Origin of the sequence: Salinivibrio sp. PR5, from assembly GCF_001996085.1 — a bacterium.
In the GTDB taxonomy this organism is placed as follows: domain Bacteria; phylum Pseudomonadota; class Gammaproteobacteria; order Enterobacterales; family Vibrionaceae; genus Salinivibrio; species Salinivibrio proteolyticus.
The window spans coordinates 115,343-173,013 of record NZ_MUFK01000001.1; the positions used below are offsets into that span (position 1 = coordinate 115,343).

48 protein-coding genes, 1 tRNA gene, 3 rRNA genes, 1 pseudogene and 1 riboswitch (2 of these 54 running past the window's edge) are annotated in these 57,671 nt (G+C 51.9%); of the genes and pseudogenes, 27 read left to right on the forward strand and 26 right to left on the reverse strand.

Annotated elements, in window-relative coordinates; genetic code table 11:
• From BZG82_RS00480 to metA, 5 genes are all read left to right on the forward strand, one after another.
• A 23S ribosomal RNA gene (locus BZG82_RS00480) occupies positions 1-1,308 on the forward strand (it extends 1,267 nt beyond the left edge of the window).
• 105 nt (positions 1,309-1,413) lie between these two features.
• A 5S ribosomal RNA gene (gene rrf / locus BZG82_RS00485) occupies positions 1,414-1,529 on the forward strand.
• A gap of 243 nt (positions 1,530-1,772) precedes the next feature.
• A tRNA-Thr gene (locus tag BZG82_RS00490) sits at positions 1,773-1,848 on the forward strand.
• 7 nt (positions 1,849-1,855) lie between these two features.
• Positions 1,856-1,971: ribosomal RNA gene (gene rrf / locus BZG82_RS00495) — 5S ribosomal RNA — on the forward strand.
• A gap of 185 nt (positions 1,972-2,156) precedes the next feature.
• Entirely contained in the window at positions 2,157-3,104 is a 948-nt protein-coding gene (gene metA, locus BZG82_RS00500; protein WP_077764940.1) for a homoserine O-acetyltransferase MetA, read from the forward strand.
• A 45-nt stretch (positions 3,105-3,149) separates the two neighbouring features.
• On the opposite strand, the gene BZG82_RS00505 is transcribed toward metA, so the two are convergent.
• The gene (locus BZG82_RS00505) at positions 3,150-4,442 is read right to left on the reverse strand and encodes a cation:proton antiporter (RefSeq protein WP_069588200.1); all 1,293 of its coding nucleotides are present in this window, start codon (positions 4,440-4,442) and stop codon (positions 3,150-3,152) included.
• Positions 4,443-4,624: 182 nt separating this feature from the next.
• Here BZG82_RS00505 and metH point away from each other — a divergent pair, with 182 nt between their 5' ends.
• Positions 4,625-8,290, forward strand: coding sequence for a methionine synthase (metH, locus tag BZG82_RS00510; protein ID WP_241837336.1), 3,666 nt, complete (start codon positions 4,625-4,627; stop codon positions 8,288-8,290).
• Between the two features lie 39 nt (positions 8,291-8,329).
• On the opposite strand, the gene lysC is transcribed toward metH, so the two are convergent.
• Positions 8,330-9,715 (reverse strand): lysine-sensitive aspartokinase 3, encoded by a 1,386-nt coding sequence (gene lysC / locus BZG82_RS00515; RefSeq protein WP_077764941.1) that lies wholly within the window; start codon positions 9,713-9,715, stop codon positions 8,330-8,332.
• Between the two features lie 85 nt (positions 9,716-9,800).
• Positions 9,801-9,985, reverse strand: a riboswitch (Lysine riboswitch).
• A 227-nt stretch (positions 9,986-10,212) separates the two neighbouring features.
• Between lysC and BZG82_RS00520 the strand changes: the two genes are divergently transcribed.
• Positions 10,213-11,346, forward strand: a complete 1,134-nt coding sequence (locus tag BZG82_RS00520) for a pyridoxal-phosphate-dependent aminotransferase family protein (RefSeq protein ID WP_077481747.1) — start codon at positions 10,213-10,215, stop codon at positions 11,344-11,346.
• Between the two features lie 7 nt (positions 11,347-11,353).
• On the opposite strand, the gene BZG82_RS00525 is transcribed toward BZG82_RS00520, so the two are convergent.
• The 5 genes from BZG82_RS00525 to BZG82_RS00545 all read right to left on the reverse strand — a co-directional run bounded on the left by BZG82_RS00525 (position 11,354) and on the right by BZG82_RS00545 (position 18,847).
• Positions 11,354-13,027, reverse strand: a complete 1,674-nt coding sequence (locus BZG82_RS00525; RefSeq protein WP_077764942.1) for a Wzy polymerase domain-containing protein — start codon at positions 13,025-13,027, stop codon at positions 11,354-11,356.
• Positions 13,027-15,852: an excinuclease ABC subunit UvrA gene (uvrA, locus tag BZG82_RS00530; RefSeq protein ID WP_077764943.1), complete on the reverse strand. Its 2,826-nt coding sequence runs from the start codon at positions 15,850-15,852 to the stop codon at positions 13,027-13,029. The genes BZG82_RS00525 and uvrA overlap by 1 nt, the downstream gene beginning before the upstream one ends.
• Positions 15,853-16,003: 151 nt before the next feature.
• Positions 16,004-16,864 (reverse strand): UTP--glucose-1-phosphate uridylyltransferase GalU, encoded by an 861-nt coding sequence (galU, locus tag BZG82_RS00535; protein WP_069588192.1) that lies wholly within the window; start codon positions 16,862-16,864, stop codon positions 16,004-16,006.
• 262 nt (positions 16,865-17,126) lie between these two features.
• Positions 17,127-18,080, reverse strand: coding sequence for an acetyltransferase (locus BZG82_RS00540; protein ID WP_077678417.1), 954 nt, complete (start codon positions 18,078-18,080; stop codon positions 17,127-17,129).
• Between the two features lie 65 nt (positions 18,081-18,145).
• Positions 18,146-18,847, reverse strand: a complete 702-nt coding sequence (locus BZG82_RS00545) for a LuxR C-terminal-related transcriptional regulator (protein ID WP_077479479.1) — start codon at positions 18,845-18,847, stop codon at positions 18,146-18,148.
• Positions 18,848-19,132: 285 nt separating this feature from the next.
• On the opposite strand from BZG82_RS00545, the gene BZG82_RS00550 reads away from it, so the two are divergent.
• Entirely contained in the window at positions 19,133-19,675 is a 543-nt protein-coding gene (locus BZG82_RS00550) for a single-stranded DNA-binding protein (protein WP_069588185.1), read from the forward strand.
• Positions 19,676-19,738: 63 nt separating this feature from the next.
• On the opposite strand, the gene BZG82_RS00555 is transcribed toward BZG82_RS00550, so the two are convergent.
• Together BZG82_RS00555 and BZG82_RS00560 are read right to left on the reverse strand one after the other, a co-directional pair.
• Positions 19,739-20,896 (reverse strand): alpha-hydroxy acid oxidase, encoded by a 1,158-nt coding sequence (locus tag BZG82_RS00555; RefSeq protein WP_077764944.1) that lies wholly within the window; start codon positions 20,894-20,896, stop codon positions 19,739-19,741.
• A 147-nt stretch (positions 20,897-21,043) separates the two neighbouring features.
• A complete protein-coding gene (locus BZG82_RS00560; protein ID WP_077479477.1) occupies positions 21,044-21,931 on the reverse strand; it encodes a LysR family transcriptional regulator in 888 nt (295 codons plus the stop codon).
• A 121-nt stretch (positions 21,932-22,052) separates the two neighbouring features.
• Here BZG82_RS00560 and csrD point away from each other — a divergent pair, with 121 nt between their 5' ends.
• The 10 genes from csrD to tldD all read left to right on the forward strand — a co-directional run bounded on the left by csrD (position 22,053) and on the right by tldD (position 35,480).
• Positions 22,053-24,032: an RNase E specificity factor CsrD gene (gene csrD / locus BZG82_RS00565; RefSeq protein WP_077676215.1), complete on the forward strand. Its 1,980-nt coding sequence runs from the start codon at positions 22,053-22,055 to the stop codon at positions 24,030-24,032.
• Complete coding sequence (locus BZG82_RS00570) at positions 24,029-24,541, forward strand: hypothetical protein (RefSeq protein ID WP_077479475.1); 513 nt, start codon at positions 24,029-24,031, stop codon at positions 24,539-24,541. The genes csrD and BZG82_RS00570 overlap by 4 nt, the downstream gene beginning before the upstream one ends.
• A gap of 184 nt (positions 24,542-24,725) precedes the next feature.
• Complete coding sequence (locus BZG82_RS00575) at positions 24,726-25,769, forward strand: rod shape-determining protein (protein ID WP_069588176.1); 1,044 nt, start codon at positions 24,726-24,728, stop codon at positions 25,767-25,769.
• Positions 25,770-25,802: 33 nt separating this feature from the next.
• Positions 25,803-26,711 (forward strand): rod shape-determining protein MreC, encoded by a 909-nt coding sequence (gene mreC / locus BZG82_RS00580; RefSeq protein ID WP_069588174.1) that lies wholly within the window; start codon positions 25,803-25,805, stop codon positions 26,709-26,711.
• On the forward strand, positions 26,711-27,199 hold the full coding sequence (gene mreD, locus BZG82_RS00585) for a rod shape-determining protein MreD (RefSeq protein WP_069588172.1): 489 nt from the start codon (positions 26,711-26,713) through the stop codon (positions 27,197-27,199). Before mreC ends, mreD begins: the two co-directional genes overlap by 1 nt.
• Positions 27,200-27,208: 9 nt before the next feature.
• Positions 27,209-27,775, forward strand: a complete 567-nt coding sequence (locus BZG82_RS00590; protein ID WP_077662381.1) for a Maf family protein — start codon at positions 27,209-27,211, stop codon at positions 27,773-27,775.
• 38 nt (positions 27,776-27,813) lie between these two features.
• On the forward strand, positions 27,814-29,283 hold the full coding sequence (gene rng, locus BZG82_RS00595; RefSeq protein WP_069588168.1) for a ribonuclease G: 1,470 nt from the start codon (positions 27,814-27,816) through the stop codon (positions 29,281-29,283).
• A 3-nt stretch (positions 29,284-29,286) separates the two neighbouring features.
• Positions 29,287-33,144 carry a YhdP family protein gene (locus tag BZG82_RS00600; protein WP_077764945.1) on the forward strand — a complete coding sequence of 1,286 codons (3,858 nt, stop codon included), beginning with the start codon at positions 29,287-29,289 and terminating at the stop codon, positions 33,142-33,144.
• Between the two features lie 2 nt (positions 33,145-33,146).
• A complete protein-coding gene (locus tag BZG82_RS00605) occupies positions 33,147-33,965 on the forward strand; it encodes a carbon-nitrogen hydrolase family protein (RefSeq protein WP_077479471.1) in 819 nt (272 codons plus the stop codon).
• A gap of 66 nt (positions 33,966-34,031) precedes the next feature.
• Positions 34,032-35,480, forward strand: a complete 1,449-nt coding sequence (gene tldD, locus BZG82_RS00610) for a metalloprotease TldD (protein WP_077764946.1) — start codon at positions 34,032-34,034, stop codon at positions 35,478-35,480.
• A gap of 35 nt (positions 35,481-35,515) precedes the next feature.
• Here the strand turns inward: tldD and yjgA are convergent, their stop codons facing one another.
• Positions 35,516-36,043, reverse strand: a complete 528-nt coding sequence (gene yjgA / locus BZG82_RS00615; RefSeq protein WP_069588156.1) for a ribosome biogenesis factor YjgA — start codon at positions 36,041-36,043, stop codon at positions 35,516-35,518.
• A 128-nt stretch (positions 36,044-36,171) separates the two neighbouring features.
• On the opposite strand from yjgA, the gene pmbA reads away from it, so the two are divergent.
• A complete protein-coding gene (gene pmbA / locus BZG82_RS00620; RefSeq protein ID WP_069588153.1) occupies positions 36,172-37,512 on the forward strand; it encodes a metalloprotease PmbA in 1,341 nt (446 codons plus the stop codon).
• 94 nt (positions 37,513-37,606) lie between these two features.
• Entirely contained in the window at positions 37,607-38,440 is an 834-nt protein-coding gene (locus BZG82_RS00625) for a hypothetical protein (RefSeq protein ID WP_077479467.1), read from the forward strand.
• A gap of 6 nt (positions 38,441-38,446) precedes the next feature.
• On the opposite strand, the gene BZG82_RS00630 is transcribed toward BZG82_RS00625, so the two are convergent.
• From BZG82_RS00630 to folB, 3 genes are read right to left on the reverse strand one after another with little or no spacing between them, the layout of a single operon-like run.
• Positions 38,447-39,247, reverse strand: coding sequence for an undecaprenyl-diphosphate phosphatase (locus BZG82_RS00630; RefSeq protein WP_077479466.1), 801 nt, complete (start codon positions 39,245-39,247; stop codon positions 38,447-38,449).
• Positions 39,248-39,255: 8 nt separating this feature from the next.
• Positions 39,256-39,750, reverse strand: a complete 495-nt coding sequence (gene folK, locus BZG82_RS00635; RefSeq protein ID WP_077479465.1) for a 2-amino-4-hydroxy-6-hydroxymethyldihydropteridine diphosphokinase — start codon at positions 39,748-39,750, stop codon at positions 39,256-39,258.
• Positions 39,747-40,100 (reverse strand): dihydroneopterin aldolase, encoded by a 354-nt coding sequence (gene folB / locus BZG82_RS00640; protein ID WP_069588147.1) that lies wholly within the window; start codon positions 40,098-40,100, stop codon positions 39,747-39,749. Before folB ends, folK begins: the two co-directional genes overlap by 4 nt.
• Before the next feature lie 170 nt (positions 40,101-40,270).
• On the opposite strand from folB, the gene plsY reads away from it, so the two are divergent.
• The gene (gene plsY, locus BZG82_RS00645) at positions 40,271-40,870 is read left to right on the forward strand and encodes a glycerol-3-phosphate 1-O-acyltransferase PlsY (RefSeq protein ID WP_069588145.1); all 600 of its coding nucleotides are present in this window, start codon (positions 40,271-40,273) and stop codon (positions 40,868-40,870) included.
• 39 nt (positions 40,871-40,909) lie between these two features.
• Here the strand turns inward: plsY and tsaD are convergent, their stop codons facing one another.
• Positions 40,910-41,929 (reverse strand): tRNA (adenosine(37)-N6)-threonylcarbamoyltransferase complex transferase subunit TsaD, encoded by a 1,020-nt coding sequence (tsaD, locus tag BZG82_RS00650; RefSeq protein WP_077479464.1) that lies wholly within the window; start codon positions 41,927-41,929, stop codon positions 40,910-40,912.
• A 249-nt stretch (positions 41,930-42,178) separates the two neighbouring features.
• Between tsaD and rpsU the strand changes: the two genes are divergently transcribed.
• The 4 genes and pseudogenes from rpsU to rpoD all read left to right on the forward strand — a co-directional run.
• Positions 42,179-42,394: a 30S ribosomal protein S21 gene (rpsU, locus tag BZG82_RS00655; RefSeq protein ID WP_069588141.1), complete on the forward strand. Its 216-nt coding sequence runs from the start codon at positions 42,179-42,181 to the stop codon at positions 42,392-42,394.
• A 23-nt stretch (positions 42,395-42,417) separates the two neighbouring features.
• Complete coding sequence (locus tag BZG82_RS00660; protein WP_069588140.1) at positions 42,418-42,861, forward strand: GatB/YqeY domain-containing protein; 444 nt, start codon at positions 42,418-42,420, stop codon at positions 42,859-42,861.
• 83 nt (positions 42,862-42,944) lie between these two features.
• The gene (dnaG, locus tag BZG82_RS00665) at positions 42,945-44,696 is read left to right on the forward strand and encodes a DNA primase (protein ID WP_077764947.1); all 1,752 of its coding nucleotides are present in this window, start codon (positions 42,945-42,947) and stop codon (positions 44,694-44,696) included.
• A gap of 81 nt (positions 44,697-44,777) precedes the next feature.
• Positions 44,778-46,631, forward strand: a pseudogene (rpoD, locus tag BZG82_RS00670) (RNA polymerase sigma factor RpoD); the annotation flags it as partial.
• Between the two features lie 69 nt (positions 46,632-46,700).
• On the opposite strand, the gene mgtE reads toward rpoD, so the two are convergent.
• The 12 genes from mgtE to BZG82_RS00730 all read right to left on the reverse strand — a co-directional run bounded on the left by mgtE (position 46,701) and on the right by BZG82_RS00730 (position 55,978).
• A complete protein-coding gene (gene mgtE / locus BZG82_RS00675; protein ID WP_077479461.1) occupies positions 46,701-48,068 on the reverse strand; it encodes a magnesium transporter in 1,368 nt (455 codons plus the stop codon).
• 121 nt (positions 48,069-48,189) lie between these two features.
• Positions 48,190-48,465 carry an HPr family phosphocarrier protein gene (locus tag BZG82_RS00680; RefSeq protein ID WP_077456362.1) on the reverse strand — a complete coding sequence of 92 codons (276 nt, stop codon included), beginning with the start codon at positions 48,463-48,465 and terminating at the stop codon, positions 48,190-48,192.
• Positions 48,462-49,313: an RNase adapter RapZ gene (gene rapZ / locus BZG82_RS00685; RefSeq protein WP_077764948.1), complete on the reverse strand. Its 852-nt coding sequence runs from the start codon at positions 49,311-49,313 to the stop codon at positions 48,462-48,464. The genes BZG82_RS00680 and rapZ overlap by 4 nt, the downstream gene beginning before the upstream one ends.
• A gap of 26 nt (positions 49,314-49,339) precedes the next feature.
• Positions 49,340-49,783 (reverse strand): PTS IIA-like nitrogen regulatory protein PtsN, encoded by a 444-nt coding sequence (gene ptsN, locus BZG82_RS00690; RefSeq protein ID WP_069588129.1) that lies wholly within the window; start codon positions 49,781-49,783, stop codon positions 49,340-49,342.
• A gap of 3 nt (positions 49,784-49,786) precedes the next feature.
• A complete protein-coding gene (hpf, locus tag BZG82_RS00695; protein ID WP_077662374.1) occupies positions 49,787-50,074 on the reverse strand; it encodes a ribosome hibernation promoting factor in 288 nt (95 codons plus the stop codon).
• Positions 50,075-50,100: 26 nt separating this feature from the next.
• The gene (locus BZG82_RS00700) at positions 50,101-51,558 is read right to left on the reverse strand and encodes an RNA polymerase factor sigma-54 (protein WP_077641159.1); all 1,458 of its coding nucleotides are present in this window, start codon (positions 51,556-51,558) and stop codon (positions 50,101-50,103) included.
• A gap of 124 nt (positions 51,559-51,682) precedes the next feature.
• Entirely contained in the window at positions 51,683-52,408 is a 726-nt protein-coding gene (lptB, locus tag BZG82_RS00705) for an LPS export ABC transporter ATP-binding protein (RefSeq protein WP_069588123.1), read from the reverse strand.
• 8 nt (positions 52,409-52,416) lie between these two features.
• Entirely contained in the window at positions 52,417-52,935 is a 519-nt protein-coding gene (gene lptA, locus BZG82_RS00710) for a lipopolysaccharide transport periplasmic protein LptA (protein ID WP_077662373.1), read from the reverse strand.
• On the reverse strand, positions 52,916-53,479 hold the full coding sequence (gene lptC, locus BZG82_RS00715) for an LPS export ABC transporter periplasmic protein LptC (RefSeq protein ID WP_077764949.1): 564 nt from the start codon (positions 53,477-53,479) through the stop codon (positions 52,916-52,918). The genes lptA and lptC overlap by 20 nt, the downstream gene beginning before the upstream one ends.
• Positions 53,476-54,036, reverse strand: a complete 561-nt coding sequence (gene kdsC, locus BZG82_RS00720) for a 3-deoxy-manno-octulosonate-8-phosphatase KdsC (protein ID WP_077764950.1) — start codon at positions 54,034-54,036, stop codon at positions 53,476-53,478. The genes lptC and kdsC overlap by 4 nt, the downstream gene beginning before the upstream one ends.
• Positions 54,036-55,007 carry a KpsF/GutQ family sugar-phosphate isomerase gene (locus tag BZG82_RS00725; RefSeq protein WP_443216474.1) on the reverse strand — a complete coding sequence of 324 codons (972 nt, stop codon included), beginning with the start codon at positions 55,005-55,007 and terminating at the stop codon, positions 54,036-54,038. Before BZG82_RS00725 ends, kdsC begins: the two co-directional genes overlap by 1 nt.
• Before the next feature lie 8 nt (positions 55,008-55,015).
• Entirely contained in the window at positions 55,016-55,978 is a 963-nt protein-coding gene (locus tag BZG82_RS00730; protein WP_077479455.1) for a calcium/sodium antiporter, read from the reverse strand.
• Between the two features lie 315 nt (positions 55,979-56,293).
• Here BZG82_RS00730 and mlaF point away from each other — a divergent pair, with 315 nt between their 5' ends.
• Both mlaF and mlaE read left to right on the forward strand, forming a co-directional pair.
• The gene (mlaF, locus tag BZG82_RS00735) at positions 56,294-57,091 is read left to right on the forward strand and encodes a phospholipid ABC transporter ATP-binding protein MlaF (RefSeq protein ID WP_077456374.1); all 798 of its coding nucleotides are present in this window, start codon (positions 56,294-56,296) and stop codon (positions 57,089-57,091) included.
• Positions 57,091-57,671, forward strand: the 5' portion of a protein-coding gene (gene mlaE / locus BZG82_RS00740) for a lipid asymmetry maintenance ABC transporter permease subunit MlaE (RefSeq protein ID WP_175418646.1). 199 nt of this gene lie beyond the right edge of the window; 581 of the gene's 780 nt are visible here — the first part of the coding sequence; its start codon is at positions 57,091-57,093; the stop codon falls past the right edge of the window. The genes mlaF and mlaE overlap by 1 nt, the downstream gene beginning before the upstream one ends.

A 57,671-nucleotide genomic window follows, 5' to 3' on the forward strand; every position in this document is an offset into this window, starting at 1 on the left:
GCAACCGTACTCCAAACCGACACAGGTGGTCGGGTAGAGAATACCAAGGCGCTTGAGAGAACTCGGGTGAAGGAACTAGGCAAAATGGTACCGTAACTTCGGGAGAAGGTACGCTGCCCGCGGTGAAGTCCCTTGCGGATGGAGCTATGGGCAGTCGCAGATACCAGGTGGCTGCAACTGTTTATTAAAAACACAGCACTGTGCAAAATCGAAAGATGACGTATACGGTGTGACGCCTGCCCGGTGCCGGAAGGTTAATTGATGTGGTTATCGCAAGAGAAGCCATTGATCGAAGCCCCGGTAAACGGCGGCCGTAACTATAACGGTCCTAAGGTAGCGAAATTCCTTGTCGGGTAAGTTCCGACCTGCACGAATGGCGTAATGATGGCCACGCTGTCTCCACCCGAGACTCAGTGAAATTGAAATCGCAGTGAAGATGCTGTGTACCCGCGGCTAGACGGAAAGACCCCGTGAACCTTTACTACAGCTTGGCACTGAACATTGAGCCTACATGTGTAGGATAGGTGGGAGGCTTTGAAGCGGCGACGCCAGTTGTCGTGGAGCCATCCTTGAAATACCACCCTTGTATGTTTGATGTTCTAACTTAGCCCCRTTATCYGGGGTGAGGACAGTGCCTGGTGGGTAGTTTGACTGGGGCGGTCTCCTCCCAAAGAGTAACGGAGGAGCACGAAGGTGGGCTAATCACGGTCGGACATCGTGAGGTTAGTGCAATGGCATAAGCCCGCTTAACTGCGAGAGTGACGGCTCGAGCAGGTACGAAAGTAGGTCATAGTGATCCGGTGGTTCTGAATGGAAGGGCCATCGCTCAACGGATAAAAGGTACTCCGGGGATAACAGGCTGATACCGCCCAAGAGTTCATATCGACGGCGGTGTTTGGCACCTCGATGTCGGCTCATCACATCCTGGGGCTGAAGTCGGTCCCAAGGGTATGGCTGTTCGCCATTTAAAGTGGTACGCGAGCTGGGTTTAGAACGTCGTGAGACAGTTCGGTCCCTATCTGCCGTGGGCGTTGGATGATTGAGGGGAGCTGCTCCTAGTACGAGAGGACCGGAGTGGACGAACCGCTGGTGTTCGGGTTGTGTCGCCAGACGCATTGCCCGGTAGCTAAGTTCGGCACAGATAAGCGCTGAAAGCATCTAAGCGCGAAGCTGGCCCCGAGATGAGTCATCCCTAGAGCTTCGAGCTCTCTAAAGGGTTGTCGTAGACGACGACGTTGATAGGCAGGGTGTGTAAGCGCTGTGAGGCGTTGAGCTAACCTGTACTAATTGCCCGTGAGGCTTAACCATACAACACCCAAGAGGTTTTGGGTTGGACTTNTGTGGCGAGAACGAACAGCTTTCTAGGTTGATGGTTTTCACTTTTTAAAAAAGTGAAGACAAAACAAAATTTTGCTTGGCGACCATAGCGCTTTGGACCCACCTGATTCCATGCCGAACTCAGTAGTGAAACGAAGCAGCGCCGATGGTAGTGTGGGGTCTCCCCATGTGAGAGTAGGACATCGCCAGGCTCTCATTGYTTATCTTATTGATAGCTCGATGCTGTTGATATMTGCGATGCTCATGTATTGGCATACACTGCGCGTCTCGATTCAACATCCTCATCGCATCAAACAAGATAATCTAATTAGAGCTTAATGTTGGGCTTTAGTTAGCAAAAATTTAAGCATCAAAGCGGACATGCGTAAGACTTTGATGATAAGTGATTTAATTATCAAAGCAGATAAAAAGTAAGACTTTGGTAAAGCGTTTTCGCTGATATAGCTCAGTTGGTAGAGCGCACCCTTGGTAAGGGTGAGGTCGGCAGTTCAAATCTGCCTATCAGCACCAGTATTTTCTTGGCGGCCATAGCGTAACGGCACCACCTGAATCCATGCCGAACTCAGAAGTGAAACGTTGCTGCGCCGATGGTAGTGTGGGGTCTCCCCATGTGAGAGTAGGTCACTGCCAAGAGTTATTCATAAGCCCTCCGCATTTGCGGGGGGCTTTTTCGTTTCTACGTATTGTCCTTCCATACCGATTCCTTTCTATTCTAAATAGAGTATTACCCTTTCCCACTTGATTATTGCTTGAGCTCCATAATCGGCTGCGTTATGTTATTAGATATCTGGACGTCTAAACATCTCTAGGAGGCAGTGATGCCGATTAAAATTCCGGACCAACTTCCCGCGACCAATATTCTGCGGCGTGAAAATATCTTTGTGATGACAGAAACGCGTGCGGTAAGTCAAAACATCCGTCCGCTGAAAGTCCTGCTTCTAAACCTGATGCCAAAGAAAATCGAGACCGAAACGCAATTTATGCGTTTGCTCTCTAACAGCCCTTTGCAAGTGGATGTTGAGCTTTTACGGATAGATAACCGACCAAGCAAGAACACGCCGACCGAGCATCTTGATACCTTCTATCGCCAATTTGAGGCCGTGCGGGGGCGTAACTTCGATGGTTTGATTGTCACAGGCGCGCCACTCGGATTAGTGCAATTTGAGGACGTGATTTACTGGGAGCATTTACAGGATGTGATGAATTGGGCACACCAACATGTCACCTCCACACTCTATATTTGTTGGGCAGCGCAAGCGGGCTTAAAGCTACTTTACGATTTGCCTAAGAAAACTCGCAAAGAAAAGCTATCAGGTGTTTATCGCCATCAGATAAATAGCGAGTTATCTAAGCATCCACTATTACGCGGTTTTGATGATAGTTTCTTAGCGCCTCATTCACGTTATGCAGACTTTTCTCCTCATTATCTGAATGAACATACCGATCTCGATATCTTAGCCACGTCCAATGAGGCGGGGACGTATCTGGCCGCGACGAAAGATAAACGCAATGTGTTTGTCACTGGGCACCCTGAGTATGATGCGCATACTTTGAATGACGAGTATCACCGCGATTTAGAGGAGGGGATGGAGCCGGTGATCCCCATTAACTATTACCCGGATGACGATCCTTCTCAGCCACCGTATGTGAGCTGGCGCAGTCACGGGCATCTGCTGTTTGCGAATTGGCTGAACTATTGTGTCTATCAGCAAACCCCCTTCGATTTGGAGACATTTTCAGCGTCTAACTTTACGCTTGATGAATAAAAAAGGCGCCATCTGGCGCCTTTATGATAGATAAAGGAGCGGAGTTCATTGAAGGCGCTTGTCCATCTCGTCTTGAGCTGCGTTTGCTTTATCAACCATGCCGGTCATGGTTGAGCCTTGTACCAAAATAGAAAACACCACCACCGCGTAAGTCATCACCAAAATCAGCTCTCTGACATCGATTTGTTTTTCTGGGACCACAATAATGCCAGCTGGTACCGCCATGGCCATGGCCAAGGCGAGGCCTCCACGCAATCCTCCCCATGTGAGAATGCGCACAGCCCACGGGTTATATTCGCGAAAGCATCGGAAACCGAGATAGCAGGCTTTGACACTCAAATAGCGAGCCGCTAGCACTAAAGGCACTACACAACCCATTACAATCCAGTCCTCTTCATGAAAGGTGATTTGCAACAAGCTCAAGCCGATGAGCAAGAACAGTAAGCTGTTAAGAAATTCATCGACCAGTTCCCAGAAATGGTCGAGGTGATCTTCACTTTCTTTGGAAAAGCCAATAAAGCGGGTCCAGTTACCGATCATGATCCCCGAAACGACCATTGCCAGTGGACCGGAAACATGCAGCATATCGGCGAGCACATAGCCAGCACTGGGAATGGCTAAAGTGAGCAACAGCTCCATGGAGTGATCGTTAGTGGCACAAATCAAACGGTGAAAGGCATAGCCTAAAACTAGGCCGTAACATATGCCGCCAATCGCTTCTTGCGCAAACAGCGACAGGGTACCCGCCAAGGTTGGGTTTTGATGTCCGAATGCGAGGGTGAAAATAGTCACAAACACCACCAAGCCAAAACCATCGTTAAACAACGACTCGCCTTCGATTTGGGTGGTAATACGCATGGGGGCATGTAATTTTTTGACAATCGCAAGCACGGCAATGGGGTCCGTGGGTGAGATAAGGGCGCCGAAAAGTAAGCAGTAAATATAATCAAATTGTACCCCAATCAGTTGGAACACGCCCCACACACCGGATCCCACTAAAAACACGGAGAGCAGCGTCGCACCGAGTGCTAGGGTAGTGATTTCCCATTTTTGGTCTGAAAACGAAGGCAGTTTAACACCCAGCCCTCCAGCAAAAAGTAGAAAGCCAAGCACGCCCTCAAGGAGAAACTCCTCAAAATGAATATCCCCTAAGGTTTGCGCGGCAATCGCTTTTAGAGGCAGGGCTTGATACTGACCGGCAATCACTATCCCTAAAGACAGTAAAAGTGCACCCGCCGTGATTGCGATGGTGGTTTGGACGCGGCTAATTTTACTGTTAATAAACGCGATGATAATGGCGGCAGCGGCCATAAAGCTGAGGATAGCGTAGGTTGACATACATCATTCCTGATACGGCTAGGGAGTGGAAAAAAAGAGTTACAAAATATTAATAGAAATCGCTTCCAAAACGAACAGCAGATTTGAAATAGATCAATATTAATTCATTTAAATAGACGTCTAGATTTCCATTTTCGCTGTGGTAGGATGAAATTATCGCAATGAGGAAGATGATAAGCGTAATGAGTATGGACCAACTGACACAACAACTGCGCGAACGTATTTTGGTAATCGATGGTGGTATGGGCACCATGATTCAGGGGCTAGGGCTCAATGAGGCCGATTATCGTGGCGCGCGTTTTAAAGATTGGCACTGTGATGTAAAAGGTAACAATGACCTTTTGGTGCTGACTCAACCCGATAAAATCGCTGCGCTACACAGTGATTATCTGGCTGCGGGCGCGGACATTATTGAAACCAATACCTTTAACGCCACCCAAATCGCGATGGCCGATTACGACATGCAAGCGCTGAGTGCGGAAATCAACTTAGCGGCCGCTCGGCTTGCGCGTGAGGTTGCTGATGCGTGGACGGCGAAAACGCCAAATAAACCCCGCTTTGTCGCGGGTGTGTTAGGGCCGACCAACCGAACGTGCTCAATCTCACCGGATGTGAATGACCCGGGCTTTCGCAATGTCAGCTTTGATCAGTTAGTCGACGTGTATGCCGAGTCCACCGAAGCGCTCATTGATGGCGGTGTTGATATCATCATGTTGGAGACCATCTTTGATACCTTGAACGCCAAGGCGTGCGCCTTTGCGGTGGAGAAGGTCTTTGATGCTCGTGGCCTGCGCCTACCCATTATGATCTCCGGTACCATCACTGATGCATCTGGGCGCACCTTATCCGGACAAACTACCGCCGCTTTCTATCACTCCTTGCGTCATGTTGAGCCACTGTCGTTTGGCTTAAACTGTGCGCTGGGACCGGCGGAATTGCGCCAGTATGTCAAAGAGCTGAGCGACATTTGTGAGGGCTTTGTCTCTGTCCACCCTAACGCGGGGTTACCCAACGCGTTTGGTGAGTATGATCTCTCTCCTGAACAGATGGCGACACACATTGATGAGTGGGCGGCGTCAGGCTTTATCAACTTGGTCGGTGGTTGTTGTGGTACCACGCCTGAACATATTCAAGCGATCAGTGATGTCGTTGCGACGCATCCTCCTCGCCCCTTGCCGGCTCATCCAGTCGCCTGTCGCTTATCTGGACTCGAGCCCCTGACCATTGATGCCGATAGTTTGTTTGTAAATGTGGGAGAGCGCACCAATGTGACCGGCTCAGCACGCTTTAAACGCTTAATCGTTGAAGAGCAATACGACGAAGCGCTTGAAGTGGCATTGCAGCAAGTGGAAAACGGCGCCCAAATCATCGATATCAATATGGATGAGGGTATGTTGGATGCCGAAAAGGCCATGGTGCGATTTCTCAATCTTTGCGCGGCCGAGCCAGATATTGCCCGTGTACCTGTGATGATTGACTCCTCTAAATGGGAGGTGATTGAAGCTGGCCTCAAGTGCATTCAAGGGAAAGGCATCGTCAATTCTATTTCTCTCAAAGAAGGAGAAGAAGCCTTTCTTCACCAAGCACGTTTGATCCGCCGCTATGGTGCAGCGGTGATTGTGATGGCGTTTGATGAGCGGGGCCAGGCCGATACTCAGGCACGAAAAGTGGAAATCTGTACGCGGGCCTATCATCTTCTGGTCGAGCAAGTCGGCTTTCCACCAGAAGACATTATCTTCGACCCCAATATCTTTGCGGTTGCCACCGGTATTGATGAGCACAATAACTACGCGGTCGATTTCATCAACGCCGTGGCCGAGATCAAACAAACCCTGCCGCATGCCATGATCTCGGGCGGGGTCTCAAATGTGTCGTTTTCGTTTCGAGGCAATAACCCCGTCCGTGAGGCCATTCATGCGGTGTTCTTGTATCACTGCATCAAAAATGGCATGGACATGGGGATCGTCAATGCGGGCCAGTTAGCCATCTATGATGATTTGCCTGAATCGCTGCGCTTGGCAGTAGAAGATGTGGTGCTCAACAAAGATGATGGTGCCACGGAGCGCTTATTGGAGATCGCCGACAGCTATCGCGATAGTGAGGAGAACGAGGTCGCGGAAACTGCAGAGTGGCGCAGCTGGCCAGTAGAAAAGCGGTTGGAACATGCATTGGTCAAAGGCATTACAGAGTTTATTGTTGAAGATACCGAGCTGGCTCGCGCCGCGGCAAGTAAACCTCTAGAAGTGATTGAAGGCCCGTTGATGACAGGCATGAACGTGGTTGGGGACTTGTTTGGTGAAGGCAAGATGTTCCTGCCTCAGGTGGTGAAGTCGGCACGGGTGATGAAGCAAGCGGTGGCCTACCTTGAGCCTTACATCAATGCAGAAAAGCAGCAAGGGCAGACCAATGGCAAGATCCTGCTCGCCACCGTCAAAGGCGATGTACACGACATTGGCAAAAACATTGTTGGCGTGGTGCTGCAGTGTAATAACTTTGAGATTATTGATCTTGGTGTGATGGTGCCGACCGATAAAATCCTGTCGGTGGCCCGAGAAGAAAACGTCGACATTATTGGTCTGTCGGGTCTGATCACCCCATCGTTAGATGAGATGGTGAACGTGGCGAAAGAGATGGAGCGCCAAGGGTTTGATATTCCTCTGTTGATTGGCGGTGCGACCACGTCCAAAGCCCATACCGCGGTGAAAATTGAGCAGCATTACCATGCGCCTGTGGTCTATGTACCCAACGCGTCGCGTGCGGTTGGGGTGTGCTCCTCGTTATTATCCGAGACGCAGCGACCTGATTTTGTCGCGCGTTTGGCCAAAGAGTATGACACTGTGCGTGAGCAGCATCAGCGTAAAGCGCCCCGCACGCCACCGGTAACCTTGGAGCAAGCTCGCGATAACAAGTGGCAAACGGATTGGGCAAACTATATGCCTCCGCAACCGGCGAAGCCAGGCATCCATGTTTACGATGATGTTTCGATAGCGACCTTACGTCAGTATATCGACTGGACGCCTTTCTTTATGACGTGGTCTCTCAGTGGCAAATTCCCCGCGATTTTGGATCACGAGCTGGTGGGGGAGGAAGCCCGTCGTTTGTATCAAGACGCCAATGCTTGGCTCGATCGTTTCGAGGCAGAAGGCTTGGTAGCGGCAAAAGGGGTGTGTGGCCTCTTTCCTGCCAATAGCGTGGATGATGATATTGAAGTGTATACCGACTCGTCACGACAAACGGTGAGCACGATATTGAATCACTTGCGCCAGCAAACACAAAAGCCGCGTGGTGCCAACTATTGCTTGTCAGACTTTATTGCGCCGAAAAGCAGCGGTCAGCCGGATTGGATTGGTGCATTTGCGGTGACAGGCGGCATTGGCGAGTATGCTTTGGCGGAAGAGTACAAAGCGAAAGGGGACGATTACAACGCGATCATGATCCAAGCGGTGGCGGATCGACTCGCAGAAGCCTTTGCGGAATATCTTCACCAGCAAATTCGGATCACCTTGTGGGGGTATGCGCCCGATGAGACGCTTGATAACGATGCGCTGATCCGCGAGCAATACCAAGGGATCCGGCCAGCGCCAGGTTATGCCGCCTGTCCTGAACACAGTGAGAAAGGCAAGATTTGGCAATTGCTATCGGTAGAAGCGCATACGGGGATGACACTGACCGAAAGCTATGCCATGTGGCCGGGCGCGTCGGTCTCAGGTTGGTATTTTTCCCATCCAGAGTCACGTTACTTTGCGGTAGCGAAAATTCAAAATGATCAACGTAATAGCTACGCGGCACGTAAAGGCTGGTGTCTTGAGGAAGCTGAAAAGTGGCTAGGCCCTAATCTTAATGCCTAACCGAGAAAAGCCAGCGCACGCTGGCTTTTCTTTTGGGTTTTACTCAAAAAGCTGTGTATGTAAACGCTGCACCACCTCGGTGGCACTGTCGTCATCAACCACCATACAGACATTGTGATTACTCGCGCCATAACAAATCATGCGCAAGGTGGCAGTATCTAAGGCGTTAAATACCGGCGTCACCGCCCCCGGGATATGACGCATCTCATTACCGATCAAGGCGACCACGGCTAAGTGTTGGCAAACGTCAACATGGCACAAGGTTGAGAGTTCCTCTAAGGCAGCATCAGGCAAACGGGGCACCTCACCTTGTGTATTGGTTTGATCGAGCGTCAAAGACACGCTGACTTCGGAGGTAGTGATCAGATCGACGGAGATCTGATGGCGCGCTAGGATCGCGAAGACGTTGGCAAGAAAGCCATACGCTTGGAACATCGTCAAACTGGTCAAGGTCACCATGGTTTGATTTCGGCGCAACGCAATGGCGCGGAATAGGGGGGATGATTCCGCCTGTTCTCGGATCCAAGTCCCGCCTTTTTCCGGAGCACAGGCCGCCCCGACAAAGACAGGAATATGCTGGCGCACTGCGGGTAATAGCGTGGACGGGTGGAGCACTTTGGCGCCAAACGTCGCCATCTCCGATGCTTCACTAAAGCTGATCTCAGCAATAGGACGTGCTTTGGCAGCGAGGCGTGGGTCGGTAGTATAAATACCCGGTACATCGGTCCAAATTGCCAAGCTTGTTGCCCCGAGAGCCTCGGCAAACAAAGCGGCACTGTAGTCGCTGCCTCCTCGGCCAAGAGTTGTCGTTCGTCCTTCTTTGTCGGCACCGATAAAGCCTTGGGTCACGAGAATGTGATTGTCTAGCTGCGCATTCAAGCGCTGACACTGTTGCTGAGTCAGGGCGATATCTGGAATGGCGTGACCAAATTGGCTATCCGTTTTCAAATATTCGCGGGCATCAATCCGAGCTGCGGGTAGGCCAAGGTGGATGAGCAAGCGAGTAAACAGGTGCGTAGAGGTAAGCTCGCCACAGGCAACCAAGGCATCGGTAAGCGCTTCGCTCGGGGCCTCACAGGCTTGCTCACTCAAGGCGATAATCTGCTGGTGGAGCGTTCGCACTGCTTCTTGGGTGTGATGACAAGGAGGCAAAGCTGCCAGTATTTGCTGGTGGATAGCGTCTATTGCATCCAGTGTGTTTTGGCGTAAGACATCGTTTTTTATGCCTTGGGCTAAGGCGACAAGATGGTTGGTGACGCCGGCACATGCGCTAATCACTACAAAACGGGTCTCGGGATGGCGCATAATCACCGCGGCACTTTGTTGCATGGCGGCAAAGGTGCCAACACTGGTGCCGCCAAATTTAGCGACTGAAATAGATGGTAACGGGTTCACGTCCTTTTCCCCTTTTGAGCTCGTGCTCATTGATTCAACATATTTAAAAGTCAGTGGGGAACATCAGAAGTCACGTCGCAAACGCGAGCAAAAAGGAAGAGCAAACGGCAGGCATTCTGCCAGAAGCGCTCCACCTGTCTGTCCAAATGGATGACAAGTGACAGCCTGAAGGATTCAGCCTTCATGGCCGGCGGCTCCTTACCCTGTCGGAACCCCCTCGGCATCGCCTCCCCTGATTATCACGCCTTGGAGTAGGGCTCCGCGTGATAACTGCCTGAGTGATGCACCTCTTCTGTATGTTCGGCCATGTGTTGATCCACATGGTGAGTGGTTACATTACGGGCGCTAGTGAGTGGTTGTCAACCGCCAATTGCGTTACAAAGCGACGATCAGGCACCTATATCGCTGCTATCCGCCACCCGCTTAATATGCGCTCTAGCACGTAAGTTCGCGATGTGGCAATGGGGCGATGAACACAAAGTATGCTATAACGGAAAGCGCAAATTTAGCAGACACAAGGATAGGTTATGGCAACTTCAATTTCCGATATCCGCTCATTTCAGCCGATAGAGCGCACCCTGATGGGCCCTGGCCCGTCTGATATTTCTCCGCAAGTGTTGCAGGCGTTGAGTCGTCCGACGTTGGGACACCTCGATCCCCTTTTTATTGCGATGATGGATGAGGTCAAACAGCTCTTACAATATGCCTTTCAGACCGAGAATCCGTTTACCATTGCGGTCTCTGCCCCCGGGAGTGCAGGAATGGAAGCGTGCTTCGTTAACCTTGTAGAGCCCGGTGATACCGTGATTGTCTGTCGCAACGGGGTGTTTGGCGACCGAATGCGAGAAAACGTTGAACGCTGTGGTGCGCACGCGGTGATGGTTGACGATGCATGGGGCGAGCCTGTCAGCCCCGACAAGGTTGAAGCGGCATTAAAAGCGCATCCAGAGGCTAGTATCGTCGCGTTTGTTCATGCTGAAACCTCCACGGGCGCTTGCTCAGATGCGCAAACACTGGCGACGCTGGCGCGCGAGCACGGCTGCCTTACCATTGTTGATGCCGTAACATCACTTGGCGGTGTACCCTTGAAAGTCGATGAATGGCAACTTGATGCGGTCTACTCTGGTAGTCAGAAATGCTTGTCATGCGTCCCAGGCTTATCGCCGGTCACCTTCTCGGCGCGTGCCGTTGAAAAAATGCAAGCGCGCACCCACAAGGTACAAAGCTGGTTTCTCGATCAAAGCTTAGTGCTGGGCTATTGGAGCGGTGACGGCAAACGCAGTTATCACCATACTGCACCGGTTAACAGTCTGTATGCATTGCATGAATCATTACTCAAGTTATATCAAGAGGGCATTGAGAACGCTTGGCAGCGTCATCAAACCATGCATCAACGCTTAAAAGCGGGGTTGGACGATTTAGGTATCCGCTTTGTGGTGGATGAGCCTTATCGCTTGCCGCAATTGAACGCGGTGTATATCCCGGATGGCGTCGATGATGGCGCGGTACGCCAACATCTGCTCAACACCTATAACCTCGAAATCGGTGCAGGCTTGGGCGATCTCGCTGGTAAGGCATGGCGAATTGGCTTAATGGGCTACAGTGCGCGTGAAGAAAACATCGCGCTATGCTTAAAAGCATTGGGCGACGCACTCCGCTAAGCGCACGTTATTCCGGCGGAGTGCGCATCGGTAAGGTGTGGCGAGTGGTCCACACCTTGGCGGCTTGCGGAAACAAATATCGCGCCTCTTGCTGAATATCGCGCGCCCGCTGCGTATCGCCAATTTGCAGTGCAATCTGATAAGCATGCTGGTAGCCCGCAAACGTGGGGTGTTGTGCCACATGCTGCAGCCATAGGTTCAGGTGCTGGTGGCGCTCGGCATCCGACAGCGTCTCTAGGGTGTGCTGAAAGTGCTGTTCTGCGAGCCCTTGGGTGAGTTTGCTTTGCCACCATGGATGTTGCTGATAGAGCGTAATACGCTGAGAGGTTAATAAAGAGTCACGCAGGTAGCGATTGGCTAAATACACCGATGATAGGCACAACAATCCCACCAAGATCATTACAGTGGCAATACTGCGTGTCGCGATACGCTGCCTATATTCGGCGGTAGAAAATGTGATTCGTTGGTATTTGCTGGTTAAATTATCCAGCCAGTACAGCCACATGAGCAGTAAAATGCCGTTAAACCACTGCGTACCGCTGGCCGGATAGATAAGCAAGCCAGTGAGTGGCGGAAGCACGAGCGCAACGAGCATACGCCGCGTGCCTGAAGGGGCGCGGATAATGCGAAGCGCCAGTGGCAGTATCACGGCAAGATACGCCAGTGCTATCACAAGCCCACCTTCCAATAACCACAATGCTAGCGCACTCGGTAATTTCACGGGGCCAGTGTGTCCCGGATGTGCCGCCGATGCGAGCAGTAGAGTCGTTTGTCCATGACCCATGCCAACGCCAAAAAAAGGCGTTTGTTGAAATTGCTGCCAGGCAAGCCACAGTGCGCGTTTGTCTTGAGGCGTGAGCCATTGCCAGCTTTCTTGCCCGGTCAGCCCGAACACAGCGAGTAACGCCCCAGCAGACATGGCGGCCAGCCACGCAAGATGCTGGCGCCGCGTAGCAAAGCGACTGAGATAAACTTGTTGCAAGGCAATGGCGCAAAGGGCAAACAGGAGCAGTAGCGGTCGTCCTTGCATGGCAAGCACGGGCAGGATAACCACTGGCGTGAACACCAACACGCTTTGCGTTATGGGATGGCGGTAGCGGTTACTAGGCTCTCGGGCGAGCAGATAAGCCGCCAAACTTAGGCCGGTGAGTAATAACGCGTGGGTCACGGCAGCGGGTAAATGCGGCACCCAATGTTCAAACTTAAAAGACGCTATGCCCGGTGGCGATTGGTTGCCTAAGACGGAAAGGATGGCCAACCAAGAGGCAAGCATCAAGACGGCTAACAGCTTTTGCCGCTGGGCATGATTAAAAATAAACTGCTGTAAGCTGGAGAAAAAACCGAGGCTGAGGACCAATGCGGCGATGGCATAGCCACTATTTAGCGTTGCCGCTTGCGGATAAAGATATGGCACACTGGCACAGAGCGTGGCGGCCACCAAGGCCCACGTTAAGTGAGTAACGCGCCATGTATGCTGTCGCCACACTTCCAGTCCGGCGAACCCCAACACCAAACTAAGCGTGAGTAACGACAGAGCGGCAGCAGGATGGCGAATACCCACCAACGGCAAGTCGACCGAATACAATGGCAAACAGATCAGCCATAACGCCGCCAGCGCCCCTAAAAAGGGCACCGTAAGCGGTTTTCGTTTCACTCTGTGGGTGGGTAACGCCTGTGTCATTATCGCTCCAACATGGGCTTCAAGAAGTGTGCCGTGTGGCTACCAACCACATTGACGATCTCTTCTGGCGTGCCTTGAGCAATGATTTCACCGCCGCCGTTACCGCCTTCAGGCCCTAAATCGATGATCCAATCTGCGGTTTTAATCACATCTAGGTTATGCTCGATCACCACAATGGTGTTGCCTTGTTCGCGTAAGCGATGCAACACATTCAGCAACTGCTGAATATCATGGAAGTGCAAGCCGGTTGTCGGTTCATCAAGGATATAAAGCGTCTTACCGGTATCGCGCTTTGATAGCTCACGGGCCAGTTTTACCCGCTGCGCTTCGCCGCCCGATAAGGTGGTGGCGGCTTGGCCAAGACGAATATAGCTCAAGCCCACGTCCATCAACGTCTGTAGCTTACGCTTGATAGCGGGAACGGCATCGAAAAACTCACGTGCGTCTTCGACGGTCATTTCCAAAACTTCATCGATCGTTTTGCCTTTATAGCGCACTTCGAGTGTTTCGCGGTTATAGCGTTTCCCTTTACACACATCACAAGGCACATACACATCGGGTAAGAAGTGCATTTCTACTTTGATCACCCCATCGCCTTGGCAGGCTTCGCAGCGACCGCCGCGTACGTTAAAGCTAAAGCGACCTACTTTATACCCGCGTGCCCGAGCCTCTTGCGTGCCGGCGAAGAGCTCACGTATCGGCGTAAAGATCCCCGTATAGGTGGCTGGGTTTGAACGCGGGGTACGCCCAATGGGGCTTTGATCAATATCGATCACTTTGTCGAAATGTCCTAACCCGTCAATAGACTCGTAAGGCGCGGGCTCGGCGGTGGTGGCACCATTAAGTTGCTGGTGGGCAACTTTAAAGAAGGTATCGTTAATTAAGGTCGACTTTCCTGACCCAGATACACCGGTGACACAAGTGAATAAGCCCACGGGCAAGTGTAAATCGACATGTTTTAAGTTGTTCCCCGTTGCGCCTTTAAGCACCAGCATTTTTTCAGGATCTCGAGGGCGACGGGTCTCTGGAACGGCAATCGCCTGCTTGCCGCTGAGGTACTGTCCGGTTAGCGAGTTGTCATTGCTGAGAATATCGTCGAGGCTGCCCTCGGCCACGATTTGTCCGCCGTGAGCACCAGCGCCTGGACCAATATCAATTACGTAGTCGGCGGCGCGAATGGCGTCTTCATCATGCTCGACCACCAGCACGGTGTTACCGAGGTCGCGTAAATGTTCCAGTGTATCGAGCAAACGTGCGTTATCTCGTTGATGCAAACCAATCGATGGTTCATCAAGCACGTACATTACCCCGACCAAGCCAGCCCCGATTTGACTGGCCAAGCGGATACGCTGTGCTTCCCCGCCAGAAAGCGTATCGGCGCTTCGTGACAAGTTAAGATAATTAAGCCCGACATTGACCAAAAAGCGCAATCTGTCATGGATCTCTTTCATAACTTTTTCGGCAATTTTGGCACGTTGACCTGATAAGGTCAGTTGTTCAAAAAAGTCGAGGGCTTGTTGAATGCTCAGCTCGCAAATTTCAGGTAAGTTGCGGCCATCAATAAATACATGGCGTGCTTCTTGACGCAATCGTGATCCGCCACAGCTTGCACACGGCTTAGTCGCAATGTACTTAGCTAGCTCGTCACGTACCGCATTAGATTCGGTATCACGGTAGCGACGCTCCATATTGTTGAGGATCCCCTCAAACGGATGTTTGCGCACACGAATATCGCCCCGATCGTTGACGTATTTAAACTCGATCTCTTTCGGGCCTGAACCGTAAAGCAGAATGTCTTGAATGGTGCCAGACAGATCTTGCCACGGCAGCTCGAGATCAAAGTCGTAGTGATCAGCGAGTGAGCGTAGCATCTGAAAGTAGTAGAAATTGCGTCGATCCCAGCCTCGAATAGCCCCACCGGCGAGGCTGACCGCAGGGTTTTGAATAATCCGTTTAGGATCGAAGTACTGTTGTACGCCTAAGCCATCACAGGTGCCGCATGCACCAGCGGGGTTATTAAAGGAAAACAGACGAGGCTCTAGCTCTTGCATGCTGTAACCGCAGTGCGGGCAGGCAAAATTGGCAGAGAAGATCAGCTCTTCGCCGTCGCCATCCATCCAGCTGATCACCGCGCTGCCGCCGGTGAGCTCGAGGGCGGTTTCAAACGACTCCGCTAAGCGTTGTTGTTGATCGTCACGGACTTTAAAGCGATCCACCACCACTTCAATGGTGTGTTTTTTATGAAGCTCCAAAGTCGGTGGATCGGACAGATCACAGACTTCGCCATTAATACGTGCGCGAATAAAGCCCTGCGCGGCAAGGTTTTCGAGGGTTTTAACGTGCTCGCCTTTGCGGTTTTTGATAATAGGGGCGAGCAACATCAGTTTGCTGCCCTCTGGCAGGGCAAGCACTTTATCGACCATTTGGCTAATCGTCTGAGCGGCCAAGGTCACATCATGGGTTGGACAGCGAGGCTCACCGATCCGCGCATACAGCAAGCGCAAGTAATCGTAAACTTCGGTGATGGTACCCACAGTTGAGCGTGGGTTATGCGAGGTTGATTTTTGCTCAATGGAGATAGCGGGGGACAAGCCTTCAATATGATCAACGTCGGGCTTTTCCATCAAAGAGAGGAACTGGCGCGCATAAGCCGACAAAGACTCAACATAGCGACGTTGTCCTTCTGCATATAAGGTGTCAAAGGCTAAAGATGATTTTCCGGATCCAGAGAGCCCGGTGATGACAATCAACTTATCGCGGGGAATAGTTAGGTTGATGTTTTTGAGGTTGTGCGTACGCGCGCCTCTGACGTCGATATTATCCATTGTTATCCTACTTCTCAGTCAGCTCACTTATTGGTCACCGGTGCCCAGTATCGCACAGACGGCGCTGTGACCAAACAAAAAAGGCTGTATATTTACACAGCCTTTTGTCAAGGTGGAAAGCCTTACGTCGAGACGCAACGCAGAGCGGGGGTTACGGGTTTTTAACCGTGGCTTCGTCTTTGTTTTTGCCACCTAAGTAGAGGTTTTGATAGCAATGATTCGTGGCTTCGATAAAGCCTTCCACGCTGCCACAGTCAAAGCGCTCCCCTTTAAATTTATAGGCCAATACACATCCGGCTTGCGCTTGCTTGAGCAAGGCGTCAGTGATTTGCACTTCACCGTTTTTGCCCGGTGGTGTGTTTTCGAGCAGTTCAAAAATATCAGGGGTTAAAATATAACGGCCGATAATGGCTAAATTGCTCGGCGCTGTACCCGGGTCAGGTTTTTCCACCATGTTGTCTACGCGGAAAAGGTCGTCTTTGATCTCTTGCCCGGAAATAACCCCGTATTTATGGGTCTCATCTTCTGGCACTTCTTCCACCGCGACGATAGAACAGCGAAATTGTTTGTATAGCGCCACCATTTGTTTAAGCACGCCATGCCCCGGGTTGATACACAGGTCATCCGCCAGCACGACCGCAAATGCTTCATCACCCACCAGTTCACGACCGGTTAAAATGGCGTGTCCTAAGCCACGCATTTCATGTTGGCGAATATAGGTAAACGAGGCTTTTTCTATGGTGTTACGGATATCATCCAACAGCACTTCTTTGTTGGTGCCGCTGATCTGATGCTCCAGTTCATAGTTCTTATCGAAATGATCCATGATCGCATGCTTACCGCGACCCGTTACAATACACATGCCGTGGATGTCCGCTTCAAGTGCTTCATCAACACCGTACTCAATCAATGGTTTATTGACGACAGGCATCATCTCTTTGGGCATGGACTTGGTCGCGGGTAGAAAGCGCGTACCATAACCGGCGGCGGGGAACAGACATTTGTTAATCATCTTGGATCCTTTTTTCGTCACTGATGTGGCCATACAGGCCGCAGCGTGATTTACGTGAATGGCAACCAAATACGCCACTCACAGCAATAAGTTAGGCATTATTTTGCTGGGCGACGCGCAGGGAAGCAAGCCGCGATCGCTCCAGTATAGCGAAACGCACGGCCTCACTCATCGCTCACCCAGACTCTGACGACATGAATATGCGTTAGTTCACACTCTTTACCCATGCTCACGCGAGACAGAGTTAAGAGGCTGAGCAAACTTACGGGTAGTGGCGACTGAAAGCCGATACAAAGTCGGATAGCTTTGTTTGTGGCAAGGCATTGATTCCAGCCGCGCCTTCTCGCCCTCCGCCAGTGGCAAATTGTTGTGCGAGAGCCACAGCGCCCAGAGGGCGGTTTAAGGGGGCGCGAATGCTAACCATCCAGTCTCCATCCGGTGTTGGCGTTAATACCGCATGAGCTTTATCGGGCGATTGGTTGGCAAGCTGATTGCCGAACATGCCGCTGATACGCCGCGCCCAAGGCGCATTGGGTAGTAGATAGACGGCACCACCGGCATAGTCATACTCGGCAGTAAGTTGTTCTGCATGAGCACGATCGGTTTGGTATCCCTCTGCTAGCGCCATCACGATATCTGGATAGGCTTGCATAAAGTCGTCAGGCGTTTCAAATCCGGCAATGTGGCGATAAAGCACTGCAGGCGGCATAAGTAGATCATCCAAACTGGCACCATAACTGTTGTAGTTTAGATACACCCCTAAGCGCTGTAGGCGGTCGCGCGTGGCGGCATCGATCTCGCTTTGCTTCACTAGGGCGTCAGCACTGCGGTTCAGGTTGTCACCATAAGCGCCCACGAGCGCCCAGTGACGATATTGGCCACCGAGTAGGGCGTCAATAATCAGCGCGGTACAGGTATTCGATGCAGTATGAATGTGCGCATCCAATAACGGCGAGGTCGGAAGCGGTCCACTGTCATGGTGGTCTGCATAAAAGACGCTGGCACCCGCCTGCAATAAGGCCTCTAAGGCAGGACGATTTTTTGCCATCGAGATATCAAACACATTGACCTGTTCGGTCTCAACTGGGACGTGTTGCAACAACGCAATATCCCGCTTCACACCAGTGATGAGGGTGGTGTTTTGAGGGTAAGCGAGGCGCCACTGTACCAGCGCGGTTAGCCCGTCGGCATCGCCATTAAAAACATCAAAGGCCATTTGCGACTTCCTTATTGCAAAAACGGCGCGAGTGCGCCGTTGGGATCGGGAGGATGTATTCGCGATTAATCATCGTAACTGTCAGGACCGAGTTCGAGCCCGACCGATCCGATTAACGATAAGTTGTTTTTCGCCCAAAAAACAGCTTGCACGCGATTTTTCACATTTATCTTTTTGAAAACATTATACAAATGCGATTTAACCGTGTGTTCGCTGACCGCAAGCGCATTGGCAATATCTTGATTCGACGCGCCTGTGACCAGATGCCGTAAGATTTCTTGCTCGCGGTTGGTGAGCACAATGGCTTGTTCATCGATAGTTTGCTGGTAATGCTGTTGATAGTAGTGAATCAGCGCCGCCATTTTGTGGCGGGGGAGCCAATATTCTCCCGAGAACATCTTTTCGATGCCGTAGCACAGATGGCTTAACTCATCGTCTTTTTTAAATACCCCTTTAATAAAGGGCCAGCTTGCCAATTCCTTCGCGGTAAGATCGTGGGCATTGAGGAGAGCAAACACATGCTGATCGGCATACGGTGTGAGTGCATGTTTAAGACGCTCGGTGGCGGTGTCGTCGAAGGCACTTAAATCAATCAGGACCAACCCAGAACGTTCGGTGAGCTTTTCGTGAATGGTATCTGGGCTCACGAGTTCGACGGTGCCGCGGATTTCTTTTTCTAAACACGCGATCAATGCAGAGACAGACATGCTGGGCTGAGAGATGAGAAGCAGTGTGTAAGAATCGGACGTGGTTTCTGCCTTGCTCATAAAGTTCCTACTTATCTGACGTAAAGCGTGCTCACCGATGTGCGTATTATTGCATAATTCAGCGCAGAGAGGCGCTCACGCGGGGACTTTATTCAGTCTAAACTATTTTTGTTGTCTACGTATATGTAAGCGTATGACCATTCTTAGGTTCGCAGCGTGAATACAGAATCTGGAACCAGATCGCGTGGAAAAGCATCGAACCTCTTGGGCGCTCGTGCTAGACTTCGTGTTTATTTATCCAGTAGGCGAAAATGTTTTCGCGTGTAACAAGAGTGGGAGTCACCTATGGCCAGCCGTGGCATAAACAAAGTCATCTTGATTGGTAATTTGGGCAATGATCCGGAAATCCGTTATCTCCCGAACGGTGGTGCAGTGGCGAACTTAAGCCTAGCGACCTCGGAGTCATGGCGCGACAAGAGCACTGGCGAGATGCGTGAAAAAACCGAATGGCATCGCGTGGTCCTGTTTGGTAAGACCGCAGAAGTGGCTGGCGAGTATTTGCGTAAGGGCTCGCAAGTTTATATTGAAGGTCAGTTGCAAACACGCAAATGGCAAGATCAAAGTGGTCAAGACCGCTACTCAACAGAAGTAGTGGTACAAGGCTTTAACGGCAGCATGCAAATGCTTGGTGGCCGTGCCGGACCAGGCCAAGGTCAGCCAATGCAGCAGTCGCAGCAGCAAGGTGGATGGGGTCAGCCTCAACAGCCACAAAACAACTTCAACCAGCAGCCGCCTCAGCAGCAAGCCGCGCCGCAATCTCAGCCGCAATCGCAACCTCAGCAGCAGTATAACGATCTGCCTGACTTTGACGACGATATTCCGTTCTAAAAAACGGTTTACTCGACAAGCGATAAGCCCCGTTGTGACGGGGCTTTTCTTTATCTGATGAACTTAAACACCGGGGCCGGCTTTGAGGAAATGTGGCAGTTGTGTCGGCGTTGGACACTTTAACTGCCCCATGACTTGCGTCATTTGCTGTTTGAGCATTTCAATCGCGTGCTCGCCACCATGATGCCCCACGGCGCCGCACGCATAAACAAAGGTACGGCCCAGCAAGGTAAAGTCGGCTCCCATGGCCATCGCCTGCGCAACGTTGCCACCGCTTTGTACGCCGCTGTCTAGCAACAGCTTAATTTTATCCCCATAGGCCTTGTCGATAGCGCGAATGGTATCGAGCGGCGATTCGCCGATATCTAACTGACGGCCTCCATGGTTGGATAGCACCACCCCATCAGCACCTAGGGCAACGGCCTGAGCGACGTCTTCAGGATTGACCAGTCCTTTGAGAATCAAGGGGCCATCCCAGTTGTCACGGATCACTTTCAGGCTTTCAAAATCCACTGCACCCATCACGGTATTGTTCATAAAGTTTGCCAACTCGCTGGTGGGCATATTCTTCGGCATGTAGGGTTTGAGGGTTTGCATTTCCGGTACCCCCGCCAGCAAGGTATGCCAACACCAGCTTGGACATTGCATCATTTGTGCAATATTGCGTAGGTTCATTTTGGGTGGCATGGCTAAGCCGTTTTTGATGTCACGAGGGCGATAACCAAAGGTTGGTACATCGACGGTGACGAGGAGAACCTTGTAGCCTGCACGCTTAATGCGGCCCATCAGATCTTCGCGGATCTTAGCATCGGTTGGGTTATAGAGCTGATACCACGCGGTGCCCTCAGAAATGTCGGCAATGGTTTCAAGACTTGCCGACGATACTGTGCTAAGTACGTAGGGCACATTGGCTTCCAGTGCGGCTTTGGCAAGGATTTCAGGCGCTTTAGGCCACATCAAACCTTGTAAGCCAACAGGCGCAATGCCAAAGGGCGCGGCATAGCGGTGGCCGAAGAGCTCAACGGATAAATCAATCTCAGGGGTGGGAGCCAAAAGATCAGACTGTAGCTTGACGTCTTTAAAGCGATCAAAATTATGAGCGAGACCGATTTCGTCGTGGCATCCACCACATAAATAATCAAAGGCAAAGGCGGGAATACGCTTTTTGGCCGCACGTTTGAGTGCCGGTGTGTCGGGATAGTTAGGATTGTAGTAAGACATGGATCTCGCGTCCGTTTTGTGAGGTGAGTAAAGACCCTTACCTTAGCGCGGTAGTTGTTATCGATATATAGACAAAAAATAAAATACTTTTTCCAAAATCGCGCAAAGCCGCGCATGCGCTATCGCTTTTTAAGCCGTCGCATTCCCTTAGATATACAAGTTCTTAACTTTTTGCTTGATAAAATCGATAAATAGTTTGGTCTTGGTATGGTTATAGTCCAACTTTGGATAGTAGGCATAGGCAGATGTGCGGGGCTGTTTCAGCGTCGGCAAAACGGGGACCAGTAACCCTTGATCGAGCTCTTTTTGGACGGTGCCAGCGCCGCCAAGAATGATCCCCATCCCGATCACAGCCGCACTCACTAGCGCTTCAGGATTGGGAGAGACAAAGTTGCCAGATAACTGCAAGCGCGTTCCGTCCTCAAAAACACGTTCTTGAGGTTGGTGTGAATTGCCATATAGCAAGACGTTGTGCTCGGTCAGTTGCGTTGGTGAGGTAATCGGCGCGTGGCGAGCGAGGTAACTAGGAGCGGCGAAAAAACCGGGCTGAAAATCAAATAGCTTGGCCGCGATGTAGCTGGCTGAGTTGAAGTAGTCGAGCTCTCGGCTGATCACCACATCTAAATTCAGATCGGGTAATTGGCCGGGGGTCAGCGTAGTCAGTTCGACTTTGATTTTCGGATAGATCTCAAGAAACTCAGCAATAAAGTTGACCAAAAAGCGGTTCCCTGTCACCAATGGCGCACCGATACGCAGGATGCCACTGACTTCGCCAAACGTGGATGCGGTCTCGCTGACCAGCTGTTGCCAATCGTCCACCCACGCTTTGGCGCGTTGATAAAACAGATCGCCAGCATCGGTCATGGACAGGCTTCGGGTGGTGCGCTTTAACAGCTGCACGCCCAGTTGGCTCTCAAGCCAGCTTAACCGCTTTGACAGTGCAGAGCTTGAGGTGTGTAACTTGGTGGCGGCTTGTGCCAAAGAGCCTTGTTCAACCACACAGATAAAGCTTTGTGTGCAGGTAATCCAGTCCATGAAACCTCTTAATAGTAGAAAAGGTGATAACCAATCGTCAGACAAGCATTCACATTATGATAACCAAGCCTGATAATACCGACTACTCGACCATCAAGGCGACCTGAATCAGCAGAGAATCATGGAAAGAACAGCCAACGCCATCAAAGTTAGCGGCATGAAGCTTACCAATCGATTAGTGGCGTTTGTCACCCTGATTGTGGTGTGTGCCATTTTTGTCTTATTTATCGGTGGGGCAATTAGCTTTCGTCAATTAGGTATCGATTTTATCTCACACTATGTGGATGGCATGGTGGAGGTGATCGATCAGGAAATGGCCACCGAGCAACGGGACAACCAGTATTTTTCACGTTGGCTGCCTAAAATGCTCAAGGCGAGTGATGTCACCTCGCTGACCATCTACTCCGATGCGGGCATCCTTTATCAGTACGAGCAAATTCATTATCAAGCCCCGACCACGCAACAAGCAATTACCCGAGACATTCCGCTGGCCAACAATCCCGGCTTTGCTGTGAAGCTGACCTTTGTGCCCCCGTATGCGGAGTTTGCCTACTCCATTGGGCCGCTGTCGTCACTTTCAGCGGCCATTTTGGTGATTGTGCTGGGCTTGGCGTGGGGGATCCAATGGTTACGCCGCCAGCTTTATGGCAGTGAGGTCTTGGAGCAGCGAGGGCGCTTAATCTTAGCTGGCAGGCTTGATGAAGCGCAACATGGCGATGCTCACGAGTGGCCGATCCCTGCCAGTGCCGCATTGACGCAATTAATCGAGGAATTGAAAGAAGCCCGCCAAGAGCGAAGTCGCTTTGATACCTTTATTCGCACTAATACCTTCCTTGATCAGCTGACTGGAGCGGCGAACCGAGTCATGTTTGACAACCGCTTGCACACGTTAGCCAGCGATGATGCGAGCCAAGGCAGCTTGATTTTAGTGCGTGTCGCCGATTGGGAAGACTTGCTTGAACAGCAGGGGCAAGAAGGCGCTGATGCGCTGATTCAAGGCATGGGCAGTGTGTTATCGAATGCGATCCAGCGCTTTCCTGATGCCGTACTGGCTCGCTATTTTGCCTCGGATTTCGCCATTCTGTTGGTTAATCAAGCAGGGGAAGAAGTCCATCCCTTTTTGTCTCAACTCACCAATGCTCTTAACAAGCTTAGCCCGCCAGATACGCTGGATACCGACAACTGGTTCCATATGGGCATGACCTCATTTGGGGCGGGAGAGCGCCGAGGTCGCTTGATGGATGAAGCCGAGCGTGCGCTGCGAGCGGCCCAACTGGAAGGGCATAGTGGCTGGTCGCAATTTGACAAAGACATTCGCCGCTTAGACAAACGCGGCAGTGTGCGCTGGCGTACGCTGTTGGAATCGGTGATGGCGGGGGAAGGACCGATGCTGTATCGCCAACCTGTGTATGCGCGGGATGGCAAAACCCGTCTTCACTATGAACTTTTAGGCCGGATCAAAGACGAAAATGGCAAGGTGTTAAAAGCCTCTCGCTTCTGGCCCGGGGTAGAGTTGGTCGGTATGGATGTGGTGTTTGATAAAGCGACGGTGAGCCGTGCGCTGTGGTGGTTAAAAACCGCTGATCATATCGACAATTATGCTATAAATGTAAGTGTTCACTCACTTTGCCAACGCGAATTTGTGATTTGGTTGCGTGATGCGTTATTGCAAACACCCCGAAGTATCCTCAATCGTTTGTTGGTGGAAGTGTCTGAAGGTGCCTTAGTGGCGCAATTTGACGCGGCGCGCCCTTGTTTGAGAATGATAGCCGCGTTAGGGTGCCGACTCGTGGTCGACCAAGCTGGTCGAACAGTAGTGAGTACTCACTATGTAAAAGATATTCAGCCAGCGTATATTAAGTTACATCGTAGCTTAGTGCGTAATATTCATCAGCGCCCTGAAAACCAATTGTACTTACGCAGTATGCTGGGGGCGTGTGAAGCCACTACCACCGACGTCTTGGCAGTAGGTGTGGAAACGGACCTAGAGTGGCAGGTGGTCAAAGAGCTGGGCGTCGTGGGGGGACAAGGGCGCTTACTTGGTGCGGAAATGTCACCTCATCCTGCGCAAAAGAAACGCCGCCGCTGGGGGAAACGATGACAACAGAGGAGAATCAAGTGAATCGCAAGCAGCAACAGGCAGGGCGAACATGGCTCGAATTTATTCTTCTGTTGTGTACCTTAGGTTTGCTTGTGGTTGTTGCGGTGCCCAAATTCTACGATTATGAGGCGGATGCGAACGTGACGGCGTTAAAAGGGCTAAAAAGTGCCATTGATAATGTGATGGTGCAGACCTATGAACAAGCGCAAGCCTCGAATATCGCGGATCAGCCTCGCGGGACTTTAACGGTCGAAGGCGCCACCATTGACGTGCAATTTGGGTATCCAGTAGCCAGTGACTTACCGCAATTGATTGGTGTGCTCAAAGAAGAAGAGCGCTGGCTGCCCAAGCCGCATGACAGCCAAGCCGGTGTCGATTATGTGTGGGTGTATCATGATAATCCCGCACCGTCGTGTTACCTCAGTTACTATGAAGCAACGCCGACACAGCATGCGAAGACCGAATTAGTCATCGGTCCCTCTTGCCAAGAGGCACCGATGTCGCAATAGCAAAGTGGACAAAATAGGAAGCTGGCATGTTTTTCGATGAAAAAATCATCAAAATGACAGCGCAATGAAAAAAAACTCAGATCTCATTCAGGTTTACAGCGCCGTATCTTGCCGCTTACCGTGCGCGTTGATACATTTAGCTCAATTTGTCTGATTTCACAGCTTGCAGGATTAACCGACCATCATGTTTAAGAAACTTCGCGGGATGTTTTCCAACGATCTATCGATTGACTTGGGAACCGCCAATACGCTGATTTACGTAAAAGGACAAGGCATTGTTCTTGATGAGCCTTCTGTCGTTGCCATTCGCCAAGACAGAGCGGGCTCGCCAAAAAGTGTGGCTGCTGTGGGTCACGACGCCAAACAAATGCTGGGTCGTACGCCTGGAAACATTGCGGCCATTCGCCCGATGAAAGATGGTGTGATTGCCGACTTTTACGTGACTGAGAAAATGCTGCAGCACTTTATCAAATCGGTACACGATCACAGTTATATGCGCCCAAGCCCGCGTGTGCTGGTCGCTGTCCCTTGTGGTTCGACCCAAGTTGAACGCCGTGCGATTCGTGAGTCAGCACTCGGTGCGGGCGCTCGTGAAGTGTATTTGATTGACGAGCCAATGGCAGCGGCGATCGGTGCAGGTCTGCCGGTCTCAGAAGCCACAGGTTCGATGGTGATCGATATCGGCGGTGGTACCACTGAAGTGGCTGTGATCTCGCTAAATGGTGTGGTGTACTCTTCATCAGTACGTATCGGTGGTGACCGCTTTGACGAATCCATCATCAACTACGTGCGCCGTAACTACGGTAGCTTGATTGGTGAAGCGACGGCAGAGCGCATCAAGCACGAAATTGGCTCGGCGTATCCGGGCGATGAAGTGCGTGAGATTGAAGTGCGTGGTCGTAACCTCGCTGAAGGGGTGCCGCGTAGCTTTACTCTGAACTCGAATGAAATTCTTGAAGCGCTGCAAGAGCCGCTGACCGGAATTGTTTCAGCCGTGATGGTCGCGCTAGAACAATGTCCACCTGAGCTGGCCTCTGACATCTCTGAGCGCGGTATGGTGATCACAGGCGGTGGTGCGCTGCTGCGTGATTTGGACCGTTTGCTGACGGAAGAAACTGGCATCCCTGTAGTGGTGGCAGAAGATCCATTGACCTGCGTGGCACGCGGTGGCGGTAAAGCGCTTGAAATGATTGACATGCACGGCGGCGACCTCTTTAGCGAAGACTAAGGTGATCGTGCCAGCAAACAGGTTGTTTTCATCATGAAACCTATGTTTGGCAGAGGTCCGTCTCTGCAACTACGCCTGTTTTTCGCTCTCTTACTATCAGTCAGCCTTATGCTGGCTGATAGTCGTCTTGACGCCTTTGCTGGCGTTCGCTATTTCCTCAATACACTGGTTGCACCGCTGCAATATGCGTCGAACGTTCCAAGGGACACGCTAGATGCGTTGGTGACGCAGTTTCAATCTCACCGACGCCTAGTAGCCGAAAATGAGGCGCTGCGTACGCAAGTATTGCGCCTTGAAAGTGATCAGTTGTTGTTAGCGCAAACAGAGCGCGAAAACCAACGCTTACGGGAGTTACTCGGCTCGCCGTTTGTTCGCGATGAGCGAAAAATGGTCGCTGAGGTCATGGCGGTCGACTCCGATCCCTATAAACATCAAGTGATGCTGGATAAAGGGCGCACCAATGGTGTTTACGAAGGCCAACCGGTGATCAATGAGCACGGTGTGGTGGGGCAAATTGCCTATGTGGGCGCGCACAACAGTCGGGTGCTGTTATTAACCGATCCTACCCACGCAATTCCTGTTCAGGTAATGCGCAATGACATTCGAGTGATTGCCTCCGGACGGGGTTCGACAGCGTACATCGGCTTGGACAACATTCCGAGCAGTACCGATATTAAGGTCGGTGACAAGCTGGTCACGTCGGGGTTGGGCGGCGTTTTTCCGGAAGGTTATCCGGTGGGCACGGTGACGGAGTTTTCGTTTGATAACAAACGGCCATTTGCTCAGGTCAAGGCAACGCCGGCGGTGAAATTTGATCGCCTACGGTATTTGCTGTTGGTGTGGCCGACGCCTGAGCAAGCGGATCCCGAGCAAGACAGCGAACAAGCAGGCTCTCAACCCGAGGATGCCGTGGCATCTAACGAAAAAGGAGAGTCGCAATAGTGGCAAATTCAATATTTCGCGGCCATCTGGTGATTTGGCTGACTTTTATTGCTGCGCTTATCTTACAAGCTGCGCCTTGGCCTGGCGAACTCGCACCTTTTCGGCCATCGTGGGTGTTGCTGGTGACCTTTTACTGGGTGTTGGCTTTGCCGCATCGGGTCAATGTCGGCACGGCACTCGTGCTGGGCTTGCTGTGGGACCTGATGTTAGGGTCAACATTAGGGGTGCGCGGTTTAATGATGGCGATCCTGGTCTATCTTGTCGCGCTCAACTTTCAACTTTTGCGCAACATGTCTTACTGGCAACAAGCATTACTACTGTCGCTGTTAACCCTCGCGGGAAAGTTGATCGAGTTCTGGGCGGAGTACCTCGTCTCTGACGTACAGTTTAATCCAGAGCAGCTCTGGGCAGGTGTGCTTAACTTTATACTGTGGCCTTGGCTTTTCTTACTGCTCCGCCGGGTGCGTCGTCGTTTTGCAATTCGTTAGAGGGATTTCATGAGCATTGATTTATATCTGGCGTCAGGCTCACCGCGACGCCAAGCGTTGTTGACCGATATGGGCATCAGCTTTTCGCGGGTAGTGGTGGATGTTGAAGAACAGCAGAAAGCCGGTGAATCGCCTTATGCTTATGTGTCTCGTTTATCACAAGACAAAGCCCGTGCGGGAGTCGCAAAAACCGGTGGTCATTTACCTGTATTAGGCGCCGATACGATCGTCGTCGATGGCGAGCAGGTATTGGAAAAACCGCGCGATGAAGCGGATGGGGCGCGTATGCTCAAACAGCTATCTGGCCGTGAGCATCAAGTGATGACGGCGGTGACCGTTGCCAATGCGATGAAGCAAGTGACCACTGTGGTAACAACACGGGTGTGGTTTCGTGAGTTGACCGATGACGATATTCGCGCGTACTGGCAATCGAAAGAACCTATAGATAAAGCGGGCGGCTACGCCATTCAAGGCCTTGGCGGCAAGTTTGTTACCCGTATCGACGGCAGTTATCACGCGGTCGTTGGTTTGCCATTGTATGAAACCGAGCAGCTGCTCAAGCAATTTATGGCCTGAACAACCGTCAGGCCCCTTTTTGAGATGTCGGGGAAACCATGAGTGCGGAACTGTTAATCAATGTCACACCTAGCGAAACGCGGGTGGCGATGATAGAAGGTGGCAACCTTCAAGAAATCCATATTGAGCGAGAAGCGAAGCGCGGCATCGTAGGCAATATCTACAAAGGGAAAGTGAGTCGTGTCTTGCCTGGGATGCAGGCAGCCTTTGTCGATATTGGCTTAGATAAAGCGGCTTTTTTGCACGCCTCGGATATCGTGCCGCACACTGAGTGTGTCTCTGAAAATGAAAAACAGCAATTTCAAGTGCGCGATATTTCTGAATTGGTACGCCAAGGACAAGACATTGTGGTGCAGGTGGTCAAAGACCCCTTGGGCACCAAAGGCGCTCGCCTGACCACTGACATTACTTTGCCGTCGCGGTATCTGGTCTTTATGCCGGGCGCGTCGCATGTTGGCGTGTCACAGCGCATCGAAAGTGAAGAGGAGCGCAGTCGCTTAAAACGTATTGTCAGTGACTATTGCGATGAGCTGGGCGGCTTTATTATCCGCACCGCGGCAGAAGGCGCGACGGATAAAGAAATGGCGCAAGATGCAGCGTTTCTAAAACGGTTGTGGAAGAAGGTCTTAGAGCGGCGCGCACGGTATAAATCGAAATCCATGCTCTATGGCGAGTTGGCATTAGCGCAGCGCATTGTGCGTGATTTTGTTGGCACCGAGCTGGATTTGATTCGGGTCGATTCTCGCCAAGCATATGATACGTTGGAAGAATTCACCTCAGAATTTGTCCCCGAACTTGCCGGCAAGCTTGCTTACTACGATGGTCAGCAACCGATTTTTGATATGTACGACACCGAAAACGAAATCCAGCGCTCGCTGGAACGTAAGGTGGAGTTGAAGTCGGGGGGCTATTTGATCATTGATCAAACCGAGGCCATGACCACCATTGATATCAATACCGGGGCCTTTGTGGGGCGCCGTAACCTTGATGAGACTATCTTTAATACYAATGTCGAAGCGACACGAGCCATTGCTCGCCAGCTACGCCTGCGCAATTTGGGCGGTATTATCATCATCGATTTTATCGATATGAGTACCGACGAACACCGCCGCCGCGTGTTGCACTCGCTGGAACAAGCGTTAAGCCATGATCGGGTAAAAACCAACATTAATGGCTTTACCCAACTCGGCTTAGTGGAAATGACCCGCAAACGTACGCGCGAAAGTATTGAACATGTGCTGTGTGGTGAGTGTCCAACGTGTGAAGGCCGAGGCTCGGTGAAAACGGTAGAAACCGTCTGCTATGAAGTGCTCAGAGAAATCACTCGAGTGAACCGTGCCTATGATGCCGATAAATTTGTGGTATATGCCTCGCCGGCAGTGGTGGAAGCTTTGGTGGAAGAGGACTCCCACTTAGTTGCAGAGCTCGAAGTCTTTATTGGTAAGCAAGTAAAGGTGAAATCCGAGCCTTTGTATACCCAAGAGCAGTTTGACGTAGTAATGATGTAATCCATGACCTGGGCCGCGAAAATTGGACGCTGGCTGATAGCCGGCGTCGTGAGTCTTATTCTGTTAACCGCCGTCTTTATTGGCGGTTTGCGCTTTTTATTACCTAACGTGGATATGGTGCGTGAGCCGCTACGACAATGGGTCAGCGAGCAAACGGGCTTTAGCGCGCGTCTTGGGACCATTGCAGGCCAATGGCGCAATCTTACGCCGTCATTGCAACTCAATCATGTCGCCTTGACCACCAGTGATAACAGTCCGCCATTACTGACCGCAAACCACATTGATCTACAACTGGATGTCTTTGCGAGCTTATCTCGCCGTCAACCGGTGTTTTCCCATGTTACCCTCGATGGACTGACCTTTAACAGCGGTCAACTTCCCGATAAAAAAGACAGCACCGGGGTGCGTGAGCGCCTTGAAGATTTGTTTTTAGCCCGCCTTGGCCAGTTCTCTGTCACTAATGCCCGTCTGGTTCTTGTCACACCGTCATTGGCGGCGCAGACGCTGAATATCGATAATTTGTTGTGGCGTAATCAAAATGGTCAGCATCATGCGCAGGGCACCATTGGGATTGCGGGGACAGAGCTGGAAAAAATCCGCGTCAATGCGGCCTTTACTGAGACCGACGGGGTGGACTCGCTTAGTGGTGATTTTTATCTAGCTAGCGAAAACATGGATTTGGCACCGTGGCTGATGAAGCGCTTTACGCCGTCAGTGACGATTGATAATGCGCGCTTAGATGCCAATGCATGGCTGCGGGTTGAGAAAGGCCAAGTGGCAAATGCTTTGCTGGGTGTCGATACCTTTGCTTTGACGTGGCGCGATCAGCAGGGGGCCTCGCAGCAATGGGCACTCAAAGAGAGCCGCGTGCAACTGCAGGCAAGAGAGGACCAGCAATGGCGCGTGGATAGCGATGGGGTTTGGGTTCAGCAAGGGGATACCACGCTGCCGGCGCTGAATCAGTTGTCTTGGCAAGGAAACGAGTCTAACTGGCAGCTTAATGCTCGTCACATTGATATCGCGGCATTACGTCCGTTAGTTGGATTGTTGAGCCAATCTGACCGTCAACATCAACTGATAGAAGCTCTTTCACCAGCCGGTACGGTGGACACGCTGGCAATGAGTCAGGCCTCCGATGGGCCGCTGCGCTATCAAGCCTCTTTCTCTGACATTCGCGCCAACCAGTGGGGGTATTTTCCGGCCTTTGAGGGGTTAAATGTCACCGTGTCCGGTGAGGGACATCAAGGCGAGGCGACCTTAGCATTGGGGCAACAATCACTCCCTTATGGTGATTTTTTCCAAGCGCCATTACCGCTTGAGCATGGTGAGGTGACGGTGCAATGGGCGGAGCGTGGCGATACTTTGACGGTTTGGAGTGATGCGATTGCCATAAAAGCCGCTGACTTGGATGCGCGCGGGGCGTTTCGCTTAGACATTCCTTCGCAAGGTTCGCCGTTTTTGGCGCTCTATGCGAACGCCGATGTGCGCGATGCAGGCCAGACGTGGCGCTATTTACCTACCCGCGCGATGCCAGACTCCCTCACTGATTATCTCTCTCGTGCGATTCAGGGCGGGCAGGCACAGGGCAGTGATATTTTATGGTTTGGCGCCTTAAATACGTTTCCTTACCGTCAACATGACGGCGTATTCCAAGCGCGAGTGCCGTTGCGTCAAGGCGCGTTCAGTTTTAATACCGCTTGGCCAACTCTGACCGAATTGGATGCTGAGCTCTTGTTTGAAAACGCACGGTTAACCATTCAGGGCGATCATGTACGCCTTGGCGATGCGATCAGCCGTCAGGTTCGTGCGGATATCGACGATATGGAGGCTGCTGATAGTGCATTAACCTTAGAGGCGGATTTATCGGCCACTGGGGATGCGGTCCGTCGTTATATGTTGGCGACACCACTCGTTGACTCCTTGGGGGCGGCGTTGACGCACGTCCAAGTTGAGGGATTGGTGGATGCCAATTTAGCGCTCAATATTCCACTTGATGGCAGTCAGCTACATGCCACAGGCGAAGTGCGCTTTGCAGGGAACCAAGTGCTTATTCAAGCACCGTCCATGCAACTGGATAATGTCGCGGGCAGACTGCACTTTGACGATGACACGATTAGTACTCGTGGCCTCACTGCACAGTGGTTGGGTCAACCGATGTCGGTGAATTTTGACGGACAAACCGACGCGGCAGGTTATCAGTTGGATCTTAACCTCGACGCGGACTGGGACGTCGCCCCTTTGCTGGCTAGATTGTCGCTACCGCTCGAGGATTATCTCACTGGTGGGGCACGCTGGCAGGCAACATTGGGCCTGACATTACACGACATCGGTTTTGACTACCAACTGGGGGTTGATATCGATACCACCCCCTTGCAGTCAACATTGCCCGCGCCACTGGCTAAACCGCGTTGGTCAACCGGCAGTGCCTCGCTGGCAGCAACGGGCAACAGCGAAGGACTACAAGGGCGAATTCAGTTACCGGCAGTCAGCTATCAAGCGCGTATTAATACCCAAGGCGAGCGTCCAGTGATCACCGCAAGCCAATGGAATGTGGGCGAACAGCCTACCTCACTCTTGGCGGCGCAAGGGCATCAGTTGGATATTGACTTGGCACAGCTAGATGTAATGCCGTGGCGCGACCTATGGCGTGACGTGACGCCGCAATGGCCACAAGGGCAAAGTGATTTTCCGACCTTACCGGTGCCGACTAAAGTGAACGCACGCATCGCTCGCTTAGACGCCGACAAGTTGAGGTTTAATCAAGTGTCTCTTGCTGTGCGCAAAAAGCCACAAGGATGGGACGCCTTACTCGGTAGCAATGAGCTTAGCGGCCGCGCCCAGTGGCCGACGGGAGGACGCTTAGCGATCGATGTCGATCATTGGCATATCAATATGATCGCCGATACCACCGAAAACGATCCTAATGCGCCCCTGTTCGCACCGGTGGACAGCCGAGCCTCTGCCGCCGATAAGGCGCTATTGGCGGCGGTGCCATCCACCGATATATTGATCAAAGACTTATGGCTACAAGGCTATCGACTTGGGCGAGTTTCTGCATCACTCGACAAGCAAGAAGAACGCATAGACTTAACCTCATTGACCATCGAGAGCGGTCAAAACCAAGCGGCAGTAAGCGGCAGTTGGTTAATCGATGAGGATCAGCGCAATCAAACGGCGCTCTCCATACAGTTAAATGGCGATAGCACGTCGGATTTAATGGGGCGCTTTGGGGTTAGCGGTGGTATCCAAGACGCGCGCTTTAGCTCGCAAGCGGACATCTCCTATGCGGGACTGCCGTGGCAAGTGGATATCGCGAGTTTAAATGGTGAAGTCCGTGCCGATATCCAAGATGGTTACATCAGTGGCGTCGGAGGCGCGGGTAAATTACTGGGCTTATTTAGCTTGGATTCTATTTTGCGCAAAATCCAACTCGACTTTTCTGGCGTATTCGAAGATGGGCTAGCGTTTGATGACATTACCGGCCGTGCGGTGATCACAAATGGCGTGGTCGTGACCGATAATATCCGCATGGATGGATTAGCAGGTGATATGGTTATCAGAGGTATCGCTAACTTGGTCAGCAATCAAGTCAACGCGGATGTGCGCTTTACGCCAGATATTACCTCTGGGATCCCTGTGCTCAGCGCGTTTGCTGTTACGCCACAAACGGCGCTCTATGTATTGGCCGTCACCACGGCGATTTCGCCGGTTGTGGATGTATTTACACAGGTTCGCTATCAAGTTACTGGGCCGATTGGTACGCCTGACATTCGGGAAATTTCCCGTAATCAAGAGGCGCTAACCTTGCCCGCCGATGCCACGGAACGATTGCGCCAACAGGCAGAACAAGCCAAGGAGTGAGCATGATGAAAGTCGGCATCATCCAGATGAATTCGGGCGCCGATCCGGTGCAGAACATGGACGTACTACAAACCAGTTTGCAGCGGTTGCATCAACACGGGGTCAAACTGGCGCTGACGCCAGAAAATGCCTTGGTATTTGGTGATAAACAAGATTACCAACGGCACGCCGAGCCGTTAGGACATGGCCGTATTCAGCGCCAACTGGCAGAAATGGCGCACCAGTTCGACATCTGGCTGGTGGTGGGCGCGTTTCCAATCCAAAACGACAACGGCCGTCTGACTAGCACAAGCTTAGTGTTCGATAATGCCGGACACTTGCGAGGTAGCTACGATAAGCTGCATATGTTTGATGTGGAAGTGGCGGATGCGCACGGACGTTATCGTGAGTCGGACTACTTTCAAGCCGGCGATCAACTTGCCACCGTGGATACGCCATTTGGTTGCTTGGGGTTAAGCATCTGCTATGACGTGCGTTTTGCGCCGCTCTATCATGCGTTACGCGCGCAAGGCGCTGATATTTTAACCGTGCCGGCGGCGTTTACGCGCGTCACGGGACAGGCACATTGGGAGGCGTTGCTGCGCGCCCGTGCGATTGAAACCCAATGCTGGGTGATTGCTGCCGGGCAATGTGGTGAACACAGTAAAGGCCGCCAAACGTGGGGGCATTCGATGATTATCGACCCTTGGGGGCAAGTAGTGGCGTCACTGGGGGACGACCCCGGTGTGACGTGGGCGGAGCTTGACTTGAGCATCGGTGAATCCATTCGCCGTAAAATGCCGGTGCTCGACCACGCTCGGTTGCAAACCCAATTGAAATAGCGCACCCTCGGCGCATCATCTTTTTATCTTTGGCTAGCATAAATAGCCACAACCAAGAGTAAGCGAATGAGTCTGGAACAGGTCGAAGAAACCTTATTGCGCCCTGCGGGGATCAGTGAGTCGCATCTCCAAGAGACACTGGCTCACCTGAGTGGTCGTCAAATTGACTACGGCGACGTTTTTTTCCAATCAACGTGGCACGAGTCGCTCGTCTTGGAAGATAGCATCATCAAAGACGGCTCGTTCAATATCGATCGAGGCGTAGGTGTACGCGCTATCACGGGTGAGAAAACCGGGTTTGCCTACTCGGACCAACTTAACGCTGATGCCTTGATGCAAAGTGCGACTGCCGCACGCGGGATTGCGCCCAAAGGTGGACAGGGTCAAGTCGGTGCCTTTCGCACGGTTCGAGGCGGTCAATACTATGGCCCGCTAGATCCGCTCGGTAGCCTAACCCGCGAGCAAAAAATCGCATTGCTGAAAGAAATCGACAGTTACATTCGTGCCAAAGAGCCGCGAGTGAAAGAAGTCAGTGCCAGTATTAATGGCTTGTACGAGCAAGTATTGATTGCCGCCACGGATGGGACCTATGCCGCGGATATTCGCCCTCTAGTCCGTTTATCTGTGTCTGTGCTCGTTGAGCAGGATGGGCGCCGTGAGCGGGGAAGTGCCGGCGGCGGTGGCCGTTATGGTTACGAGGTGTTCTTGCAAGAGCAAGACGGAAAAAGCACGGCGCTACAGTTTGCTGATGAAGCGATTCGTTTAGCGCTGGTGAACTTGTGTGCAGAAGGCGCTCCTGCTGGCACCATGCCTGTGGTGTTAGGCGCGGGTTGGCCGGGCGTACTATTGCATGAAGCGGTCGGGCATGGCTTGGAGGGCGATTTCAACCGTAAAGAGTCGTCTGTCTTTACTGGTAGCCTCGGTGAGCAAGTGACTTCACCGCTTTGCACCATTGTTGATGATGGCACGATGGCGGATCGTCGCGGCTCGCTCAATATCGATGATGAAGGGGTGCCGGGCCAATATAACGTCCTGATCGAAAACGGGGTGCTTAAAGGCTATATGCAAGATAAGCACAACGCGAGCTTGATGGGAGTGGCACCGACCGGAAACGGCCGTCGCGAATCTTATGCGCATTTACCCATGCCGCGCATGACCAATACCTACATGCTGGGTGGCGACAGTACGCCGAGTGATATTATTGCCAGTGTTGAGCATGGTTTGTATGCCCCCAACTTTGGTGGCGGACAAGTGGATATTACCTCGGGTAAATTTGTATTCTCGACCTCTGAAGCCTATTTAATTGAGAACGGCAAAGTTACCACGCCTGTGAAAGGGGCCACCTTGATTGGCAGTGGTATTGAGGCGATGCAACAAGTGTCGATGGTGGGTAATGATCTCGCGATTGACCGAGGCGTCGGCGTCTGCGGTAAGGCAGGGCAAAGTGTGCCGGTTGGCGTGGGTCAGCCAACGCTGAAACTTGATGCCATGACAGTGGGTGGCACGGAGTCATAAACAAACACGCCAGTGGAGAACACTGGCGTGAGGTTTTACAGGCTTTGGTCGTAAAAGCCTTTGATGTATTGGAAGATCTCGCGATACGCCTTGGGCGGCTTGTTTTGTTGTCGCTCTTTTTTAGCCTGACGGGCAAGTTGGCGTAAGCGTTGGCGGTCGGCCTCTGGATACTGCAGCATCACATCGTTGATAGCGTCGTCGCCTTCATCGACAACACGGTCGCGCAGCTTTTCGAGCTTATGCAGCTCAGCACTTTGTTGCGCGTGCTTGTTTTGTAGCTTATCCAGCGCCGCTTGAATCGGCTCAGGGTCGCGAGAGCGCATGAGCTTGCCGACATATTGCAATTGGCGACGACGTGCTTCGTTTTTTAAGCGTTGTGCGTCAACAATGGCGGTGTATAAGTCGTCGTCGAGTGGAAACTTTTCCAACACGGCAGGCTTGAGCTTAACCAGCGCTTCGCCAAGCTCTTGCAGGGCGAGCATATCGCGCTTCATCTCGGATTTACTCACCCAGATGATTTCTTCCTCTTCCTCCCAAGGAGCAGGTTTATTTTTACGGCCCATGTTCAACCTCAATGAGAATGTGCAATGACACTTATGTTAACAAGAAACGCGCACAAACGCGGGCTTTTTTGTCACCGGCTCGCGTGGCCCCGTATTCTAAATTCGAATTTTAATCAGAAAGGTCAACTATGAGTGTAAAACAGCAGGTCGCGGAGCAAGAGCAACACCTACGCCAAGCCGTCAGCCGTGCGTTGGACATGGCCGCGCAACGCAGTGATGCCGCAGAGGTAGCGATCACCAAAAGCACAGGGATCAGCGTCACGTCACGCATGGGTGAAGTGGAGAACGTAGAGTTTAATCGCGATGGTGCCTTGGGAGTGACTGTCTACTGCGATCAGCGCAAAGGTAGCGCATCCACGACAGATCTGTCCGAGCGTGCGATTGCCAAAACGGTCGAAGCCGCGTTGGAAATTGCCAGCTATACCTCACCGGATCCCTTTGGTGGCCCAGCACCAAAACACTTAATGGCCTTTGAGTATCCCGATCTTGATCTGTTTTACCCTGACGAGCCAGAGCCCGATGCTGCAGCCGCATTAGCCATTGAGGCGGAACAAGCCGCGTTAGGTTATGACTCGCGGATCAAATTCAGTGATGGCGCCAGTTACGACAGCCATTATGGAGTCCGTGTGTATGGCAATAGCCACGGCATGCTAGGCAGTTATGCCTCCAGCCGTCAGGCGCTAAGCTGCTCGGTGATCGCGGAAAGTGCCAATGGTATGGAGCGCGATATGAGCTACACGGTTGCGCGCGATAAAGCCGATTTATGGACCCCAACCTCAGTAGGCATCGAAGCGGCAAAACACGCGGTAGCGCGTTTAGACCCACGTAGTCTGGCGACGTGTGAAGTCCCCGTGATGTTTGATGCCAGTGTGGCGACCGGCCTGTTTGGTCATCTGGTGATGGCGATCAGTGGCTCTGCGTTATATCGCAAATCATCCTTTTTACTGGATAAAAAGGATGAACAAATCTTCCCTAACTGGCTCACGATCAATGAGTTACCTCACGTACTTAAAGGGTCGGCCAGCTCGCCGTTTGATAGCGAAGGGGTTAAGACCCAAGACAGACGCATTGTGGAGCAAGGGGTATTAAAAACCTATCTAGCGACCAGCTACGCGGCTCGTAAGCTCGATATGGAGCCCACTGGCCACGCTGGCGGTATCCATAACTGGTATGTCAGCCACACCGGCCAAGATGCCGATGCTATGCTGAAAACCTTGGGCACCGGTCTATTGGTGACTGAGTTAATGGGGCAGGGGGTGAATCCTGTCACTGGTGATTACTCGCGCGGCGCTGCGGGTTTTTGGGTGGAAAACGGTGAAATCCAATATCCAGTCAGCGGCATTACCATCGCGGGGAATTTAAACCAGATGTTCGCCAATATTGTTGCTATCGGCACAGATATTGAGACGCGCAGCCAAATTCAAACCGGCTCAATCATTATTGATGCAATGAAAGTGGCTGGCGAATAATAGCCATCATTTCTTCACTTAGGGCGCCGATTGGCGCCCTTTTTAGTTTACTGCCATGCTAATAGCTGTTAGTCGAGCAGCGAGGGGGCGAGGAATGAACACAAGGCCGTTGCGTGATCTGATTGGAGCGCGTGTATTGGGCGTGCTAGGCACGTATTCCACCCCAGAGAAGATGGGTAGTATGGCGGTGTCGATTTGCGGTGTGGAGCCGCTTAGTGATACCCGGTTACGCACGATTTTTCCCAAAGGGCATCAATTGAAAGACGGTCAATGGGTCACGTTACATCTCGATAACCGCACCGGGGTGAGTGATTATGACGCCGACCTTAAGGTGTATCGTTTGTCGTTTAAGGGCAAGGTGATTGCCACATCCGCCTTTGAGGTCATGATTGATGCGCTCGAATATCAGGTGGCCTATGGGATGGGCGTGGTGAAGTCTTATCAAGCCCCTGATTATGCTTATCCGTTAGATACGCGTCGGACCGTGGCGTTACCCACCACACCTTTATCGCAAGTCCCGGCGATGGATGACAGTGAGTATGATAATAAAATCGGTGTGCTTTTGACCTATGCGCCGAGTCAGCCCCATACGACGGTGATGGCGTTTTTATCGTCGGTCGAGGATGACATTTTCTTTATCACCTTTCCCAGTACTTTCAAATCCTTGCTGCTAAAACGCGACAACCGCTGTTACTTTGCGATTGATAGCCGTGCAACTTTTACCTTTGAACAGGCGATTGAATGGAACTACAGCATTATTCGCGGCGAGGTTTATACCGTACCTAAACCGTCGATGATGTTTGATGAGATACGAGAGCGTTTTGTGGCGAAAAACCCGTGGGAAGTGGGCTTTTTTAGCCATCCTGAGGTGGAGATGTACCACCTGAAGGCAGCCAATGTGGTCTGCCCTCGGATGGCATTGGATTAGCGAAGCTTATTGGCTCATCAATAGCGCAATGAGGCCCACACCCAAAATCAGGCGGTAAATCACGAACGGTAACATGCCCACTCGGGTGACCAGCTTTAAAAACGCATGAATACACGCATAGGCGCTGACAAAAGAGACCAACACGCCAACCCCAATGGGGGCAAACTCAACCGGCACTGGGCTGGTGGCCAGCTGTAAGCCCAGATACGATCCGGCGAGGGTGATGATCGGAATCGACATCAAAAATGAGAAACGCGCGGCGGCTTCTCGGGTGTAGCCTAGCATCAGCGCAGCAGTAATGGTGGCGCCCGAACGTGAGGTGCCTGGGATCAAAGCAAGTGCTTGAGCGATCCCGATAAACAGCGCACGCGATCGGGTGGTTTGATACTCATCGCATTGTTGACGCGCATGGCGGTCGGCCCACCAAAGCAGTGCACCAAATAGCAAGGTGGTAGCGGCAATCACCCACGCTGAACGCAGGTAAAGCTCAATCAAATCTTTAAGAAACAGGCCAGCCACGCAGGCGGGAATGGTCGCCAATACGATCATCCAAGCCAATTGACTATCCCGGCTGTGTTTACCTGTGAACGACGCGAAAAAGGCACCTAGCAGTGACACAACTTCACGGCGGAAATAGCCAATCACCGCGGCAAGCGTACCGACATGAACGGCCACATCGAAGGCTAAGCCTTGGTCGGCCCAGCCAAAAATCTGCGATGGCAAAATGAGGTGAGCGGAGCTAGAAATGGGCAAAAACTCAGTCAAGCCTTGAATAAGGGCAAGAAAAAAGGCTTCAAACATGCTCATGGTAATGATTATTCCTTCAAATACGCAGGGGTCTCGATAGGCCATAGTGGCTGGGCTTGGTCAAATTGCTGCCAAAGCTGCGCAAATGTTCGTCCATCCCCGGGGATTGCTTGATCGGGACACAGTTCAGCGAGTGGCCAAAGGGTGAATGCAAATTTATAAATATCGTTGCGTGGTAAGGCAGGTCCGCTGGACTGGCACTGATCGCCAAAGGTCAATAAGTCGATGTCCAAGGTACGATCGCGATACTTAACGTCGTCGCGCTGTCGCCCATATCGACTTTCGATATCGCGTATGGTTTGCCAAAAGGTTTGCAGATCGAGTGTGGTGTCGAGCTCAGCAATAAGGTTATAGAAATTCGGCCCTTCAAAGCCGACGGGTTCGGCCTCAAAAATGCGCGAAAAACGGCAGTGCGGGTCTAAGGCACGTAACGCTTCAACTGCAGCTTGAATATGCAGGTCGCGATCGATGTTTGAGCCAATACTGACTAATGCTTTTGTCACCGTGTGCCTCGCTCTATTACTACGCCAACATTACGCGCTTGGGCGACGGCACCAGGTTTGGCCACACGCACCTTTACCCAGCTGACGCCAAATTGTGACTGTATTAGCGCGGCGACCTCTTCGGCGACCCGCTCGATGAGCGCACAGCGGCTGGCTTGAACATGTGCAATCACAGCCTCACTGACACTGGCATAATCCAGCGCTAAACTGACATCATCACTTTGGGCGGCGGGACGATTGTCGTGCGCCATTTCGATATCGAGTACCAACTTTTGTTGGATGGTTTGTTCCCAATCGTAGACACCGATGGTGGTCACAACGTCGAGTTGTTCTATAAAGACGGAATCCATGTTTTTTCACACTCCGTGACAGGTCGGATACCACTGTGGTAAGAAAGCCCGTATTATCGAGCTTATCGATTGACACTTGGATGCGCGATGCGTTCCGATCCATGTTGCGTCTAATCAAGATCGTGGGCGCACTATAGCAACGAATGCAGCACAAACTCTAGGAATTTCACATGACTGCACTGGCCATTGCCATCATCATCGCTGCCTATTTGCTCGGCTCTGTTTCCAGTGCGGTGCTGGTGTGCCGGGCCTATGGTCTGCCGGATCCTCGCGAACAAGGGTCTGGAAATCCGGGCGCGACCAATGTGTATCGCCTCGGGGGTCGCACGGCCGCGGCATTGGTCTTAGTGTGCGACATGCTTAAAGGGACGATCCCCGTTTGGCTCAGTTATCTTATCGGGATTAATCCGTTTTTGCTTGGCTTGATTGGCATCGCCGCCTGTCTTGGACACATCTATCCGGTGTTCTTCCATTTTCGAGGTGGCAAAGGTGTGGCGACGGCGCTAGGTGCTATGGCCCCGATAGGACTCAGTCTGACTGGCTTGTTAGTGCTGACTTGGGGAGTGGTGTTGGTGATCACCGGCTATTCGTCATTAAGTGCCATCGTCACTGCTATTTTGGCACCGCTTTTCACTTGGTGGATTAAACCGCAATTTACCATGCCAGTGGCGATGCTCTCCTGCCTGATCTTATTTCGTCATTACGAAAATATTCGTCGCCTGCTCGATGGCGAGGAAAAACCCATCGTGCTCAGGCGCTGGCGACGTTAACAGACGTAAAAAAAAGCAGCCCAAGGCTGCTTTTTCGCATCATTGAGTCAGCGATGGCAAGGTATCAATCGGCCAGCGCGGCTGTGCCTTCACCCCCAGCCCCATATGCTCACCGTTTTTTAGTCGCTGCATCCCCGCGTAGGCAATCATAGCACCGTTATCGGTACAGAACTCGGGACGTGGATAGAAAACGTCGCCGCCCAGTTTGCGCGTGAGGGTGTCGAGTTTGTCGCGTAAATGACGGTTCGCGCTAACGCCGCCAGCAACCACTAATCGATTCATGCCACATTGCTCTAACGCTCGCTTACATTTGATTGCCAGCGTGTCCACCACCGCGTCTTGGAAGGCATACGCGATATCCGCACGGGTTTGCGGATCATTGTCATTGGCTGCAATGGTATTCGCGGCAAATGTCTTCAAGCCGGAAAAGCTGAAATCGAGACCAGGACGATCGGTCATCGGACGTGGGAAGGTGAAGCGGCCGTGGGTGCCGTTTTCTGCCAGTTTTGACAATAAGGGGCCACCGGGATAATCAAGATTCATCAGCTTCGCGGTTTTATCAAACGCTTCACCGGCTGCGTCATCAATCGACTCACCAAGAATGCGGTATTCGCCAATCCCCTTTACTTCGACTAACAGCGTGTGTCCGCCGGAGACGAGCAACGCCACAAACGGAAAGGGAGGAGGCGTGTCTTCTAACATAGGCGCAAGTAAGTGGCCTTCCATATGATGCACCGCTACCGCCGGCACTTGCCAAGCGTACGCCAGGCTGCGACCGATGGTGGCACCAACCAGCAGGGCACCGACCAATCCGGGACCGGCGGTGTAGGCCACGCCATCGATATCCGCTGGTGTCAGCTGCGCCTCTGCCATCGCTGCTTTGACTAACGGCAAGGTCTTTTTAACGTGATCGCGAGAGGCTAACTCAGGGACAACCCCGCCATAATCGGCATGAAGCTTTACCTGACTGTAAAGTTTATGTGACAAAAGCCCGCGCTGATCGTCGTAGATCGCCACGCCAGTTTCGTCACACGATGTCTCTATGCCTAAAATTCGCATCATAACCTCAGGAAAAAAGCCGATAGATTGAACGCTTAGGATAAATGAGCACGCTGAGCGTGAAGACCGAAGCGAGAAGACGTTGCCAGCACAGGCTGGCGGTGCGCGCAATCTTACATGGCTTGGAAGTAATTCGCCAGATGTGCTTTACAATGCCCCCCTATTCGGATTAGAATTTCGCACCATTTTTAATCAAGGCTGGCCAATAATTCGCCAGCGATAACTGATAACCCCTGAGGTGAAAGGCACATGCCAGTAGTTAAAGTACGTGAAAACGAACCATTTGACGTAGCATTGCGTCGCTTTAAGCGCTCTTGTGAAAAAGCAGGTATTCTTTCTGAAGTTCGCCGTCGTGAGCACTTCGAAAAGCCAACTACCGTTCGCAAACGCGCTAAAGCCGCTGCTCAAAAACGTCACCTGAAGAAGTTGGCACGCGAAAACCAACGTCGCGTACGTCTGTACTAATTTAGTCAGATTAGGTAGGTGCTATGGAATTGCTTGAACGTCTAAAAGATGCCCAAAAAGCGGCGATGAAAGCGAAAGACAAGACGCGTCTTGGTACGATTCGCCTTCTGATGTCAGCCATTAAACAGCAAGAAGTGGATACCCGTCAGTCATTGAGTGACGAGGACATTCTTGCGGTGCTGACAAAAAGCGTAAAGCAGCGCCGTGATTCCGTAGCCCAATACCAGTCAGCCGGTCGTGATGATCTTGCCGATGCAGAACTTGCGGAAATTGCAGTGATTGAAGAATTTCTTCCTCAACCACTGAGCGAAGCAGAGGTCGATGCATTGGTAAAAGCTGCCGTTGAAAAAACCGGCGCAGCCTCCATGCAAGACATGGGCAAGGTGATGGGGGTACTAAAACCTCAAATCCAAGGCCGAGCTGATATGGGAAAAGTTAGCCAACTCGTGAAAGCGAATTTAAGCTAAGTTTTTCCAGACCTTACAACAAGCCGTGCTTTCCGTAATGGACGGCGCGGCTTGTTTGCTTCTCTCCCTATAAATTTCAGGTTATGGCAGGCAGAATCCCGCGCGCATTCATTGACGACTTGCTCTCACGTCTCGACATTGTTGAGATCATAGACGCACGGGTCAAGCTCAAGAAAAAGGGCAAGAATTACAGCGCCTGTTGTCCGTTCCATAACGAAAAAACGCCTTCATTTAGCGTTAGCCAAGAAAAGCAGTTTTACCACTGCTTCGGATGTGGTGTGCACGGTAATGCCATCGACTTTGTGATGGAATTTGATCGATTGGAGTTTCCCGATGCGATCGAAGAGTTAGCGAACACACTCGGTTTAGACGTGCCCCGTGAACAAGTGAATGGCGGGACAGCACGCCCCAGCATTCCCACGGATGATAAACGTCAGATTTATGAAACCATGGAAGCCATTGCACGGACCTACAGCAGCGAGCTGCGAACGGAAGCCGGACAAGTGGCGGTGGATTATCTCAAACAACGTGGTCTATCCGGTGAAGTGGTAAAACAGTTTGGTATTGGGTATGTCCCTGATCATTGGGACACCATTAAGCGACGTTTTGGTCGTAGCCAAGCGGAGCAACGCCAGCTGATCACCGCCGGCATGTTGATTGAAAACGACAATGGTCGCAGTTATGACCGTTTTCGTGGTCGCGTGATGTTTCCTATCCGCGATCGCCGAGGCCGTGTGATCGGCTTTGGTGGACGGGTGTTAGGGGATGGCACCCCGAAATACCTGAACTCGCCAGAAACGCCGATCTTTCATAAAGGTCGGGAGTTGTATGGCTTGTATGAAGTGATGCAACGTTATCGCCACCCTGAGCGTATCCTCGTGGTTGAAGGCTATATGGACGTGGTGGCACTGGCACAATTTGGCGTCGATTACGCTGTGGCCTCGTTGGGGACATCGACCACCGGGGAGCATATGCAAACCCTGTTTCGGCAAAGTAGTACTATACTTTGCTGCTACGATGGCGATCGAGCCGGCCGAGAAGCGGCATGGCGGGCGATGGAACAAGCATTGCCCTACATGACTGATGGCAGACAGCTCAAATTTATGTTTTTGCCCGACGGTGAAGATCCGGATTCGATGATCCGCCAAGAGGGCAAAGAAGGGTTTGAACAGCGGTTGAATGAGGCACAAACCCTCTCCACCTTTATGTTCACCACCTTGCTTAAGCAAGTCGACACCAGCAGCCAAGAAGGTAAAGCCAAGTTGGCGAACTTGGCAGTGCCTTTGATTGAAAAAGTGCCCGGGGATACGTTGCGCCTTTACCTGCGTAATACACTGGGGCAGAAATTGGGCATCATGGATGACCATCAGCTAGAGACCTTGATCCGTCGCCAAGGGCAGCCCGTTAAAGTACATGGGCAATCAGAGATTAAGCGTACGCCGATGCGTGAGGTGATTGCATTACTGGTCCAGTACCCGTACTTGGGCCAAGAGGTACCGCCGTTGCCATCAGCGGAGTCGATTGATTTGCCCGGTTTGGCGTTACTCAATCCGATCCTTGAGATCTGTCGAGCGCGCCCCAATATCACTACCGGTCAGTTGCTAGAGCACTGGCGGGGGACAAAACAAGAAGCCTTGCTGGCGCGGTTAGCCAGCTGGGATCTTTATATTGACGATGATAATGCGTCAGAACTTTTTTGCGATTCACTGGATAAAATACTCGCCCAGTGTGTCGAACAACAAATAGCCAAGTTGCAAGCGAAGTCAAATACCGTCGGCTTATCAGTCGAAGAGAAGCGGGAACTGATGCTACTGATACAGAGCCAGTCCGTTTAGAAAGTAGCCAGCAAAGGCGACATTTGTTAATATTGGCGGTTTGCGTTTCCGCATACTAAATTCTTCACTCAGACCCGAAGTTGGATATCGTCTATGGATCAAAATCCGCAGTCACAGCTAAAGTTGCTTGTCGCAAAAGGCAAGGAACAAGGCTATCTGACCTATGCCGAAGTTAACGACCACCTCCCGGAAGACATTGTCGATTCCGACCAGATAGAAGACATCATTCAGATGATCAATGACATGGGCATCCAAGTGGTAGAAGCCGCGCCCGATGCTGATGAATTGATGATGTCTGAGACCGTGGCCGACGAAGACGCGGTAGAAGCCGCAGCGGCAGCGCTGTCCAGTGTGGAAAGTGAAATTGGCCGTACCACCGACCCAGTGCGCATGTATATGCGTGAAATGGGAACGGTAGAGCTTCTGACCCGTGAGGGTGAGATCGATATCGCGAAGCGTATCGAAGACGGCATTAACCAAGTACAGTGCTCGGTGGCGGAATACCCGGCCTCGATTGCCTCACTGCTTGATCAGTTCGATAAGGTGGAAGCGGAAGAGCTACGCCTGACTGACATCATCTCTGGGTTTATTGATCCAACCCAAGATGACATGGCCCCGACCGCCACCCACATCGGCTCTGAGCTGAGTGAGAAAGAGCTCGAAGACGAAGATGACGACGACGCTGATGACGACGATGATGATAACGACAACGAAGAAGATGTCGGTATCGATCCTGAGCTTGCACGCGAGAAGTTTAGCGAGCTCCGTCGTACGTATTCCAATATGGAAGCGGCAATCAACCAGTATGGTCGTTACGACGACCGCACTAAAGCGTCTATCGAAGAACTGTCAGAAACCTTCAAGCAGTTCCGCTTGGTGCCTAAGCAGTTTGATCGTCTGGTTAACGAAATGCGCCAGACCATGGACAAAGTGCGTACCCAAGAACGCTTGGTCATGCGTCTGTGTGTCGATCAGGCTAAAATGCCGAAGAAAACCTTCGTGCAGCTGTTTGCCGGTAACGAATCATCTGATGCATGGATTGATGAAGCGCTGTCATCCGGTAAGCCGTATGCAGAGCGTGTGGCGCGTTACGAAGAAGATCTACGTCGCTGTGTACAAAAGCTGAAAATCATCGAAGAAGAGACAGGCCTGTCTGTTGAGCGTATCAAAGACATTAGCCGTCGCATGTCTATCGGTGAAGCGAAAGCACGCCGTGCGAAGAAAGAGATGGTGGAAGCCAACCTACGTCTGGTTATTTCGATTGCTAAGAAATACACCAACCGTGGCTTACAATTCTTGGATTTGATTCAAGAAGGTAACATTGGCTTGATGAAAGCGGTGGATAAATTTGAATACCGCCGTGGTTATAAGTTCTCAACCTATGCGACTTGGTGGATCCGTCAGGCGATTACTCGCTCGATTGCAGACCAAGCCCGGACGATTCGTATTCCGGTGCACATGATTGAGACTATCAACAAGCTTAACCGCATCTCGCGGCAAATGCTTCAGGAAATGGGGCGTGAGCCACTGCCTGAAGAGTTGGCGGAGCGCATGATGATGCCGGAAGATAAAATCCGCAAAGTCCTCAAGATTGCGAAAGAGCCAATCTCAATGGAAACCCCTATCGGTGATGATGAAGATTCACATCTGGGCGATTTCATTGAAGATACCACCCTTGAGCTACCGATGGACTCAGCAACGTCTAACAACCTGAAAATGGCGACCAATGACGTATTGGCCGGTCTGACACCGCGTGAAGCAAAAGTGCTACGCATGCGCTTTGGTATCGATATGAATACCGACCACACGTTGGAAGAAGTCGGTAAGCAGTTTGATGTTACGCGTGAGCGTATTCGTCAGATTGAAGCGAAAGCGCTGCGTAAACTGCGTCACCCGAGCCGTTCAGAGACATTACGTAGCTTCTTGGACGAGTAAGCGGTAAGCGTTTTGCACTGCCCAATAGAAAGGCGAGCCAATGGCTCGCCTTTTTTAATCGCGGTCAGATTAGGTAATAAACAAGGTAGCGAGGCCAAGAAAGGCAAGGAGTCCAACCACGTCAGTGACGGTAGTTAGTGCCATGCCTCCTGCCAGTGCCGGATCAATATTGTATTTTTTTAACAGGGTCGGGATGGCGACCCCGGCAATCCCAGCGATAAATAAATTCATCATCATCGCACCGGCAATGATCAATCCAAGCTCAAGGTTCCCTTTCCATAGCACCACGACGCCGCCAATAATCATCGACCATACCAAGCCATTGATAAGTCCAACGGTGGCCTCTTTGGCCAGCAGCCAGCGTGTGTTGGAGTCACCAATGTGACCCACGGCTAACCCGCGAATGACCAAGGCAACGGTTTGATTCCCTGCTACACCGCCCATCGAGGGGACGATAGTCATCAATACCGCAATCGCAGCCATTTTATCGAGCGTGCCTTCAAACATGTTCGACACGGAGGCTGCGGTCAGTGCCGCAAGTACATTGATCCCCAGCCAGATACTGCGACGACGCGCACTTTTAAAGGCGGGCGCAAAGGTGTCTTCGTCATCGTCGAGACCGGCCAAGCCCATCATCGAGTGCTCGGCATCTTCACGAATAATATCGACCACGTCATCGATGGTAATACGGCCGACAAGGTGATTCTGTTGGTCGACGACAGGGGCGGAAACCCAGTTACGACGCTCAAAAAGGCTCGCCACATCGCCATCGTCCATGGTCACGCTAATGGCTTCATCCGGATCGTCCATGATGTCGACCACTTCCGTGTCCGGCTGGTTAACCAACAAGGCGGCAATAGGTAGATTGCCAATCAGTCGGCCATTCGGGTCAATCACATAAAGCGCATCAGTGGTATCGGGTAACTCGCCTCGCATGCGTAGATAACGCAGTACTACATCGACAGTGACGTCGCCTCGAATGGTGACCACGTCGGTGTTCATCATCCCGCCCGCAGAGTCTTCCGGGTAGGAGAGCGCTTGCTGGATGCGCGCACGGTCTTGTGCGTCCATCTCTGCCAGCACGTCTTGTGAGACATCTTGAGGCAAACTACGCAGCAGATAAGCGACGTCGTCGGTTTCCATCCCTTCGGTAGCGGCGGCAAGTTGCTCGGGCGCCATACGCACCATGATGCCGTCTTTCACATCCTCAGACAGCTCGTCGAGGATTTCACCTTGGTCTTCGGGATCCGTCAGTTGCCAGAGAACTAAACGGCCTTTGGGCGGCGAGGCCTCAAGTAGGTGGGCGATGTCTTCCGGCTCCATGTCTTCCAACATGCGGCGGACGCGGACAAACATGCCTTGTTCCAGCAGTAGGCTAACTTCTTGTAGCCGTTGGTGGGTTTGATTGCTCTGTTCTTGTTCTGTCGTTTCTGCCATAGGCAACATCCCCCATTGCAATGTCTGAAATTCTAACGCAATCAGGGGAGTCTGTCGCATGACAAATGGGTTGCGTGTCAGTATAAGAAAGGAATTGCGTGCTGGTCAGCGCAGTGGGCGGTTAACTTTCTTCGTCAAATCCGGCATCGAATAGCGCTTTTACCGCGTTTAAAGCCGGTTCGGCTTGTGGACCCGTCGCGGTGAGGGTGATGGTTTGTCCTTGAGCCGATTCCAGCATCAGCATCGCCATCACGCTATCGGCCGTGGCGCGCTTATCGCCACTTTGCAACTCAATGGTGGCGTCGTAGGCTTGGAGCAGCTCAACCAGCTTCATGGCGGCGCGCGCATGTAAGCCCAGTCGGTTACGCACACACACATCCGTGTGCAGGGTGGTCATGACGATTGCTCCAAGGTGCGGTGACGAATCTGCACTTTTTCGCCGAGCTCCGTGAAGTAGTCAGACAGATATTGGGCAATATACACAGAGCGGTGTTTACCGCCCGTACATCCAATTGCGACGGTAACATAACTGCGATTATTGTTTTTCAATGCGGGCAGCCAAGACTCAAGAAAGCCTTTGATTTGTGCAATCACCATCGCGACATCGGGTTGCGCGGCGAGGAACATGCGTACGGGCTTTTCTAAGCCGGTATGAGGGCGCAGGGTCGGCTCCCAATGCGGGTTGGGCAAAAAGCGAACATCAAACACATAGTCGGCATCGGCGGGTAAGCCATGCTTAAAGCCGAACGATTCAAACACCATCACCAAATCGCCACTAGCGCGGCCCAATACCAGTGAGCGTACCGACTCGCTTAAGTCGTGAATCGACAGCCCCGTGGTATTAATCACGCGGTCGGCGTGTTCCTTGATGGGCGCCATTTGTTGCTTTTCGGCTTGAATCGCTTGCTCAAGAGACAGGTTTTGGCGCGACAGGGGATGCAGGCGGCGCGTTTCACTAAAGCGTTTAATCAGGTCCTTGTCATCTGCATCCAGGTAATACAAGGTGACATCGCACACTTCCCGTAACGCGGCGAGGGTGTCAGCAATAGGCTCATTTGCGTTAGGCAGGTTACGAATGTCCAAGCTGACCGCAATTTTGGCCTCGGCATCTTCTTGCGACGTGACGAAGTCGCGCAACAGATTCACAGGGAGATTATCAACGCAGTAATACCCGAGATCTTCGAGCACCTGCAACGCCACAGATTTGCCTGACCCCGAACGGCCACTGACAATTTTCAGCATCATAATAGACTCCCGTCAGCCCTTACTCGTTATTGAGTCATGATATTGTACAGCTCTTGGTCCGAGTCTGCATTGCGAAGCTGTCGGCATAGCTGTTTATCATTGAGCTTTTCGGCGATGGCCGAGAGGGTTTGGAGGTGGTATTTGCACTGTTCGTCCGGGACGAGTAGCGCGAAGAGCAAATCGACGGGGCGTTTGTCGATAGCGTCGAACTCAATCGGCTCTGCACATTGCAACAACACGCCAATAGCGTGATCACTGTCCGTGATGCGGCCGTGTGGAATGGCAATCCCTGAGCCGATACCTGTGGTGCCCAGCTTTTCACGACTTAGCATGCATTCAAACAATTGTTGCGCGTTGATCCCCAACTTGTCCGCAGCCACTTGGCTAATGATTTCTAGGGCGCGTTTCTTGCTGGAACAGTGGACGGCACTGCGTGTGCAGTCCACTGTGAGTACGTCTTTAAGTTCCATAGCTTAATGCTGTTTGAGCTTCTCTTTATGTTTACTCAATTGCTTGACCAACTTGTCGGTCAACCCATCAATGGCCGCATACATATCTTGCGACTGTGCTTTCGCATGAATCTCTCCATTGTTGACATGGAGCGTCGCTTCAGCGATTTGGTCGAGCTTTTGGACCGTCAACACAACGTGGACATTATTAATGTGCTCGAAAAAGCGCTCGAGTTTAGCAAACTTTGTATCCACATACTCGCGTAATGGCGGCGTGATTTCGACATGATGTCCGGTCAGGTTGATTTGCATACACATCTTCCTTCTGTTGAGGCGCCCTAAAGCAGGCGCTTACGCTGGTTTGACGGCGCAATACCGAGCGACTCCCGATACTTAGCGATGGTCCGTCGTGCAACTTTGATGCCTTGCTCAGCTAACAAGGCGGCAATTTTGCTATCACTGAGGGGCTTGTTGGCAGGCTCCGCTGCCACCAATTTTTTGATCAGGGCACGAATGGCTGTCGAAGAGCATTCGCCGCCATTGTCCGTGCTCACGTGGCTTGAGAAGAAGTACTTCAACTCAAAAATACCGCGTGGCGTATGCATAAATTTTTGGGTGGTCACACGAGAGATGGTCGACTCGTGCATGTCGACGTCCATGGCGATATCGTTGAGCACCATGGGTTTCATGGCTTCTTCGCCATACTCAAAGAAGTCTTGTTGATGCTCGACAATACAGCGGGCTACCTTCAATAAGGTCTCATTACGGCTTTCGAGGCTTTTAATCAGCCACTTGGCTTCTTGCAAGTGGGAGCGAATAAACTGACTATCTGACGGGCTACAGCCGTTACGACCATAAGCGGCATATTGCTCATTGACCTTAAGCTTAGGAACGCTATCTGGGTTGATTTGTACCACCCATTTGCCGTGATGTTTAAACACGGAGACATCGGGGACCACGTATTCTGCTTCGTTGGTCACGATCAGGTTGCCCGGACGTGGCTCAAGGCTATGGATCAGTTGCATCACGGCTTTAAGATCCGGCTCTTTTAGACGGGTATCTCGCATCAGTTGACGATAATCGCGGTTGGCGAGCAAATCCATATGTTGGGTGAGCACGGTACGTGCCTCATCCAGCCAGGGCGTTTCTGGATTGTATGTCGCTAATTGGAGCAATAAGCACTCTTGTAGCGAGCGAGAGGCTACACCCAATGGATCAAAGTGTTGAACACGTTTTAATACGGCTTCCACTTCGTCAAGCTCAATCTCCTCACTGCCCAAGCTTTCTAAGATCTCATCCGTGGTGACTGACAGATAGCCTTGATCGTCCACCGCATCGATGATCGCCAAGGCAATCGCTTGATCCGTTTCCGAGAAGGGGGTGAGGTCGAGCTGCCATTTTAGATAGTCGTAAAGGCTTTCGGTGGTTTCACCTTGATACACGGGAAGCTCATCGCCGCCCGAGGCAATGCCAGTACTGCCGGTTCCCGCGCTATAGACGTCATCCCAAGTGGTATCCACCGGCAACTCGTCGGGCATTTCGTTTTTCTCGAAGGCGTCTGAGGTTTCTAACGTGTCGGCGCTGGCAGTGGCGGTTTCCGTGGTGTCGTTATCATTACGCTCCGCGGCCTCTTGCTCTTGACCCTCGTCCTGTTCCAACAGCGGGTTGGTTTCCAACGCTTCTTGGATCTCTTGCTGCAAATCTAGCGTCGACAACTGCAGCAGGCGAATAGCCTGCTGTAGCTGCGGTGTCATTGCGAGTTGTTGTCCAAGCTTGAGCTGAAGCGTGGGTTTCATAGGGGCGTTACACCTTTCCTTTTACAACGACCAATGAGGTTAAAACGCTTGCTCTGAGATGCAGGGCAAGCGCTCTATAAATAACTATAGCCGTGATTGGCAGATTTTAGCGTGAGCGAGTCCACTATAGCTTGAACTGATCACCGAGATAGACACGTTTGACGTGCTCGTCATTCAGCACTTCATCAGGGGTGCCGTGCGCAATCAAGTGTCCTTGGCTGACAATGTAAGCATGCTCACAGACACTCAAGGTTTCTCGAACATTGTGGTCGGTGATCAGCACGCCTAAGCCACGATCGCGTAGGTGTTCGATGATCTTTTTAATGTCGATCACGGAGATCGGATCGACGCCGGCAAACGGCTCATCAAGCAAAATGAATTTCGGGTTAGCGGCGAGGGCTCGTGCAATTTCGACACGGCGTCGTTCGCCCCCTGACAGCGCCATGCCAAGGCTATCGCGGATATGCTGAATATTAAATTCATCCAACAAGTCTTCGGCTTTGTCTTGACGCTCCTCTTTGGTGAGGGATTTTCGCGTTTGCAGTACCGCCATCAAATTGTCGTAGACGGTGAGCTTGCGAAAAATCGAGGCCTCTTGCGGCAAATAACCGATGCCAAGACGTGAGCGGTTATGCATCGGCTGAATGCTAATGTCTTGATCGTCGATAAAAATTGCCCCTTCGTCGCGAGCGACAAGGCCGACAATCATGTAAAACGATGTGGTCTTACCTGCACCATTTGGGCCGAGTAGGCCGACGATCTCGCCGGACTTCACTTCCAGACTGACATCGGCGACGACTTTTCGTCCTTTATAACTTTTCGCCAAATTGGCCGCTTTTAACGTTGCCATAGGGCCTCTTATTGCGATTCTGACTCAGATGGGCTTTTGGTGGTCGGCTGCAAGATAGTAGTGACACGCTTATTGCTGTCACTTTCTGCGACCAATTGCTGTTTATCAATTTGATAGGTGATCACATTGCCTTCGACTTGATTACCCGCTTGCTCCAGCATGGCATTGGTCGACATTTTCAAAAACTCGTTGCCCACTTCGTAGCGCAACTTATAGGCTTCACCGTGCAGCTTTTTACCATCATCCATGGTCTGCTCGAAGGTTGCAGGCTTGCCGAACGCTTCAATGGTTTCATCGCCTTCTTGGCCTTGAGGGCGGATCACGACCAGCTTGTCGGCCAGAATTTTAATGCTACCTTGGGTCAGTACAACATCTTGGGTAAAGGTCACCGTGTTGGTGGCCATGTCCAAATGCTGGCTCTCAGATTGAATATAAATAGGCTGCTCTGTGTCGCTACTCAATGCCAATGAGTAGTGCGAAAACAGCAACATGGCACCTGCCAGTGCTTTAACGAGGGGTCGTTTCATATCGGCCTTTAACATCGTTTAACAGTTCCATCTGGTGGTTACCGAAGTTCCCTTTCACGCGTTGTCCTTCGGTTTGAAAGCCAACGCCAGTGATGGTGGTGGGACGGTCGGACCAAAAGTCTCGCGTGGTCAGATCCAACGTCACAGTCTCGGTGGCTACCGAATGAATTTGCGCGTTCGGTAGCAAGTTAAAAATTCGCACTTTGCCTGTCATCGTCAATATGTGCTTATCAGACAGCACCGCATAGTTTGCACTGATGCGCCACTCTTCGTCTTTGCCATTATGATAGGTCCACAAGACAGGCTCGTTAAAGTGGGTTTCATCAATATTGGCGTAGTGCTCTAAGTGCTCAGCGTCAACGGTATAGCTGCGTATCCCATCGGCGTTGTATTGCACGGTTTTAATTTGTTCACCGGTAAACAGAGGCTTTTCTGCGTCCGGCTCAACTTGTACCGCACGCTCCCAGACATGTTGAGAAAGCAGATAATAGCCGGTTAGGGCACACAGTACTATCAGCACCAGCATGCTTAGCCGCTGCATCATACGCTTAAGCCCTTGTGCTGATCGAGCTCGCCTCGTGCCTCGAGGATCAGATCGCAGACTTCACGGACCGCGCCGAACCCACCACGGATTTGGGTCACCAGATCGGCACGTTGTTGTAATAGCGGGTGACCGTCTGCCACACAAACCGCAAGGCCGACTTTTGCCATGACGGGCCAATCAATCAAGTCATCACCGATATACGCGGTGTGCTCAGGGCTAACGTTGCATTGCTGACAAAGGTCGTCGTACGCAGCTAGCTTGTCACTTTGTCCTTGATAGACATGACGGACCCCTAAGGCGTTCATTCTATTTTCGACAATCTTAGACTGTCGACCTGTGATCACTGCGACCTCAATACCAGCGTGCATCAAGGCTTTGATGCCGTAGCCATCACGGGTGTGAAAGGCCTTCAGTTCCTCGCCTTGATTGCCCATATACACGCGACCATCGGAGAAAACGCCATCGACATCGCAAATCAGTAGCTGGATCGTCGCCGCGCGTTCGAACAGGGTGGTGGCAACAGGGCCATATAAGGTGTCAGTCACAGGTGCGGACATTACATTACTCCGGCTTTCAAAAGGTCATGCATGTTGAGGGCGCCAAGAAGCTGGCCATTTTTCGCTACCAGCAGCCCGTTAATTTTACGCTCCTCCATGAGTTTGAGTCCTTCTGCCGCCAGCAGTTCCGGTTCAATGGTGATCGGATTGGCGGACATCACCTCGCCAATGGCGGTGGTGTGTAAATCAATGCGTTGATCGAGTAAGCGGCGCAGATCGCCATCGGTAAAGACGCCTGCCAATTGTTGCTCTGCATCGACCACGGCGGTCATTCCGAGGCCTTTTTCTGACACTTCCAGCAAGGCATCGCGCACGGTGGCACTGTCTGACACCACGGGTAAACGCTCGCCTTGATGCATCAAATCGCTAATACGTAAGAGTAGTTTGCGTCCTAATGCGCCGCCCGGATGGGAGAGGGCAAAGTCATCGGCGGTAAAACCTTTTGCTTGCATCAATGCCATGGCAAGCGCGTCGCCCATCACCAAGGTGGCCGTGGTACTGGATGTAGGCGCAAGCTTAAGGGGGCACGCCTCTTTGGGTACGTGAATATTGAGGTGGACTTTGGCGAGTTGCCTCATACTCGAGTTGGGGTTGCCCGTCATACAGACTAACGGGATCCCGAGACGTTTAATCACCGGCAGTAAGGTAAGAATCTCACCGGCTTCGCCAGAGTTGGAAATGGCTAACACCACGTCGCCTTGATTTATCATCCCAAGGTCACCGTGACTTGCCTCACCTGGGTGCACGAAAAACGCAGGCGTTCCTGTGCTTGCAAGAGTGGCTGCAATTTTGCGGCCGATGTGGCCCGACTTGCCCATTCCCATTACCACCACTTTGCCGGTGGCGTTCAAGATTAATCGACAGGCGGCATCAAAATGCTCGTCAATCGCCGTTTTGAGTTGTGCAATCGCATCTTGCTCAATGGTAAGCACATCAAGTCCTGCGCGACGAAAATCAAATTCACTCATCACCATGTCCATTATGCGGCAGCGTTAACAAAGAGATAGCCTTGATAGGCGATATAACACATCAAAAAGATCGCCCCTTCAATGCGGTTGATACTGCGTGATTTGCCTAATGCGAAGACCAGTAGCATCACAGAGAGAACCAGCATGATGTAGTAATCCCGCCCCATTGCAAATTCACTGATCGGTGACGGGTTAAGCAAGCCCGGGATCCCCATCACTGCCAAGATATTAAACACGTTCGAGCCGATAATATTGCCGACAGCGAGATCGTCTTCCCCTTTCATCACGCCGGCAATCGAGGCGGCGAGTTCGGGCAAGCTGGTGCCGATAGCAATGATGGTCAAGCCAATCACCAAGTCGCTCATGCCAAAGTATTGAGCAATGGTGACTGCCGAGTCGACCACTTGATCGGATGACAGCAGTAGCAAAGGCAGACCGATTAAAATCCACATTACCGCTTTTAGATTACTGACATCTTGCGGAATGTCCGATTCCTGATCCGCCAGCATAGGATCGGTCCCGCCTGAGTCTTTGCCAATTTTGATCATGGCAAGGATAAACACCACGAATAAGACCAACAGACCCACGCCTTCGAAAAAGCCGAGGTGGTTGTTCCACAAAAGAGCGCCGGCGAGCAAGGTGACCGCCATCATTAATGGTAGTTCGCGGCGCAAAATGATAGAGCTAATCGACAAAGGCTTAATCAGGGCCGTAAAGCCAAGAATGAGGGCAATGTTGGCGATGTTTGATCCTAAGACATTCCCCACCGCGGTGTCGGTTTTATCTGCAAGCGCGGCATTGGCCGATACCATCATTTCAGGCGCGGAAGAGCCCATGGCCAGAATCGTCATGCCAATGACAAGAGGAGAGACGCCGTAGTTTTTCGCGATCGCGGCAGCGCCGAATACGAGTCGGTCAGCACTCCAAACCAGTAACACTAATCCCACAATAAGTATGGCAACCGCTTCTACCATGACACCTGTCCTTTGCGTTTTTAAATTGGCGTAAATGAGGTGCAATTCTGACGGCTAACGTGGCAAATGTGAAGCGAAAAGCCCGTACCATCGCCGTGAATGCGTTGCTTTTCATTCATGAACGGGAACTCGTTGGCACTTTTTCGGTCCATATAGGCCATTCTTCCTCGCCGAGCGGGTGAATGGCTATACTGCCATTATCAGGGCTATATCACGTCCTATCAGGCAGGGAGCGGGCGTTGCTTGTGTTAGCATAGGGGACGCCTTATTATCAGCCACTTAATTTTTATCCTATCTAACCATGAGAATGCGGCAATGGCAGCACAGAGCCTGATAGATATTAACGGGATGACATTCTCACGGGGCAGCCGGTGCATTTTCGATCATATTGATTTGCAGGTGCCGCGTGGTCAGGTGACCGCCATCATGGGACCATCTGGCATTGGTAAAACAACCCTATTGCGTTTAATTGCTGGTCAGCTAAAGCCTGATGCCGGCGACATTGTTTTTGATGGCCACAATATTCCCACCTTAGGGCGTCGTCGTTTATTCGATGTGCGCCAACGGATGAGCATGTTGTTTCAATCTGGCGCCTTGTTCACCGATATGTCGGTGTTTGACAATGTGGCCTTTCCCTTGCGTGAGCACACGCAGTTGGATGAATCCCTCATTCATACCATTGTGATGCTGAAGCTCGAGGCGGTAGGGCTGCGCGGGGCGGCTGCATTAATGCCCAGTGATCTCTCTGGGGGGATGGCTCGCCGTGCCGCACTGGCGCGTGCTATTGCCCTCGACCCAGAACTGATTTTGTTTGATGAGCCGTTTGTGGGACAGGACCCAATTACTATGGGGGTCTTGGTCACCTTGATTCGCCAGCTGAACCAAGCCTTGGGGCTGACCTGCGTGGTAGTATCCCACGATGTGCCTGAAGTGATGAGCATCGCGGACAAAGTCTATCTGTTGGCAGACAGCCGGATCATCGCCAGTGGCACACCGCAATCGCTGCGTGATAATCAAGATCCTTGGGTCAAACAATTCCTCGAAGGGCACGCAGATGGCCCTGTACCATTCCGCTATCCTGCGGGTCAGCTAGAGCAGGAGATTTACCGGTGATAAAAACGCAGATTGCGGATGTGGGTCGCCGCGCGATGGGCGTGGCTGAGTCGATGGGGCGCGCCACCTTTGTGATGACCGGCGCTCTGGTGGGCAAACCACAGCCGAGCAAGACCTTCCCGCTCTTGATTAAACAGCTTTACTCAGTGGGCGTTCGCTCACTGGCGATCATCATCGTATCAGGCCTATTCATTGGCATGGTGTTGAGTTTACAAGGCTATTTAGTGTTGTCCGATTTTGGTGCAGAAACCAGCCTTGGACAAATGGTCGCCTTGTCGCTGTTACGCGAACTAGGCCCGGTGGTGACGGCATTGCTGTTTGCCGGACGAGCGGGCTCAGCGCTGACCGCGGAAATTGGTCTGATGAAAGCCACTGAGCAGCTATCCAGCTTAGAGATGATGGCGGTTGACCCGCTTCGCCGCGTGATCGCGCCGCGCTTCTGGGCGGGTGTGATTGCGATGCCGTTGTTGGCGGTGATCTTTATGCTGGTGGGCATCTGGGGCGGCGAGCTCGTCGGGGTAGACTGGAAAGGCATCGATCACGGTAGTTTCTGGTCTGTGATGCAAGCATCGGTCGATCT

Coding starts and splice junctions, on each gene's coding strand:
- yjgA (WP_069588156.1), bottom strand. CDS start 36,043: ATGGGCCGTAAAAATAAACCTGCTCCTTGGGAGGAAGAGGAAGAAATC.
- dnaG (WP_077764947.1), top strand. CDS start 42,945: ATGGCAGGCAGAATCCCGCGCGCATTCATTGACGACTTGCTCTCACGT.
- folB (WP_069588147.1), bottom strand. CDS start 40,100: ATGGATTCCGTCTTTATAGAACAACTCGACGTTGTGACCACCATCGGT.
- rapZ (WP_077764948.1), bottom strand. CDS start 49,313: ATGATGCTGAAAATTGTCAGTGGCCGTTCGGGGTCAGGCAAATCTGTG.
- csrD (WP_077676215.1), top strand. CDS start 22,053: ATGGAAAGAACAGCCAACGCCATCAAAGTTAGCGGCATGAAGCTTACC.
- BZG82_RS00600 (WP_077764945.1), top strand. CDS start 29,287: ATGACCTGGGCCGCGAAAATTGGACGCTGGCTGATAGCCGGCGTCGTG.
- BZG82_RS00505 (WP_069588200.1), bottom strand. CDS start 4,442: ATGTCAACCTACGCTATCCTCAGCTTTATGGCCGCTGCCGCCATTATC.
- lptB (WP_069588123.1), bottom strand. CDS start 52,408: ATGGCAACGTTAAAAGCGGCCAATTTGGCGAAAAGTTATAAAGGACGA.
- lptC (WP_077764949.1), bottom strand. CDS start 53,479: ATGATGCAGCGGCTAAGCATGCTGGTGCTGATAGTACTGTGTGCCCTA.
- tsaD (WP_077479464.1), bottom strand. CDS start 41,929: ATGCGAATTTTAGGCATAGAGACATCGTGTGACGAAACTGGCGTGGCG.
- BZG82_RS00560 (WP_077479477.1), bottom strand. CDS start 21,931: ATGGACTGGATTACCTGCACACAAAGCTTTATCTGTGTGGTTGAACAA.
- uvrA (WP_077764943.1), bottom strand. CDS start 15,852: ATGGATAATATCGACGTCAGAGGCGCGCGTACGCACAACCTCAAAAAC.
- pmbA (WP_069588153.1), top strand. CDS start 36,172: ATGAGTGTAAAACAGCAGGTCGCGGAGCAAGAGCAACACCTACGCCAA.
- BZG82_RS00605 (WP_077479471.1), top strand. CDS start 33,147: ATGATGAAAGTCGGCATCATCCAGATGAATTCGGGCGCCGATCCGGTG.
- BZG82_RS00520 (WP_077481747.1), top strand. CDS start 10,213: ATGGCAACTTCAATTTCCGATATCCGCTCATTTCAGCCGATAGAGCGC.
- hpf (WP_077662374.1), bottom strand. CDS start 50,074: ATGCAAATCAACCTGACCGGACATCATGTCGAAATCACGCCGCCATTA.
- BZG82_RS00660 (WP_069588140.1), top strand. CDS start 42,418: ATGGAATTGCTTGAACGTCTAAAAGATGCCCAAAAAGCGGCGATGAAA.
- BZG82_RS00625 (WP_077479467.1), top strand. CDS start 37,607: ATGAACACAAGGCCGTTGCGTGATCTGATTGGAGCGCGTGTATTGGGC.
- BZG82_RS00680 (WP_077456362.1), bottom strand. CDS start 48,465: ATGACCACCCTGCACACGGATGTGTGTGTGCGTAACCGACTGGGCTTA.
- BZG82_RS00555 (WP_077764944.1), bottom strand. CDS start 20,896: ATGTCTTACTACAATCCTAACTATCCCGACACACCGGCACTCAAACGT.
- BZG82_RS00630 (WP_077479466.1), bottom strand. CDS start 39,247: ATGAGCATGTTTGAAGCCTTTTTTCTTGCCCTTATTCAAGGCTTGACT.
- BZG82_RS00700 (WP_077641159.1), bottom strand. CDS start 51,558: ATGAAACCCACGCTTCAGCTCAAGCTTGGACAACAACTCGCAATGACA.
- mgtE (WP_077479461.1), bottom strand. CDS start 48,068: ATGGCAGAAACGACAGAACAAGAACAGAGCAATCAAACCCACCAACGG.
- galU (WP_069588192.1), bottom strand. CDS start 16,864: ATGATTAACAAATGTCTGTTCCCCGCCGCCGGTTATGGTACGCGCTTT.
- BZG82_RS00590 (WP_077662381.1), top strand. CDS start 27,209: ATGAGCATTGATTTATATCTGGCGTCAGGCTCACCGCGACGCCAAGCG.
- BZG82_RS00540 (WP_077678417.1), bottom strand. CDS start 18,080: ATGGCCTTTGATGTTTTTAATGGCGATGCCGACGGGCTAACCGCGCTG.
- ptsN (WP_069588129.1), bottom strand. CDS start 49,783: ATGGAACTTAAAGACGTACTCACAGTGGACTGCACACGCAGTGCCGTC.
- BZG82_RS00545 (WP_077479479.1), bottom strand. CDS start 18,847: ATGAGCAAGGCAGAAACCACGTCCGATTCTTACACACTGCTTCTCATC.
- BZG82_RS00575 (WP_069588176.1), top strand. CDS start 24,726: ATGTTTAAGAAACTTCGCGGGATGTTTTCCAACGATCTATCGATTGAC.
- mlaF (WP_077456374.1), top strand. CDS start 56,294: ATGGCAGCACAGAGCCTGATAGATATTAACGGGATGACATTCTCACGG.
- lptA (WP_077662373.1), bottom strand. CDS start 52,935: ATGAAACGACCCCTCGTTAAAGCACTGGCAGGTGCCATGTTGCTGTTT.
- metA (WP_077764940.1), top strand. CDS start 2,157: ATGCCGATTAAAATTCCGGACCAACTTCCCGCGACCAATATTCTGCGG.
- mreC (WP_069588174.1), top strand. CDS start 25,803: ATGAAACCTATGTTTGGCAGAGGTCCGTCTCTGCAACTACGCCTGTTT.
- BZG82_RS00730 (WP_077479455.1), bottom strand. CDS start 55,978: ATGGTAGAAGCGGTTGCCATACTTATTGTGGGATTAGTGTTACTGGTT.
- BZG82_RS00550 (WP_069588185.1), top strand. CDS start 19,133: ATGGCCAGCCGTGGCATAAACAAAGTCATCTTGATTGGTAATTTGGGC.
- kdsC (WP_077764950.1), bottom strand. CDS start 54,036: ATGTCCGCACCTGTGACTGACACCTTATATGGCCCTGTTGCCACCACC.
- metH (WP_241837336.1), top strand. CDS start 4,625: ATGAGTATGGACCAACTGACACAACAACTGCGCGAACGTATTTTGGTA.
- lysC (WP_077764941.1), bottom strand. CDS start 9,715: ATGAGCACGAGCTCAAAAGGGGAAAAGGACGTGAACCCGTTACCATCT.
- BZG82_RS00525 (WP_077764942.1), bottom strand. CDS start 13,027: ATGACACAGGCGTTACCCACCCACAGAGTGAAACGAAAACCGCTTACG.
- BZG82_RS00570 (WP_077479475.1), top strand. CDS start 24,029: ATGACAACAGAGGAGAATCAAGTGAATCGCAAGCAGCAACAGGCAGGG.
- tldD (WP_077764946.1), top strand. CDS start 34,032: ATGAGTCTGGAACAGGTCGAAGAAACCTTATTGCGCCCTGCGGGGATC.
- plsY (WP_069588145.1), top strand. CDS start 40,271: ATGACTGCACTGGCCATTGCCATCATCATCGCTGCCTATTTGCTCGGC.
- rpsU (WP_069588141.1), top strand. CDS start 42,179: ATGCCAGTAGTTAAAGTACGTGAAAACGAACCATTTGACGTAGCATTG.